At 61.1% G+C, this 42615-nt stretch carries 40 protein-coding genes; 27 read left to right on the forward strand and 13 right to left on the reverse strand.

All coding sequences use genetic code 11. The annotated features are described in order from the left end of the window. Positions 1 to 623 (forward strand): RNA-guided endonuclease TnpB family protein (locus tag C3418_RS10575; RefSeq protein WP_146054103.1); only part of this gene is annotated, 623 nt, incomplete at its 5' end. A gap of 84 nt (positions 624 to 707) precedes the next feature. Here the strand turns inward: C3418_RS10575 and C3418_RS10580 are convergent. Next, entirely contained in the window at positions 708 to 1898 is a 1191-nt protein-coding gene (locus C3418_RS10580) for an HD-GYP domain-containing protein (protein ID WP_103858461.1), read from the reverse strand. A 172-nt stretch (positions 1899 to 2070) separates the two neighbouring features. Between C3418_RS10580 and rsuA the strand changes: the two genes are divergently transcribed. Then, positions 2071 to 2763, forward strand: a complete 693-nt coding sequence (gene rsuA / locus C3418_RS10585; protein ID WP_103858462.1) for a 16S rRNA pseudouridine(516) synthase RsuA — start codon at positions 2071 to 2073, stop codon at positions 2761 to 2763. Between the two features lie 101 nt (positions 2764 to 2864). Here the strand turns inward: rsuA and C3418_RS10590 are convergent, their stop codons facing one another. Then, on the reverse strand, positions 2865 to 3767 hold the full coding sequence (locus C3418_RS10590; RefSeq protein ID WP_010675302.1) for a DMT family transporter: 903 nt from the start codon (positions 3765 to 3767) through the stop codon (positions 2865 to 2867). Between the two features lie 289 nt (positions 3768 to 4056). Between C3418_RS10590 and C3418_RS10595 the strand changes: the two genes are divergently transcribed. Beyond that, positions 4057 to 5694, forward strand: coding sequence for a peptide ABC transporter substrate-binding protein (locus tag C3418_RS10595; RefSeq protein ID WP_162629642.1), 1638 nt, complete (start codon positions 4057 to 4059; stop codon positions 5692 to 5694). A 10-nt stretch (positions 5695 to 5704) separates the two neighbouring features. Further along, positions 5705 to 6247, forward strand: coding sequence for a phosphodiesterase (gene yfcE, locus C3418_RS10600; RefSeq protein ID WP_103858464.1), 543 nt, complete (start codon positions 5705 to 5707; stop codon positions 6245 to 6247). Positions 6248 to 6290: 43 nt separating this feature from the next. Here yfcE and C3418_RS10605 read toward each other — a convergent pair whose 3' ends face one another. From C3418_RS10605 to flgA, 3 genes are all read right to left on the reverse strand, one after another. After that, positions 6291 to 6707 (reverse strand): flagella synthesis protein FlgN, encoded by a 417-nt coding sequence (locus C3418_RS10605; RefSeq protein WP_162629641.1) that lies wholly within the window; start codon positions 6705 to 6707, stop codon positions 6291 to 6293. Beyond that, entirely contained in the window at positions 6704 to 7024 is a 321-nt protein-coding gene (gene flgM, locus C3418_RS10610; protein ID WP_010675298.1) for a flagellar biosynthesis anti-sigma factor FlgM, read from the reverse strand. Before flgM ends, C3418_RS10605 begins: the two co-directional genes overlap by 4 nt. Positions 7025 to 7118: 94 nt before the next feature. Then, positions 7119 to 7724, reverse strand: coding sequence for a flagellar basal body P-ring formation chaperone FlgA (gene flgA, locus C3418_RS10615; protein WP_029314756.1), 606 nt, complete (start codon positions 7722 to 7724; stop codon positions 7119 to 7121). Positions 7725 to 7961: 237 nt separating this feature from the next. Here flgA and C3418_RS10620 point away from each other — a divergent pair, with 237 nt between their 5' ends. From C3418_RS10620 to flgL, 13 genes are all read left to right on the forward strand, one after another. Next, entirely contained in the window at positions 7962 to 8873 is a 912-nt protein-coding gene (locus tag C3418_RS10620; RefSeq protein ID WP_010675296.1) for a chemotaxis protein CheV, read from the forward strand. Positions 8874 to 8890: 17 nt separating this feature from the next. Next, positions 8891 to 9715, forward strand: a complete 825-nt coding sequence (locus tag C3418_RS10625; RefSeq protein ID WP_103858465.1) for a protein-glutamate O-methyltransferase CheR — start codon at positions 8891 to 8893, stop codon at positions 9713 to 9715. A 61-nt stretch (positions 9716 to 9776) separates the two neighbouring features. Next, on the forward strand, positions 9777 to 10178 hold the full coding sequence (gene flgB, locus C3418_RS10630; RefSeq protein ID WP_053288337.1) for a flagellar basal body rod protein FlgB: 402 nt from the start codon (positions 9777 to 9779) through the stop codon (positions 10176 to 10178). Continuing rightward, complete coding sequence (flgC, locus tag C3418_RS10635; protein ID WP_005329775.1) at positions 10175 to 10594, forward strand: flagellar basal body rod protein FlgC; 420 nt, start codon at positions 10175 to 10177, stop codon at positions 10592 to 10594. Before flgB ends, flgC begins: the two co-directional genes overlap by 4 nt. Positions 10595 to 10684: 90 nt before the next feature. Beyond that, on the forward strand, positions 10685 to 11422 hold the full coding sequence (locus tag C3418_RS10640; RefSeq protein WP_103858466.1) for a flagellar hook assembly protein FlgD: 738 nt from the start codon (positions 10685 to 10687) through the stop codon (positions 11420 to 11422). Positions 11423 to 11432: 10 nt separating this feature from the next. Then, positions 11433 to 12779, forward strand: a complete 1347-nt coding sequence (gene flgE, locus C3418_RS10645) for a flagellar hook protein FlgE (RefSeq protein WP_042017542.1) — start codon at positions 11433 to 11435, stop codon at positions 12777 to 12779. A 146-nt stretch (positions 12780 to 12925) separates the two neighbouring features. After that, entirely contained in the window at positions 12926 to 13672 is a 747-nt protein-coding gene (gene flgF / locus C3418_RS10650; protein WP_010675291.1) for a flagellar basal-body rod protein FlgF, read from the forward strand. A gap of 14 nt (positions 13673 to 13686) precedes the next feature. Next, a complete protein-coding gene (gene flgG, locus C3418_RS10655) occupies positions 13687 to 14475 on the forward strand; it encodes a flagellar basal-body rod protein FlgG (protein ID WP_010675290.1) in 789 nt (262 codons plus the stop codon). A gap of 16 nt (positions 14476 to 14491) precedes the next feature. Beyond that, positions 14492 to 15163, forward strand: a complete 672-nt coding sequence (gene flgH / locus C3418_RS10660) for a flagellar basal body L-ring protein FlgH (protein ID WP_010675289.1) — start codon at positions 14492 to 14494, stop codon at positions 15161 to 15163. A gap of 60 nt (positions 15164 to 15223) precedes the next feature. Continuing rightward, a complete protein-coding gene (locus C3418_RS10665; RefSeq protein WP_010675288.1) occupies positions 15224 to 16321 on the forward strand; it encodes a flagellar basal body P-ring protein FlgI in 1098 nt (365 codons plus the stop codon). Positions 16322 to 16367: 46 nt separating this feature from the next. Continuing rightward, a complete protein-coding gene (gene flgJ, locus C3418_RS10670; RefSeq protein ID WP_103858467.1) occupies positions 16368 to 17468 on the forward strand; it encodes a flagellar assembly peptidoglycan hydrolase FlgJ in 1101 nt (366 codons plus the stop codon). Between the two features lie 3 nt (positions 17469 to 17471). Further along, positions 17472 to 19469: a flagellar basal body rod C-terminal domain-containing protein gene (locus C3418_RS10675; RefSeq protein WP_103858468.1), complete on the forward strand. Its 1998-nt coding sequence runs from the start codon at positions 17472 to 17474 to the stop codon at positions 19467 to 19469. A gap of 3 nt (positions 19470 to 19472) precedes the next feature. Next, positions 19473 to 20681, forward strand: a complete 1209-nt coding sequence (gene flgL, locus C3418_RS10680) for a flagellar hook-associated protein FlgL (RefSeq protein ID WP_103858469.1) — start codon at positions 19473 to 19475, stop codon at positions 20679 to 20681. A gap of 540 nt (positions 20682 to 21221) precedes the next feature. Here flgL and tnpA read toward each other — a convergent pair. Continuing rightward, entirely contained in the window at positions 21222 to 21629 is a 408-nt protein-coding gene (tnpA, locus tag C3418_RS10685) for an IS200/IS605 family transposase (protein WP_103858470.1), read from the reverse strand. A 46-nt stretch (positions 21630 to 21675) separates the two neighbouring features. On the opposite strand from tnpA, the gene C3418_RS10690 reads away from it, so the two are divergent. Both C3418_RS10690 and mgtE read left to right on the forward strand, forming a co-directional pair. Continuing rightward, on the forward strand, positions 21676 to 22767 hold the full coding sequence (locus tag C3418_RS10690) for an RNA-guided endonuclease TnpB family protein (protein ID WP_103858471.1): 1092 nt from the start codon (positions 21676 to 21678) through the stop codon (positions 22765 to 22767). Between the two features lie 32 nt (positions 22768 to 22799). Then, the gene (mgtE, locus tag C3418_RS10695) at positions 22800 to 24143 is read left to right on the forward strand and encodes a magnesium transporter (RefSeq protein WP_103858472.1); all 1344 of its coding nucleotides are present in this window, start codon (positions 22800 to 22802) and stop codon (positions 24141 to 24143) included. A gap of 58 nt (positions 24144 to 24201) precedes the next feature. On the opposite strand, the gene ppx is transcribed toward mgtE, so the two are convergent. The 3 genes from ppx to C3418_RS10710 form a co-directional block, all read right to left on the reverse strand. Next, positions 24202 to 25692: an exopolyphosphatase gene (gene ppx / locus C3418_RS10700; RefSeq protein ID WP_103858473.1), complete on the reverse strand. Its 1491-nt coding sequence runs from the start codon at positions 25690 to 25692 to the stop codon at positions 24202 to 24204. Then, entirely contained in the window at positions 25682 to 27751 is a 2070-nt protein-coding gene (gene ppk1 / locus C3418_RS10705; RefSeq protein WP_103858474.1) for a polyphosphate kinase 1, read from the reverse strand. The genes ppx and ppk1 overlap by 11 nt, the downstream gene beginning before the upstream one ends. Before the next feature lie 76 nt (positions 27752 to 27827). Continuing rightward, a complete protein-coding gene (locus C3418_RS10710) occupies positions 27828 to 28340 on the reverse strand; it encodes a glycine cleavage system protein R (RefSeq protein ID WP_010675281.1) in 513 nt (170 codons plus the stop codon). Positions 28341 to 28598: 258 nt separating this feature from the next. Between C3418_RS10710 and C3418_RS10715 the strand changes: the two genes are divergently transcribed. The 5 genes from C3418_RS10715 to C3418_RS10735 all read left to right on the forward strand — a co-directional run bounded on the left by C3418_RS10715 (position 28599) and on the right by C3418_RS10735 (position 34509). Then, positions 28599 to 29438, forward strand: a complete 840-nt coding sequence (locus C3418_RS10715) for a DUF2726 domain-containing protein (RefSeq protein WP_103858475.1) — start codon at positions 28599 to 28601, stop codon at positions 29436 to 29438. A gap of 238 nt (positions 29439 to 29676) precedes the next feature. Further along, positions 29677 to 31095 carry a sigma-54 dependent transcriptional regulator gene (locus tag C3418_RS10720; RefSeq protein ID WP_053288347.1) on the forward strand — a complete coding sequence of 473 codons (1419 nt, stop codon included), beginning with the start codon at positions 29677 to 29679 and terminating at the stop codon, positions 31093 to 31095. 105 nt (positions 31096 to 31200) lie between these two features. Then, a complete protein-coding gene (locus tag C3418_RS10725; protein ID WP_010675278.1) occupies positions 31201 to 32235 on the forward strand; it encodes a PAS domain-containing sensor histidine kinase in 1035 nt (344 codons plus the stop codon). 70 nt (positions 32236 to 32305) lie between these two features. Beyond that, the gene (locus C3418_RS10730; protein WP_103261361.1) at positions 32306 to 33640 is read left to right on the forward strand and encodes a sigma-54 dependent transcriptional regulator; all 1335 of its coding nucleotides are present in this window, start codon (positions 32306 to 32308) and stop codon (positions 33638 to 33640) included. A gap of 107 nt (positions 33641 to 33747) precedes the next feature. After that, on the forward strand, positions 33748 to 34509 hold the full coding sequence (locus C3418_RS10735; RefSeq protein ID WP_010675276.1) for a Nif3-like dinuclear metal center hexameric protein: 762 nt from the start codon (positions 33748 to 33750) through the stop codon (positions 34507 to 34509). 114 nt (positions 34510 to 34623) lie between these two features. Here C3418_RS10735 and purN read toward each other — a convergent pair whose 3' ends face one another. Both purN and purM read right to left on the reverse strand, forming a co-directional pair. Beyond that, entirely contained in the window at positions 34624 to 35262 is a 639-nt protein-coding gene (gene purN / locus C3418_RS10740) for a phosphoribosylglycinamide formyltransferase (RefSeq protein WP_048208753.1), read from the reverse strand. A gap of 29 nt (positions 35263 to 35291) precedes the next feature. Beyond that, positions 35292 to 36329, reverse strand: a complete 1038-nt coding sequence (purM, locus tag C3418_RS10745) for a phosphoribosylformylglycinamidine cyclo-ligase (RefSeq protein WP_052815406.1) — start codon at positions 36327 to 36329, stop codon at positions 35292 to 35294. 175 nt (positions 36330 to 36504) lie between these two features. On the opposite strand from purM, the gene upp reads away from it, so the two are divergent. The 3 genes from upp to hda all read left to right on the forward strand — a co-directional run bounded on the left by upp (position 36505) and on the right by hda (position 39105). After that, a complete protein-coding gene (gene upp, locus C3418_RS10750; RefSeq protein WP_005302745.1) occupies positions 36505 to 37131 on the forward strand; it encodes a uracil phosphoribosyltransferase in 627 nt (208 codons plus the stop codon). A 141-nt stretch (positions 37132 to 37272) separates the two neighbouring features. Beyond that, on the forward strand, positions 37273 to 38301 hold the full coding sequence (locus tag C3418_RS10755; protein WP_103261360.1) for a DUF2066 domain-containing protein: 1029 nt from the start codon (positions 37273 to 37275) through the stop codon (positions 38299 to 38301). A gap of 102 nt (positions 38302 to 38403) precedes the next feature. Then, positions 38404 to 39105 (forward strand): DnaA inactivator Hda, encoded by a 702-nt coding sequence (hda, locus tag C3418_RS10760; RefSeq protein ID WP_010675272.1) that lies wholly within the window; start codon positions 38404 to 38406, stop codon positions 39103 to 39105. 206 nt (positions 39106 to 39311) lie between these two features. Here hda and aceA read toward each other — a convergent pair whose 3' ends face one another. Both aceA and aceB read right to left on the reverse strand, forming a co-directional pair. Further along, on the reverse strand, positions 39312 to 40625 hold the full coding sequence (gene aceA, locus C3418_RS10765) for an isocitrate lyase (protein WP_041213155.1): 1314 nt from the start codon (positions 40623 to 40625) through the stop codon (positions 39312 to 39314). A 69-nt stretch (positions 40626 to 40694) separates the two neighbouring features. Then, positions 40695 to 42302, reverse strand: coding sequence for a malate synthase A (gene aceB, locus C3418_RS10770; RefSeq protein ID WP_103858476.1), 1608 nt, complete (start codon positions 42300 to 42302; stop codon positions 40695 to 40697). Positions 42303 to 42615: the final 313 nt, after the last annotated feature.

Here is a 42615-nt window from a genome sequence, read left to right on the forward strand (position 1 = left end):
TGTTTGAGCCCGTCAACAGCTTCAAAACCAATCAGACCAAGCTGGCAAGGCTCCAACGCCAGTTGAGCAAAAAGGTAAAGTTCAGCAGCAACTGGAAGAAACAAAAAGCCAAGATCCAGCGGCTGCATTCACATATCGCCAATACCCGCCGCGATTACCTTCACAAGGTCACAACGACTATCAGCAAAAACCACGCGATGATCGTCATTGAGGATTTGAAGGTTGCCAGCATGTCAAAATCAGCAGCGGGCACGACCAGCCAGCCGGGGCGCAACGTCCGGGCAAAATCAGGGCTGAATCGTTCGATATTAGATCAGGGCTGGTTTGAGCTGCGCCGCCAGCTCGAATATAAGCAGGCATGGCGAGGCGGTCAGGTGTTGGCGATAAACCCGGCCTACACGAGCCAGCAGTGCGCCTGTTGTGGGCATACTGCGAAGGATAACCGCCAGACGCAAAGCCAGTTTAAATGCGCTGCGTGTGGTTATGAGGCGAACGCCGATGTGAACGGCGCTCGCAATATTTTAGCGGCGGGACACGCCGTTTTAGCCTGTGGAGGCGTGGTGCAATCAGGCCGCCCGATGAAGCAGGAACCCGGTACTGCGCGAGCAGCTATCACCCAGTAATGGGAATCCCCCTCCTGTGACGCGAAGCGCTAAGGTGGGGGGAGGATGTCAATGCCGCGAGCAGCCGTCAACAAGCCGGACAGGTTAGACGAAGTTGGCCAGGTTGATGCCAAACTCCTTGGGGTCCACCGTGCTCTCTATGGTCTCTTGAACCCCTTTCTTAGCGAGATCCAGCCACTGCACATCGAGATAGTGTCGACGACCGGCGTGATAGATCACCTTGACCACGGGCTTGAGCGGTTGTTGTTCATTGCGTTGCATTACGACAGCCAAACGTTGGTTGGAGAGCTGCACCAGGGTGCCCACCGGATAGACCCCCATGCACTTGATGAATTTGGTCACCAGGTCGGCATCAAAATGCAGATCAACCCCCTTGAGCAAAATGCGAAACGCCTGGGTAGGCTGCATGCCTTGTTTGTAGACCCTGTCTGCCGTCACCGCATCGTAGACATCGACGATGCCACTCATGCGGGTGTAGAGGGAGAGCTGATCCCCCTTGAGGCGCCGCGGGTAGCCGGTGCCATCGATCCGTTCGTGATGATTGGAAGCGACTTCCAGCATGATGGGGGTGATGCCGGCGGTGGCGGCCAGGATGTCGTGGCTGTGGATGACGTGCTCGCGCATCACCTCCAGCTCCTCATCGGTGAGCTTGCCCGGTTTGTTGAGCACCTCGTCCGGGGTCATGATCTTGCCCACGTCGTGGAGCAGGCCACCCAGGGTCAGCTCCTTGAGCACGCTGCGATCCAGCCCCAGATAGCGGCCGAAGTTCGCCAGGAGGATGGCGACATTCATGGAGTGCTCCATCAGGTAGGCATCCTTGGCACGGATCCGCGCCAAACAGAGCATGGCATCGCCGTGGGTGAACATGGTATCGACCATCTCTTCGGCCACGGCGGCAAGGGGCGTGATGTCGATGGGCTCACCGGCCTTGAGATGGCGAATGAACTTGCCCTGGAGTTCGCGCGCTTCCTGATAGAGCCGACGGATCTTGAGCTCGCGCCCTTCACCACTGCCGATCTGACGAGAGGAGCCCGCCCCGTTTGTCACCACATCCGCCGGGCTTGCCGTGCCCCCTCCCGGCAGCTTGCTGCGGGCAAGATCCACCCGCACCGTCAGCACGCCGCGCCGGATCAGCGCCTCCACCTGTTGAGGGTTGGTCACCATGCCCGTCTGGGCAATTTCCATGGCGCCGGTCTGGCTGGCAATGGCAATGACATACATGCCAGGTTTCAACTGGCTGACGGGGATGACGGGGTGAGACTTAGTCGGCTTCATGGGTACATCCTGGGCTTATTATTATGTGTGATGTCGGTCTGCTGACGGCAGTCTATCACTGGCACATCATGGCGTCAGGCGCCATCTTGAGTCCCTGTCGCTTAGTACTGGTGTTGTCGGGTCTGACCGATATAATATCGCCCCCAATCATGATGGATTCCGAGGTTTTTGCATGCGGCTCGACAAATTTCTTTGCGATTGCTCCGATTTGACCCGTTCCCAGGCGGGCAAGCTGATCCGTCAGGGGGAAGTGCTGGTAGACGGCGTGCTGGTCAAGCAGCCCGCCTTTCACATCAATGAGCAACACCAGATCGAGTTTGACGGTGTGACCTTGACCCTGAACCAGCAGAATCGCTACTTCATGCTGCACAAGCCGGAAGGATACGTCTGCTCCAACGAGGATCCGGATCACGCCACCGTGTTCCACCTGCTCGACGAGCCGGCCATGGGCAAACTGCATGTGGTGGGGCGCCTCGATCTCGATACCACCGGGCTGGTGCTGATCACCGATGATGGCCAGTGGTCCCATCGCATCACGTCGCCCCGTCACGAGTGTGCCAAGACCTACCATGTTTGGCTGGCGGACCCCGTGAGTGAAGAGGCCATCTCGCTCTTTGCTGACGGTATCTATCTGCGCAACGAGAACGACAAGACCCGCCCTGCGGAGCTGGAAATCCTGGACGATCGGGAAGCACGCCTGACCATCCACGAGGGCAAGTATCACCAGGTGAAGCGGATGTTCGCCGCCATCGGCAACAAGGTGGTCGGACTGCATCGGGAACGCATCGGCGATCTGGCTCTGGACGATGAGCTGGCACCGGGGGAATACCGGGAGCTGACCGAAGAGGAAGTGGCTCTGTTCTAGGGGCGCGATCGCCTCTCTCCCTGTCCGGCGCGGGGGAGCATCGGCGGCTCAGAGCCGCCGATGGGCGTGTTGGTCCTTCCTTCTTGCAGGAGAGACGGGGCTCAGTTCCCCATTCCCAGCACCAGGGCCGTGCCCAGGGTGGCCAGCAGGGCTCCGGCCCAGGCGGGGAGCGAGGGACGCATCCCCGAGTGCCACCACAGCAAGGGCAGCAGAATGACCGGTGTGGTGGAAGACAAGATGGCCACCATGCCCACATCTCCCTGACGCAGGGCCACCAGGATCAGGGTCATTCCCAGCGTCATCGCCAGAAATCCGTTGATGCCTATCATGCCGAGCACCTGCCGGTTGATGGGGTTGTGCGGCATGGCGAGCGGCAGGCGCAGCGCCCGCAAGACGCAGTGTGCCAAGAGGGCGCTGCCCATGCGCACGCCGGAAGCGCTCACCGCGTCCACGGTGCCGCTCATCATCACCGGCTTGGCGATGATGGCTCCGAGGCTCTGGCACAGGGCTGCGGTGAGGCCAAGGGCTATGCCGACCACGAGGCGGCCGCGCACCTGCTCCCATTCGTTCTGCTGGTTGTCGCCACGACGACCAAACAGGATGGCGAGCATGACCCCGGCCAGGACCAGCAAGGCGCCTGGCAGGCGCCAACCATCGAGCCGCTCGCCAAAGAGCCAGAGCCCGAGCAGGGCGGAGAAGAGGGCGTGGCAGGAGAAGAGCAGACCGCTGCGCCTGGGGCCGAGTCGGTTCATGCAGGCAAAGAGGGCAGTATCGCCGACGAAGATGCCGATGAGACCGGAGAGGGCCAGCAGGGGAAGGGCGCTCTCGGTGAGGGTCTGCCAGCCTCCCGTCACCAGACTTGCGCTGGCCAGCATCAGGCTGACCAGGAACATCCGCCAGCGGCTGTAGGCAAAGGCCCCCAGATGGCGAGCCGGTTTGACGGAGATGAGGGCGGCGATCGCCCATAAACTGGCGGCAGCCAGCGCCAACCATTCGTAACCCATAAAGACCCCTGAAACGGTAGACGACAACCGGACCTACAGGCGACATATCACCCCGGGCCGATTGCCAAGGGGGCAGGGGAGTGCGCCTTCTGGCGATTGCGCCCACCCGTGGCGGCCGTGTCGTCATAAACCTTGAAAAAAATAGCCCGGAAGACTCCCTCTATCGGGCAGGCCCGATACAATACGGGTCGTCTTCGGGGATAACAAGCGCGGCATGATGCATTCGGTTCCAGGCGCGCCGCCGGCCTTCCCCCCATTGCAGTCAAAAGAATTGAACGAGGTTGATGTCATGTTTTACCGTTTCGCCGCCAGGCCAGTCCGCCGCTGGCTCTCTCCCTTGCTGTTCGGGTTGATGGCGGTGCCGCCGCTTCAGGCCACTACCGTGGTGCAGCAGCCCGTGCTGTCGGACAGGCAGACCCTGGTCAAGGGCAATGGCGCCGAACCCGAGTCCCTCGATCCGGCCCTGATCCGCTCCGGTTTCCCGGGGGAGGTGGTGCTGGTGGACCTGTTCGAGGGGCTGGTGAGCGAGGATGGTCAGGGCAAGATAGTGCCCGCCCAGGCCCAGCGCTGGGAGACCAGCGAGGATGGGCTGGTGTGGCGCTTCTTCCTGCGTCCCCAGCTCAAATGGTCCAACGGCGAGCCGCTCACCGCCCGGGATTTCGTCTACGCCTGGCGGCGGCTGCTGAACCCGGCGCAGGCTTCCCCCTCCGCCGGCCTGCTGCTGGCGACCGGCATCAACAATGCCCAGTCCATCTATGCCGGGGCGCTCGACCTCGATGCCCTGGGGGTGGAGGCAGAAAGCGACCAGATCCTGAAAGTGACCCTGGAGCGCCCCGTTCCCTATTTCCTGCAACTGGTCAGCCAGCGCCCCTTCGTGCCGGTCAACGAGCGGGTTATCGCCCAGTTTGGCAAGCAGTGGACCCAGCCAGGCAAGATGGTGAGCAATGGCCCCTACAAGCTGGCGAGCTGGGTGGTGAACGAGCGCATCGAAGCCGAACGCAACCCCCAGTACTGGGATGATGCCCATACCCGGATCCAGCGGGTGACCTACCTGCCGCTCGCTTCCCAGCATGGGGAGCGGCTGCGTTACGAAGCGGGGGAGATCCAGCTCACCAACAAGGTGGCGTTGGAGTACTACCAGAAGACCATGCAGGAGGCACCGGAGCGGATCTGGGGTCTGCCGCTGCTTGGCACCTATCTTTACACCTTCAATCTCAATCGCCCCGAGTTGCAGGATGTGCGGGTGCGCCAGGCGCTCTCCATGGCCATCGATCGCCACCTGCTGACCGAGAAGGTGAGCGGCCAGGGGGAGCGCTCTGCCTGGTCACTGCTGCCCGCCATGCCGGGTTATGACGAGCTGGATATCCCCCTCTCCCGGGAAGACCAGCCGACCCGGTTGGCCCGGGCCGCCGCACTGTTGGCCCAGGCGGGCTACAACAGCGCCCATCCCCTCAGGCTGACACTGACCTACAACACGTCGGAGAACCACAAGAAGCTGGCCCTGGCGGTGGCGGCCATGTGGAAACCGCTGGGGGTAGAAGTCTCCCTCAACAACATGGAGTGGAATGCCTATCAGGTGGCCAAGGACAGTGGAGATTTCATGCTGGCTCGTTCATTTTTGTTTGGTGATTATGTCGAGCCGTCGTCCATGCTTGGCAGTTTCCGCTGCCAGGATCCCCAGAACGAGAGCGGCTACTGCAACCCCGCCTTCGATGGTCTGCTGCAACAGGCCGCCGAGACCCTGGATGCCAACGCCCGGTCCGGGATCTATCATCAGGCCGAGCAACTGCTGATGGAGGAGGTGCCCGTCATCCCCGTCTATCACTACAACCAGATGCGACTGGTGGACCCGGCACTGCGCGGCTTGCCGAGCCGCAACCTCAAGGGCGCCATCGCCACCAAGGATCTCTATTTCAGCCAGCCATGAGGAGTGTGGAATGAAGATTGCCATTGTCTCGGATCTGCACGGCAGTCTGACTGCCCTCGAGCAGGTGCTGGCGCAACTCGCTCCCTGGCAGCCTGATCACTATCTGCTGCTCGGGGATCTGCTCAATCACGGGCCGCGCAATCCGGTGCCGGCGGGGTATGATCCTGCCGCCGTGGCGGCAAGGCTCAACGAGCTGGCGCCCCGCATCATGGCGGTGCGTGGCAATTGCGATTCGGAGGTGGACCAGATGCTGCTCCACTTCCCCATCACGGCGCCCTACAACCAGCTGCTGGTGGATGGGCGGCGCTGGTTTGTCAGCCACGGTCATCTCTATGAGCCCGGCAACGTGCCCCTGCCAGCAGGGAGCCTGTTCATCAGCGGTCATACCCATGTGCCTGTGTTGCGCCAGGAGGGAGAGATTTTCCTGATGAACCCGGGGTCTATCTGTTTTCCAAGGGGCGAGTGGGTGGCCAGTTATGGGCGCTATGACGACGGCTGCATGAGCATCCATGCCTGCAAGGATGGAGAAACCCTGATGCAGCTGGTGCTCTGATGAGGGGCTGGCAAGGAGAGGAAATCAGAAGGGGGAGAGGAGATCAGGCCTTGATCCCGAAAGAGCGGGTGCCTGAGCGGGTATTACCTTTGGCGTCATAGGTCAGGGAGCTGCTGTCTCTGAGCTTGCTGAGGAAGCTGGCGAGACGGCGATTGGAAACAATGCTGAGTTCGAGCAGACGTCCGTTGAGGTTGTTCTGCTCCTGACAGGCTTCCAGCTTGGCTTGAAGGGCCTGCAATTGGGTCGGGAAGGCGCGCAGCTGTTGCTGCAGGTCGGGTAGCTTCGCCAGAGTCTTGTCCAGCGTCTCGATGGCCACCAGCAGTTGCTGCTTGCGATCGGCGAGTGCCGGCAAGGCAAGGGCCCGGTGAGCCTTGAGGAGGTCGAACTCCTCTGCCAGCAAGCCTTGCATCTGGGAGAGGTTGTCGTCCTGAGCGCGCAGCAGCGAAGGGAGGTCCATCATCCCAACCGTTTATCCAGATCGGCTTCGAAGCTGAACATCTTTCTGGCCACGGCTTCGCTGTTGACCTTGTACTCCCCACTGGCCACGGCCTTCTTCAGGCTCTCGACGCGGCTCTCGTTACCGGTGGAGGCGGTGTTGAGGGTCTTCTGCATCTGTTGCAATTGCTGCGCCTCACTGGTCAAGGAGACAGAGTCGCTCTTGACGGTCGTCGCACGGCTGCTCTCGCTGGAGGTCGCCGACTTGGTGGCTACACCTTGGCTGCTGCCGCTGTTTTGCAGGCGGTTGTTAGCCAAGTTGTTGATATTGTTGATAGCCATAAGGTTTACCTTCGTCTGCTTTGCTGTTCGCTTACCTGTGTATCGGTGACGGCGGTCAGAACTTTAGAAAAAAATTGCGCAGTGCATTCATGTGTCAGAATGTCACGACCACGGAGCCCACTGCACTGACCTGGCCTTGCACCGTTCTGCCCGAGCGCGTGTTGACAAGCCGGATCATGTCTCCGAAGCTGCCATCTTGCAAGGCGCGGGCCATGGTTTTGATCTGCATGCTGCTGTTTTCGGCGCTCAGGGTGACCTGGTCCCCCTTGCAGACCACGCATACCTGGGTGAGCCTGATTGGCTGACCCGGTTTGAGCTCACGCTTGCTGCGTACCCCGATGAGGGCGGTCGGGTCGGTAAGGTAGTCGCCACGGATCAGGGTCTGATCCTGGTATGCCAGGGTCAGCATGGGTTCACTCAGAATGTCTCCCTTGGCAACCGGGACGGCGACGGTGACATAGGGTTTCTGGATGCTGACCCGGACCGGTAGATAGAGATCCCAGGATTTGTCTCCCTCGCACTTGAGGTAGACGGTGGTGTTGCGACGGATCTCCATCCGGGCGGGGAGGGAAATGGTGAGGGCATCTTCGCAGCGCGTGAGGGGGAGGCGCTCGTCAATGGTACCGGCCTTGACGTCGGCCTGTGCATCGAGGGGAATATCGAGCTGGTCGAGCACGAACGCCTGTGCCTGTTCTTGCAGATAGTCGGTGACCTCGGACGCCATGGCGTGAGACAGACTGCAAAACGGCAGTAAGATAAGGAAAAGTCTACTAATCATTTTTGCTTACCGGTCGATAAGTTATTCACGTATACCACCGTAGTTAACTATGCTTGCTCCAGAATTATTCGGTTGTTGAAACAACGATGATCTGATGCAAGCCAATGTGCATGCATAATGACATGCACGATCAGTGCCAAGCATTTTTAGGGAGTGTTTATGGCGAGTATTCTGGACTCGGTTAACCAGCGAACCCAGCTAGTGGGACAAAACAGGCTGGAGCTGCTGTTGTTTCGTCTCAATGGACGTCAAAGATTTGGCATCAACGTATTCAAGGTACGCGAGGTGCTGCAGTGTCCCCCTCTGACCGTCATGCCCAAGCTCAACTCCTGCATTCGCGGCGTGGCACATATCCGTGGCCAGACCATCTCGGTGATCGATCTCAGCATGGCGATGGGCAAGCGCCCCATCCAGGACCTCTCCAAGTGCTTCATCATCATCTCCGAGTACAACCGCTCCATTCAGGGGTTCCTGGTCCACTCGGTCGAGCGCATCATCAACATGAACTGGGAGTCCATCCTGCCGCCACCCAAAGGGGCCGGTCGCATCAACTACATGACGGCGGTGACCGAGGTAGATGGTGAGCTGGTGGAGATCCTGGACGTGGAGCGCATTCTCAACGAGATCTCGCCGGTCTCCACCGAGGTGTCCACCGAACTGGTGGAAGCAAGCGTGGAGCGCAATCCTCACGGGCGTCCCGTGCTGGTTGCGGACGACTCTTCGGTTGCGCGCAAGCAGGTTCAACGGGCACTGGAGGCTATCGGGGTACAGTGCGTGCTGGCCAAGGATGGACGGGAAGCGCTCAACATGTTGCTGGAGATGTCCAAGAACGGTCCCATCAAGGATCAGATAGCCCTGGTCATTTCGGACATCGAGATGCCGGAGATGGACGGTTATACCTTCACCGCCGAGATCCGCAACAATCCCAACCTCAAGGATTTGCATGTTATCCTGCACACTTCCCTCAGTGGGGTGTTCAATCAGGCCATGGTGCAGAAAGTCGGAGCGAACAATTTCATTGCCAAATTCCAGCCGGATGAATTGGCCAAGGCCGTACAAGGCGCTCTCTAATCAAGAAGAACAACTGCATGAAGACACTTTCGGACGACTTATACAGGCAATTCAGCAATTTTCTGGCGCAACAGAGCGGCATAGTACTGGGTGACAACAAACAGTATCTGGTTAAAAGCCGCCTGTCGCCCTTGATGACTCAGTTTGGTATCGAGAGTCTGTCTGATCTGGTCACCCGGGCGATGAGCGTGCGCGAGCGGGAACTCAAGATGGCAGTGATCGATGCCATGACCACCAACGAGACTTTGTGGTTTCGCGATACCTATCCGTTCCAGTTATTGAGTGACAAGATTTTCCCGGAGCTTGGTAAGAGCGGTCGCACCATCAAGATATGGTCTGCCGCCTCTTCGTCCGGACAGGAGCCCTACTCCATCGCCATGACGGCGCTGGAGCAGCAAGTTAAACGGCCGGGTAGCATGCCGGGCGGGGTGCAAATAGTAGGGACCGATATATCCAGCACCATGCTGAACCTGTGTAAGGAAGGGATCTACGATAGCCTTGCACTGGCTCGCGGGCTTTCCCCCGAGCGCAAGCGACTCTTTTTCGAACCCTATGGCGACAACAAGATGCGGGTGGTGGAACGTGTCAGAAAATTGACCAGCTTCCGCCCTCTCAACCTGCTGGAGAGCTACAGCCTGCTCGGCAAGTTTGACATCATCTTCTGTCGCAACGTGCTCATCTACTTTGCGCCCGAAGTGAAATCCAAGATCCTCAACCAGTTCGCCAGCAGCCTCAATCCTGGCGGCTACCTGATGCTGGGGGCCTCCGAGTCTCTGGCTGGCCTCACCGATAAGTTCGAGATGATCCGCTGCAACCCCGGCATCGTCTACAAGGTCAAATAACCCCGCTCAATACCCTCTTGGCACACCTCTTGCTAAATATCCATGAAGCAGGAGGTGTGCTATGGCAATTTCATTCGACAAGGCATTTGGTGTTCATCAGTACACGCTGAGCGTGCGCGCCAAGCGTGCCGAGGTGTTGTCCAGCAACATCGCCAATGCGGATACGCCGGGTTTCAAGGCCCGTGACATCAACTTCTCACAAGCGTTGCAGGATGCCCAGGGCCAGCAAGGGTTCGGGCTCAGCACTACCAGCGAGAAGCACTTCGCCTTGCAGATGGATTCCCCGGGCACGACCCAGTACCGCAATCCCCTGCAACCGGATACCGGTGACGGCAACACGGTGGACGTACAGCAGGAGCGCAGCGAGTTCCTGCGCAACAGCCTTGAATACCAGGCCTCTCTTGAATTCATGAACAGCAAGATAAGCGGCCTGCTCAAGGCACTGAAAGGAGAGCAAGGATGAGTTTGTTCAAGGTCTTTGACATTGCAGGCTCAGCCATGAGCGCGCAGTCCGTTCGCCTCAACACGGTGGCGAGCAACATGGCCAACGCTGACAGCGTCAGCTCCAGCGTGGAAAAAACTTACCACGCCAGGCGGCCAGTCTTTGCCGCCCAGTTGGATCAGGCCATGTCCGACAAGCAGGCCTCGGTCGGGGTGGATGTGAAGGGCATCGTCGAGAGTGATGCGCCCCTGCTCAAGGAGTACAACCCGAATCACCCCATGGCGGACAAGGATGGCTTCATCTTCAAGCCCAACGTCAACATGGTGGAAGAGATGGCGGACATGATAGCGGCGTCGCGCAGCTACCAGACCAACGTCCAGGTGGCCGATGCGGCCAAGAAAATGTTGCAGCAGACCCTGGGTCTGGGCAAGTCCTGACAGAGGTGAACCCGGATGAGAGTGACCCGTGATCGCCTGCCAGGCGGCAACAATCGGCCCAGTGGGCACGCCCTAGAGGGGGGAGCATAAGTGGCAGATACCTATGACAGCCTGCTGGGCGTCAACCGGACGACGTCGGCCCAGACCAGTACGGTCAACACCAGTACCCAGAAAAAGGAGCTGGATCAGGAGTCCTTCCTGAAACTGCTGACCATGCAGCTCTCCTATCAGGATCCGTTCAAACCGGTGGACAACGCCCAGATGCTTTCCCAGATGACCTCGATGTCAACGTCTCAGGGGATCAGCAGCCTCTCCACCCAGATGGAGAGCCTCAACAGCCTGATGACTTCCAGCCAGGCGCTGCAGGCCTCCGCGCTGGTGGGACAGAACGTGCTGATCCCGTCCAACACGGGTTACGTGGAGAAGGGAGGCACCCTCACGGGGGTCATCGCCACCGGCGATGGCGGCAGCAACATCAAGGTGACGGTGAAGGACGAGAGCGGCCAGGTCATCAGGGAGTTCGCCATCGAAGGGAGCCACAAGGGGAACGTGGCCTTCGAATGGGATGGCAAGGACAAGTCCGGCAACCAGGCCAAGAGCGGCAAATTTTCGATAGAGGCGCATGCCACCGTCGACGGCAAGTCGGAGAGCGTCCCCGCCCTGACTTACGCCAAGGTGGAGAGCGTCACCCTGGGAACGAGCACCAACCCCAGCACCCTCAAACTCAAGGGACTGGGCGGCATCTACCTGACCGATGTATTGGAAATTGGCGCGACGACCGGCAAGACCACCACCCAGTCGGCTTCGTCCTCTAACGCAGTGATCTAAGGAGAAAGACATGTCATTCAACAATGCCCTCAGCGGCATCAATGCGGCTCAAAAAGACCTGAACGTCACCGCGAACAACATTGCCAACGTCAATACCACCGGCTTCAAGGAGTCCCGCGCCGAGTTCGCCGACGTCTACGCCAACTCCATCTTCGTCAACGCCAAGACCCAGGTCGGCAACGGGGTGGCGACTGGCGCTGTGGCTCAGCAGTTCCACCAGGGCGCGCTGCAATTCACCAACAACGCGCTGGATCTCGCCATCCAGGGCAACGGCTTCTTCGTGACCTCGGACGGTCTGACCAACCTGGATCGCACCTACACCCGTGCGGGCGCCTTCAAGCTCAATGAAAGCAGCTACATGGTCAGCAACTCCGGCGGTTATCTGCAGGGATACGAGATCAACTCTGATGGCACCCCCAAGGCGGTGAGCATCAATGCCACCAAGCCCATCCAGATCCCGGACAAGGCCGGTGAACCGGTGCAGACCACGACGGTCGAAGCTGGTTTCAACCTGCCTTCCAGCACGAAAACGCTGATGGATGTCAATGCCTCCAAATTCGATCCCACTGACTCGACCACCTACTCCTCCTCCACCTCCGTGGTGGTCTATGACTCCCTGGGCGAGCCACACACCATCACCCAGTACTTCACCAAGGAAGCGGATCCGGCCGATCCTACCCAAGCGGCGGTGCCGACTGCCTGGCGCATGTACCTCTATGAAGGGGACAAGCCCATCGACATCGTAGGCGGTACGGCCACCACCATGGCGACCGGTTTGAGCCAGGCTCCCCTGAGCGCCCGGGTGACCTTCGATGCCTCCGGCAAGATGGTCACACCCACCACCCCGGCGGTCATCAAGACGGAACCCCTGGGGGCGGCGGGGGCCGGTATCATCACCAATGGCGCCGATGGCACCCAGGAGATTGAGTTCAAGCTCGGTACCGTGACCCAGTACGCCTCCCCCTTTGAAGTGAGCAAGCTGACCCAGGACGGCTCCACCGTCGGTCGCCTGACCAAGGTGGAGATCGGGGCGGATGGCATAGTCTCCGCCACTTACAGCAACGCCACCACCGTCAAGGTGGCCATGGTGGCCATGGCGAAGTTTGCCAATGCCCAGGGGCTCACCCAGGTCGGCGACACCTCCTGGCGCCAGTCCCTGCTCTCTGGCGATGCCTTGCCCGGCACCCCGAACTCCGGCACGTTCGGCTCCATCAAGTCGTCGGCGCTGGAGCAGTCCAACGTGGACCTCACCACCGAGCTGGTCGATCTCATCACTGCCCAGCGCAACTTCCAGGCGAACTCCCGTTCCCTGGAAGTGAACAGCTCCCTGCAGCAGAACATACTGCAGATCCGCTAAGACGGCGGGTAGTTGGCAGGGGCGCTTCGGCGCCCCTTGTCATTTCTGTCCCGCCTCATTTCCTCCTTTCATTCCGTCTTCGTCATCTCTCTTGGCATTCAACTTGCAGTTGAGCTGTGAGAGTCATCTGTTTGACGGAGGATCCCATGGATCACCTGCTTTACATCGCCATGTCCGGGGCCAAGGAAAACATGAACAGCCTGGCTGTTCGTGGCAACAACCTTGCCAACGCCAACACCATTGGCTTCAAGTCTGACTTCGAGCAGGCGCGCAGCATGCAGGCGTTTGGCGAAGGGCTGCCCACGCGGGTGTTCGCCATGACCGAGCGGCCGGGCCAGAACCTGCAGCACGGCATGCTGATGACCACGGGTCGGGATCTTGACGTTGCCGTCGATGGACCGGGCTGGATTGCAGTGCAGGATCCCAACGGTGCGGAAGCCTATACCCGCATGGGCAACCTGCAGCTCAATGCCACCGGCAATCTGCAGACTTCCACCGGTCTGAATGTGGTGGATGATGCCGGTCAGCCCATCGTGCTGCCCCTGCCCATGGAGAAGATCGAGATCAATCGCGACGGTACCATCAGCGGCCGTCCCGAGGGGGCCGCCGCCAACCTGCCGGAAGATTTCCAGCGTATCAAGCTGGTCAACCCGGCAGCAGATGCGGTGGAGAAAGGCCAGGACGGCCTGTTTCGCCGCAAGGATGGCCAGAATGAGGCCGCGTCTGCGGATGTGGGCCTGATCGCCGGCTCCCTTGAGGGGAGCAACGTCAACGTGGTCGACGAGATGACCAACCTTATTCGCTTGCAACGTCAGTTTGAAACTCAGGTCAAGATCATGAAGACCGCCGAGGAGAACGACGAGGCACAAACCCAGCTGCTGCGTATCAGCTAATCAAGGAGCACCCCATGAATCCTGCACTCTGGATCAGCAAGACCGGCCTCGATGCCCAGCAGACCAACATCTCGGTCACCTCGAACAACCTGGCGAACGCCAGCACCGTGGGCTACAAGAAGGCGCGGGCCATCTTCGAGGATCTGCTGTATCAGAACATCAACCAGCCTGGCGGTCGCTCCTCGGCGGACACCGAGCTCCCTTCCGGCCTGATGCTGGGGGCGGGGGCCAAGGTGGTCGCCACCCAGAAAAACCACAGTCAGGGCAACGTCCAGACCACGGACAACTCCCTTGACCTGATGATCAGCGGCCGCGGCTACTTCGAAATCCAGCTGCCCGATGGCAGCGCCGCCTATACCCGCAACGGCCAGTTCACCCTGAACGACGAGGGGACCATCGTCACCCCGGGCAACGGTTACCCGTTGCAACCGGAGATCCAGATCCCCGAGAACGCTCAGAGCGTCACCGTGGGGGAGGATGGCCAGGTCTCCGTCCAGCTCAAGGGGGATGGCCAGTCCCAGGTGGTGGGCCAGATCAACACCACGGACTTCGTCAACCCCACCGGCCTGCAGCCCATGGGAGAGAACCTCTTCCTCGAGACCCAGTCCAGCGGCGCCCCCATTCAGGGGACTGCCGGTGCGGACGGGCTGGGGGTGATCAAGCAGGGGATGCTGGAGACCTCCAACGTCAACGTGACCGAGGAGCTGGTGAATCTCATCCAGGCTCAGCGGGTCTACGAGATGAACTCCAAGGTCATCTCCGCCGTCGACTCCATGATGTCCTTCCTGACCCAGCGGACCTGATGAAAGGAGTGCCATGATGAAAGCCATATGGATGCTGGGACTGCTGACGCTGGCGGGTTGCACCAGTACCCCCAATACCGCCAAACCGGATGACCCGGATTTCGCCCCCGTCTACGGGGAGTCGGAGCCGGTGTCGGTGCGCCCGACCGGCGCTATCTTCCAGCCCGAGCAGGTCAACGGCATCTACTCGGACATCAAGGCGCACCGGGTGGGTGACATCATCACCATCCAGTTGGCGGAGTCGACCTCGGCGTCGAAAAAGGCCAACACCCAGAGCGGCAAGGACAACAAGCTGGCGCTCGACCCCGTCACCCTGGGTGGCGTGCCGGTCACGGCGGGGCCCTACGATCTGTCGGCCTCCATCGGCCAGAACAGTGCCTTCAAGGGGCAGGCCAAGGCGGATCAGAGCAACAGCCTGCAGGGCAACATCTCGGTCAGCGTGGTCAAGGTACTGCCAAACGGCAACCTGCTGGTACGCGGCGAGAAGTGGATCATGCTCAACAATGGAAACGAATACATCCGTATCACCGGTCTGGTGCGCCCGGAGGACGTGAGCTCGGAAAACAGCGTCTCCTCCCAGCGGGTGGCCAATGCGCGTATCTATTACGGCGGTACCGGGGATCTGGCGAACACCCAAGAACAGGGCTGGCTCACCAGCTTCTTCAACGGCCCCTGGTGGCCCATTTAAGACTCAAGAGTCCGGGGCGTTCACGGGTCCCGGATCAGGAAGGTTTTGTTAGGAGATGTCATGAACCGATTCCGTCTGCTTGCCCTGCTGTGCTGCCTGCTGCCATTCGGGTTGGCGCACGCATCCCGCATCAAGGACCTCGCCTCGGTGGAAGGAGTGCGCAGCAACCAGCTTATCGGTTACGGTCTGGTGGTGGGCCTGCCCGGCACGGGGGAGAAGAACAACGCCTTCACCGAGCAGACCTTCAGGACCATGCTCAACAACTTCGGCATCAAGGTGCCTGACAACATCAAGCCCAAGATCAAGGACGTGGCGCCGGTGGCCATCCACGCGGATCTGCCCCCCTTCTCCAAGCCGGGTCAGACCATAGACGTCACCGTCTCCGCCATCGGCGAGGCGAAGAGCCTGCGTGGCGGCACCCTGCTCCAGACCTTCCTGAAAGGGCTGGATGGCCGCGTCTATGCGGTGGCCCAGGGCAGCCTGGTGGTCGGTGGCCTCGGGGCCGAAGGGGCGGACGGCTCCAAGGTGGTGGTGAACACGCCCACAGTGGGGCGCATCGCCAATGGGGCGACCGTGGAGCGGGAGGTTCCCAACTCCTTTAGCCAGGGCGACACCATCACCTTCAACCTGAACCGGCCGGACTTCACCACCGCCCGCCGTCTGGCGGACGTGGTCAACGATCTGGTGGGTCCGAACACCGCCCAGGCGATGGACGCCACCTCCATCAAGGTATTCGCACCGCGGGATCCGGCCCAGCGGGTCTCCTACCTCTCCACCATCGAGAACCTGGAAGTGGACCCGGCGAGCGAGTCCGCCAAGATCATCGTGAATTCGCGCACCGGGACCATCGTCATCGGCAGCGAGGTCAAGCTGCGCCCGGCGGCCATCAGCCACGGTGGGCTGACGGTCACCATCGCCGAGAACCAGCAGGTCTCCCAACCCAATCCGCTCGCTGGCGGGCAGACGGCGGTCACCAACAACTCCACCATCAACGTGCAGCAGGATCCCGGTCGGATGTTCAAGCTCGATACCGGTGCGACTCTGGACGACCTGGTGCGGGCGGTGAACCAGGTGGGGGTCGCCCCCGGGGATCTGATGGCGATCCTGGAGGCGCTGCAGCAGGCGGGCGCGATCCAGGGCCAACTGGTCATTCTGTAATTTCGTGAGCGGCAAGCGGTTGCCACGGGCGGCAAAGAGGTAGGTTATGGCAGAGTTCGACACCCAGAGCGGTATCAATATTGGCATGGTGCAGGATGTCCAGAACCTGGACAAACTGCGCCAGATGAGCCTGAGCAAGGAGGGGAAGCAAGGGGCCCTGATGGCGGCCGCCCGCCAGTTCGAATCCATCTTCACCCAGACCCTGTTCAAGGGGATGCGCCAGGCCAACTCGGTGCTCACCGAGGGCAACCCGATGAACAGCAGCTACACCCAGTTCTATGAAGGGATGCTGGACGAGCAGCGGGTTGCCGACATGTCGAGCAAGGGGGGGCTGGGCATTGCCGAGATGGTGGCCAGGCAGCTCTCACCCGAGCAGACCTTCACCCATCAGGATGGCCGGGTACTCAAGCTGCCCCAGCGTACCGAGCGGGTCTACAAGCCCTATCAACCCCCCAGTGCCTCCAACGATGTGATTGCTGCCTCCAAAGTTGGCAAAGATTTTGCTGATAACGAAATGAAGGGTGAGCTGAATGGGGCCGAGCGTACGCTGGCCATGCCAAGACGCCCCCACCGCACCGTGCCGCCCATGGGCAGCAGCCAGAGGCCTTCGGCCCTGGATGGCAGCGCCAAGGTGTTTGACAGCCCGGAAGAGTTCGTCGACAGGCTGATGCCGCTGGCCAAGAAGGCGGCGGACAAGCTGGGGTTGAGCCCGGCGGTGCTGGTGGCCCAGGCCGCCCTTGAGAGTGGCTGGGGCAAGCGGGTGATCAAGGATGCAGACGGAAACGTGACGCACAACCTGTTCGGCATCAAGGCCGATCCGCGTTGGGAAGGCCCCAAGGCGGTGGTGAGCACCCTGGAATACGAGCAAGGGGTGGCCTCGCGCCAGAAGGCGGCGTTTCGTTCCTACGAGTCGTTCGAAGAGAGCTTCAACGACTACGTGGATTTCCTGACCTCTGGGAGTCGCTACAAGGGGGCGCTGGCCAAGGTGGACAGCCCGGACCGTTACTTCGAGGCGTTGCAGCAGGCCGGTTATGCCACCGATCCCCAGTACGCCAGGAAACTTAAACAAGTGTTGCGCAGTGATGCCATCGCCGGTTACTCGACGCCCGGCAACATTGCAGACAGGAACACAGAGATGGAGCTGTAAGCTATGGCAAGCGATCTGCTTGGAATTGGGACCTCGGGTGTGTTGGCCCAGCAGCGACTGCTGCAGACCACCAGCAACAACATAGTGAACGTCAATAGCCAGGGCTATGTACGTGAACGCACCCTGATCTACACCAATTCCGTCGGATTGGGGACGGGCGATATGGTGAGCGATCGCATCATCAACGCCTATGCCCAGGCCGAGGTGCGCCGTGATACGTCCGCTTATAACGCCGCCAACACCCGCTACGATCAACTGTTCCGGCTCGACAGCCTGCTCGGTGATGCCAGCAACAGCGTGGGGACCACCATCACCTCCTACTTCAAGGCTTTCCACACCGCCAACGAGTCACCGTCCGAGATCGGGGGGCGCAAGACGACCCTGAGTGAACTGAGCGGCATGGTGGACAGATTCCATACCCTCTCCGCCCAGCTCGACAAGCAGTCCGATACCATCAACGCCACCATTGGGGACGAGACGGACAGGGTGAACAGCCTGCTGAACAGCATCAACGATCTGAACCAGGCAATCGTCCGCACCCAGGGCTCCCCTGAAGAGAACCTGATGCTGTTCGATCAGCGGGATGAGGCCATTCGCCAGCTCTCCGAGAAGATGGAGATCCGCACCGTGACCCAGCCCAATGGCAGCATGCTGGTCAACATGAGCACAGGGCACTCCCTGGTGCTCGATGGCGGCGTGGCCCAGTTCAAGGTGGTGCCGGGGGACCCGGATTCCCGTGAGCCTTCCCTGCAGCTGACCCTGGGCAAGAACCAGGCCAGCATCAACGACCAGGATATTGGCGGTGCCATCGGTGGCCTCTTCACCGCGCGCCGGGATCTGGAGCCCGCCAAGCGGGAGCTGGGGCAGCTGGCCGTCGCCCTGGGGGATGCCATGAACCAGCAGAACCGGCTGGGGATGGATCTCGACAACGAGCTTGGGGGGGATCTCTTCACCCTCAAGGGAAGCCAGGGGCTGCCCTACGCCAGCAACCAGGGTAACGGGGCGGCCAGCGTCAACTTCGTCCCCGGCAAGGGGAGCGAGGTCACCACCTTCGATTACGAGGTGCGGTTCAACAGCGCCACCGGTTACGAGGTATTCGCCATCGACGGCAGCGGGCAGCGTACCTCGCTCGCCATGGGGACCACGCCGCCAGCCACCTTCGAGGTGGCGGGGCACGGCATCGAAATCGATCTCTCCGGCACTCCGGTCGCGGGTGACAAGATCTTGTTGCAACCCACCCGGAATGCGGCTGCCAACCTGGAGCAGGCGATCACCCGTCCCGAGGATATCGCGCTGGCATCCCCCCTGAAGGCGGACAAGGGATCCCAGAACCTGGGCTCGGGCGAGATAACGCTGGGCGGTGTCTACAACACCGGCACGGGCTCGGGTTTTGGCACCAACACTCTGGACCCGAGTGCCCCCCAGGTCATCAAGATCGACGGCAGCGGCAACTACGAGGTCTATGACAAGAACAACAACCTGCTCGGTGTGGCCCCCGCCTCCAGCAAGGGGAAGAACCTGATGGCCGCCCTCGAGAGCCCCTTAGGGGGGCCCAAGGTCTACGCAGATCCGACCCAGAGTCCGGGCTATGAGTTCAGCATCACCGGCAAGGTGGAGGCCAGCGACAGCTTCACGCTCAGCTACAACAAGGACGGCTTTGCGGACAACGCCAACGGCCTGGCGCTGGCGGAGCTGCAGAACAAGGAGCTGGTGCGCAAGAACAATAACGCCGCCACCAGCAACGACAAGATGACCTTCAACGATGCCTACTCGGGTCTGGTGAGCGGCATTGGCAACAAGACCAGTCAGGCCAAGACCCTGCTGCAGGCCAACGAGGCGAAGCTGACCCAGAGTACCGCCATCTTCGAGAGTGTCTCCGGCGTCAACCTGGAGGAGGAGGCGGCCAACCTCATCCGCTTCCAGCAGTCCTATGCGGCCTCGGCCCAGATAGTGAATACCGCCAAGACCATCTTCGACACCCTGCTCTCCTCCGTGAGGTAAGTCATGCGCATCACCACCAACATGATCTATGACCGCAACCTTGCCTCCATGAGCAAGGTGAGCGAGCGCCAGAACACCGCCTACAACCAGTTGATGACGGGGGATAAATTCTCCCGTTCCGGGGAGGACCCGGCCGGCATGAGCCAGAAGATGGCGCTGACCAAGGAGATCGATCTCTTCAAGCAGTACGGCGTCAACGGCAGCCTGCTGGAGAACAGCCTGGGCCACGAGGAGACGGTGCTGACCTCCCTCAACAACGCCATGCTGAGTGCCCAGACCCTGATCCAGAAGGCGAACAACTCCGCCATGGGCTCCGAGGAGCGCAACGCCATCGCGAGCGAACTCGAGGGGCTGCAAAAGCAGATGTTCGACCTGATGAACAGCAAGAACTCCCAGGGGGAGTACATCTTCGGCGGCAATCAGAGCAAGACCCAGCCCTTCGTCAAGGATGCCAGCGGCAACTATGTGTTCCAGGGGGACACGGGGCAGCGCAACATCCAGGTCTCTCCCACGGTGCAGATCCCGGCCAACGACTCCGGTTTCGATCTGTTCGAGATGGTGGCGACCCGGCGCACAGCCAGCGCCGCCAGTGGCAACATCCAGGTGTCGGTGGCGGATCAGGGGAACTTCGAGAGCTTCTATCGCAACAACTATGATGCTTCCCTGCCGAGCAACCAGTATGCGGTCAGCACCCTGGCCGGGCCGCCGGACACCTACGAGATCCGTGACAGCGGTGGCACCCTGCTGCAAAGCGGCGATTATGTGGCGGGCAACAAGATCCCCTTCAACGGCCTGGCGCTCACCCTCGACCTCCCTGCGGGGTCGGCGACCCAGAACTTCGTGCTGGATACCCCGAAAAACGACAACATCCTCAATGGCATGTCCGATTTCATCTCCGCCATGCGCGATCCGACCCTGTCCGAGAGCGATTTCCAGCTGGCGGTCTCCGATGCCACCACCCACATGAGCAACGCCAGAACCAAGATAGACCGGGGACTGGGGGAGCTGGGGGGAAGGATGAACAGCCTGGAGCAGGTGATGAGCTCCAACGACGGAATCAGCACCCTGAACCAGCAGGCGCGGGCCAAGGTGTCCGAGGCGGACATGTACGAGGTGATCGCGGCCCTCTCCAAGGAGGATGCAGCCATGAGCGCCTCCCAGCTCGCCTTCAGCAAGATAAGCAAGCTGACCCTCTTCGACTATATCCGCTGACGTTCATCCGTTGACCGCAGGCTCCCCCGTGCCACGCACGGGGGAGCCTCGTTTCATGAAAGGCCCGCCGTCCGGCCAATTTGTAACAACCCGTTGCCAGGGGCCCGTTTGCCTTGACTCGACCTGCGCCTGGGCAGATGATGCCGCCCGCACGGTAGCGCCGTGCAATCAATGTTCGCAGCATCTCGTTAGGCGAGGCTCCTGCATAAACACTAGATTGGCCCCTTGAAGATCCAGACACAGGCCACTGATCTCACCAGATCTTTGCGAGAAGCCCCTTCCTTTTAGGGAGGGGAGGTAGAGCAAAGCGGGCGAAAGCCCGCTCAGTGTGCAATGCTGTTCAGATAAGCACTTTTTTGACTGATTATTCATAAATTGGATTTGAGTTGAGGGGGCAAGGCTGTGTCCAGTCGATCTTCCTCCAGCCTTTATCCAGCGGGGCTTGCAATAGAAAGAGGGAGGCATCATGCCTCCCTCGATTTTTTGTCCTGATACTACGTGGACTGGAACTCAAATTCTCTTAAGTGAACAGCATTGCGCTCAGTGTGGCCTGTTTTGCTGCTCAATATATTGCCTTAGAACCTCTATCGGTGCCCCTCCAACACTTCCTGCAAAGTACGATGGCGACCACAACACATCGCTTTTCCATGCCACCTTGTGCAACTCAGGGAAGTGTAATTTTAGCTTGCGACTTGAGACCCCTTTTAAGCTGTTAACCAGCTTGCTTATCGCCACCTTGGGCGGGAAATTGACCAGCAAGTGAACGTGATCTGTCTCGCCGTTGAACTCGACCAGCTCAACCTCAAACTGTTGACAAATATCCCGCATTATCTCTTCCAGCTTCGTCAGATGCTCGCCATCAAACACCCGCCCTCGGTATTTTGTGATGAAAACCAAGTGGGCGTGCATCAAGAAAACACAGTGCCGCCCCGCTCTTATCTCAGACATAGACCAACCTTGTATTTGTTACCTAATGGCAATAATATAGAGGAATATGAGCATTCAGACCAAAACTCTTTCTGTCAGGATCAAAGACCGCCACGCGCCCCTGCTTCGGCAGATGGCTTTCGAGGCAAATCAGGTCTTTAATCTGGCGAACGAGATAACCAGCAAGGCATACAGCAACGCTTGTGAAGCGGGGCCGCAGATACCTGTCTGGTTGTCGGTGTTTGATGTTCAAAAGCAAACAGCAGGCATCCAGAAGGAGCGAGGCTGGACAATCGGCAGTGCCACCGTGCAAGAGGTCATTGCCAGCCACGGAAAGGCCCGCCAGCAGTTCAAACGCGCCAAACTGCGCTGGCGTTCCAGCAGTGGAAGCAAGCGGGCGCTTGGGTGGATACCCTTCAAGTCCCGCGCCGCAAGCTGGAAAGGCGGTCAGGTCAAGTTTGCGGGGTATTTCTTCAAGGTCTGGGACAGCTACGGCCTGAGTGCATACCAGTTCAGGGCTGGCAGCTTTTCAGAAGACAGCCGTGGCCGCTGGTACTTCAATGTCTGCGTTCAGGTCGAATGCAAAACAACCACGGCGACCAGTGCGGTCGGGGTAGATCTCGGTCTCAAGGACACTGCAACTCCATCGCACGGCAAGCCGCTTGAGGCAGGCCGTTTCTATCGAGATTTAGAGGGCTCGCTGGGTAAAGCTCAACGAGCCAACAAGAAAGCGCGGGTGAAAGCAATCCACGCCAAGATTAAGAACCGCCGCAAAGACGCACTGCACAAGTTCAGTTCTGCGCTGGTACGTGACAATGCGGCGATATTCGTAGGCGATGTGAGCCCCAGCAAACTGGTAAAGACCAAGATGGCAAAATCCGTCTTGGACGCTGGCTGGGCAATGCTCAAGACACAACTGGAATACAAAGCGATAGCGCGGTCAGTGGTGTTTGAAGTCGTCAATGAAAGCTACTCCACCCAGACTTGCTCGTGCTGCGGGACAATTCCCACAAGCAGTCCGAAAGGTAGGGCAGATCTTGGAATAAGAGAATGGACTTGTGTCGAGTGCGGAGCGACACACGACCGCGATATTAATGCGGCCAAGAACATTCTCGCGGCGGGGCATCGCCGTCTAGCAGTAGGAATCCTCGTCCTTTAGGGTGGGGAGGGTGTCAAATGAGGGCATCTGTGATGAAGAAAACACACACCCTGCTCAATCGTCATCAACTGCTCGACCCGGTTGCCCTGCGCAACTGGCTGGCGCACAACCTGGATCCGGTGGCCCGTGCCGATCAGCTTCTGACCCTGCGCCCGGAAGAGCTCAACTGCATCTTCGATACCCTCTCCATGCCGGAAGGGGCGTCCTTGCTCGCCTCCCTCCCGGCGGAGTGTGCCGGCCATCTGCTGCTCAGGCCGCATGGCAGCATCGTGGGAATACTGCAGGGCACCCTGGCCCGTCGGGACCTGCTGGCCATCCTGCGCAGGCTCGACGAGCACGATCGCAAGACCCTGCTCGCCCGGCTGCCAGACCCCGCCCGTAAAGCCTTCCAGTCACTGCTGGCCTGGCCGAACGAGTCGGTGGGGGCCAACATGCGCCACGAATACCTGGCAGTGGAGGCCAATGCGACGGTGGAAAGCGCCAAGCAGCTGATCCACGGGGCCTGGGATCAGGCCAGGTTGTTCGGTCATCTCTATGTGGTTGACGGCGAGCAGCGCCTGCTTGGCAGCGTCTCCCTCAAGTCGCTGCTGATCGCCGATCCGCTGCTGCCGGTAGGGGAGCTGATGGAGGGGGAGGCGGTGCGCATCAACGCCCGGGCGGATCAGGAGCTGGCGGCCCGCCTGCTCATTGACCGCGACCTCTCGCTCCTGCCGGTGGAAGATCAGGGGCGTCTGGTGGGGGTCTTCCACGTGGACGATGCCGCCGACATCCTGGAGCTGGAGTCCACCGAGGATGCGGAGCTGCAAGGGGGCTCCTCGCCGCTGGATACCCCCTATCTGCAGGCCACCCCCTGGCAGTTGTGGCGCAAGCGGGTGGGCTGGCTGCTGATCCTGTTCGTGGCGGAAGCCTACACAGGCACCGTGCTGCGGGCCTTTGAAGAGCAGCTGGAGGCAGCCATCGCCCTGGCCTTCTTCATCCCGCTCCTCATCGGCACCGGTGGCAACAGCGGTACCCAGATCACCACCACCATAGTGCGCGCCATGGCGGTGGGGGAGGTGAGCCTGAAAAACCTCGGCACCGTGCTGAAAAAGGAGATCTCCACCGGTCTGCTCATCTCGGCCGCCATCGCGCTGGCGGCCTGGGTGCGGGCCTGGAGCCTGGGGGTGGGGCCCGAGATCGGCATGGTGGTGACCCTGACCATCGTCGCCATCGTGCTCTGGAGCGCCACCGTCGCCTCGGTGATCCCCATGGTGCTGCGTCGCTTTCGCATCGACCCGGCGGTGGTCTCCGCCCCCTTCATCGCTACCCTGGTGGACGGTACCGGCCTCATCATCTACTTCGAGATAGCCAAGCTGATCCTGCCGGATCTGCAGTAGGAAAGGACAAGAGACAAAAAAGGCAGCCATCGGCTGCCTTTTTGCACAGAGGGGCGGATCACCCGAGCTGGAACAGCAGGGGCCAACCCTGCTCGTGGCAGTAGCGGTGCTCCTTTTCCAGGTTCTGCATCAGCAACTTGTTCTCGTCGCACCAGTCCAGAGGCAGGGTGACCACCAGCTGATCCCCGGCGGCCTGCACGTTCCACTCGGGCAGCAGGTTGTCCTGACGCCTGTGGTGGGCCGCCACCGCGAGGCGTAGGATGCGGATGCAGCGCAGCACCGTCTGCTCGTCGTGGTTGGGCAGGGCGGGCAGCTCGGAGAGCTTGAGCCCCTTGCGATGAAAGCGCACCAGGGCCGCCAGCAGGGCCTGATCGTCCTGGTTGAAGCCGGGCAGGTCGGTGTTTTGCAAGATGTAGGCGGAGTGTTTGTGGATGCCGCTGTAGTTGATGGCAAGGCCGATTTCGTGCAACCGCGCCGCCCAGCCGAGGATGGCGCGATAGGGCTCTTCCGGCATCTCCCAGGGGCCGCTCAGGGCGTCGAACAGGGAGAGGACGCTGCGCTCCACCCGGGTGGCCTGGCGCTTGTCGATGCGATAATGGGTGCTGAGCGCAAGCGCGGTACGTTCGCGAATGTCGTGATGCTGCAGGCGTTCCTCGAACTCGTAGAGCAACCCTTCGCGCAGGGCGCCGTCGGAGTACTCCATCCGCTCGATGGGCAGGGAAGTGAAGAGCCCGAGCAGGATGGCCACCGCGGCGGCGAACACCCCCTGACGCTCCTCGGTGAGGCCCGCCAGCTTGAGCTGGTCGACCCGCTTGTGCTTGAGCATCTCTTCTTTCAGCCGCTCCAGTCCCGCCAGGGTGATGGCACCATCGGTCCACTCTTCTCCCAGCAACACGTCGCGCACGGTGCGGATGGAGCCCGAGCTGCCGAGGCAGCTCTGCCAGCCCAGCTTGCGGTACTGGTTGATGATGGGGGCGAGCTGATGCTGGGCTTCCAGCACGGCGGCGTTGAAGGCCTTCTCGCCGAGCTTGCCGTTGCCAAAGAAGCTCTGGGTGAAGCTCACGCAGCCCATCTTGCGGCTGGTGAGCGCCTTGTGCTCAAACCCTTCGCCGATGATGAGCTCGGTGCTGCCGCCGCCGATGTCCACCACCAGCACCTGGCCCTCGATGTGCTGTGTATGGGCGACCCCCTGATAGATGAGGCGGGCCTCTTCCTGGCCGCTGATGATCTCGATGGGGTGGTTGAGCAACTTGGCCGCCTCGCGCACGAAGTCGCGAGCGTTGCTGGCGCGGCGCAATGTGTAGGTGCCGGCGATGCGGATCTGATCCGGCTTGATGTTGGTGAGCCGCTCGGCGAACAGGGCGAGGCAGTCCAGCCCGCGCGCCATGGCCTCCGGGGACATGCGGCGCTGCTCATCCATCCCTTCGGCGAGACGCACTCGCTCCTTGATGCGATCGATGATCTGCATCCGCCCCTCGGTGAGGCGGGCAATGACCATGTGGAAGCTGTTCGAGCCCAGATCGACAGCGGCGTACAGACTATTGTCCATGGTTTGACTCTATGCGTTTGAGGTAGTCGTAAATCGCCACCTGGGAACGGACCTTGCGGCGGTTGCCCCGCTTCACGTACTCGTTCTTCTGGTCGGCATCGATCACCCGCGCCTTGCAGGTATCACTCAGTTGTAGCTCGAGAATGTCGAGGATGCGCTGCTTGAGCCGCTCGTCATAGATGGGGGTGCCCACCTCGATGCGACCGTCGATGTTGCGGCTCATCCAGTCGGCACTGGAGATATAGAGCTGGGGATTGCCCTTGTTGTGGAACACCATCACCCGCGGATGTTCGAGGAAACGGTCGATGATGCTGATGACCCGGATGTTGTCGCTCAGACCCGGCACCCCCGGGCGCAGGGCGCACATGCCCCGGATGATCATCTGGATGGGCACCCCGGCCTGGCCGGCGGCATAGAGCCGGTTGATGAGGTCTCTGTCCACCAGGTTGTTGATCTTGAGGGTGATGCCGCTGGGTTGCCCCGCCTTGGCGTTGGCCAGCTCGTTATCGATGAGGCGATAGAGCTGGCGGCGGCTGTTGATGGGGGAGACCAGCAGGTGGTTGAACTTGTAGCGCCGGTACGGGTACTCGATGTACTCGAACACGCTCTCCACCTCGGCGGTGATGTCCGGATGGCGGGTCAGCAGAGAGAAGTCGGTGTAGATCTTGGCGGTCTTCTCGTTGAAGTTGCCGGTCCCGACATGGGCGTAGCGTACCGCCTCGCCGTTCTCGTGGCGGGTGATGAGGCAGAGCTTGGAGTGGATCTTGAGGCTGGGCACCCCGAACACCACCTTGACGCCTGCGTCGGTCAGGATGTTGGCCCAGTCGATGTTGGCCGCCTCGTCGAAGCGGGCGCGCAACTCCACCACCACGGTCACCTTCTTGCCATTGTTGGCGGCGTCGATGAGGGAGTGGATGATCCGCGACTTCTTGGCCACCCGGTAGATGTTGATGCGAATGGCGCTGACCGCCGGGTCGAAGGCCGCCTGGCGCACCAGCTCGGTGAAGTGGTGGAACTTGTGGTACGGGTAGTAGAGCAGGATGTCCTGCTTGGCGATGGCGTCGAAGGCGTTGACGAAGCCGTCAAAGTCGCGGCAATCGAGGGCCGGCAGCTTGGGGTTTTCCAGATAATCCCGGCCCACATTGGGGAAGCCGATGAAATCCTTGAAGTTGTGATAGCGCCCACCGGGCATGATGGCGTCGTAGGAGCTTATCTGCAGCTTCAGCTTCAAGAAGCTTATCATGGCCGCCGGCATTTCCCGCTCGTAGACGAAGCGCACCGGCATGGCGGTGAGGCGCTGTTTCAAGCCGTCACTCATCTTGTCCACCAGGCTGAGGTCCAGCTGGTCGGAGAGGTCATATTCGGCATCCCGGGTCAGCTTGACCGCGTAGGCGGCAATCTCGTCGTAGTCGAAGAAGCCCTTGAAGATCTCGTCCAGACAGAAGCGGATAACGTTGTCCAGGATGATGATCTGCTTCTTGCGACGGGTGCCCTCCGGCGGTAGCTGGAAGAAGCGGGGCAGATCGTCGGTGGGCACTTCCACCAGGGCGTACTGGATCACCTGGCCGTTCTTCTTCATCTCGATGGCGAGATAGGTGTGCTCGTCTTTCAGGAACTTGACCGGGTTGACCTCCTTGTTGAGGAGGATGGGGATGATGTGGCGCAGCACCTTTTCCCGGAAGAAGACCCGCAGCCACTGCTGGATGGACTCGGAGAGCTGGCTTTCGTTCACCAGGAAGATGTTGTGGCGGGCCAGCGCGATCAGCAGCTCCTTGTAGGTGTTGTCGAACGCCTCGCCGAGCGCCATCACCTTCTGCTGGATGGCGCGCAGCAGCACCTTGGCCTCGTCGTCGCCGCCGTGGACTTCGTTGATGAGGATGCGGCGCTTGACGTCCGACACCCGAACCTTGAAGAACTCGTCCTGATTGGAGGAGAAAATCCCGAGGAAGCGGACCCGCTCGATGAGGGGTACCGTCTTGTCCATCGCCTCTTGCAACACCCGTTCATTGAATGAGAGCCAGCTAAGCTCTTTCTCTTCATACTGCTTGTCGGTGCTCATCTGGTGCCTCTTTGCTCTGGTTGCGTCTGCGCGGAAGTTATGGCGTCAAACCATGACAAATTTATGACAGGTGACACTATTCGCTCAGATCCTGATCGATGTCGACGACGAGGTCGTCGGAGAGGGACTCCAGGGCCGTGACGAGATCGTCCAGTTCGAGCTGCGGCGGCAGGGCCACCAGGGCGTGGGCATAGAAGAGGGGGGCGCCTGAGTGGGGCGCAGGTTCGCAACCTGTGGTGAGGTCGGCGACGTTGATGTTGAGCTGTCGCAGGATGCTGGCCACTTCGTGGACGATGCCCGGTCTGTCGTTGCCGGTGACGCTCAGCATCACCTGATGGGCCGGTTGCGGGCTCAGCTGCCCTTCGGCGAAGCTCACGGTGAGGCCAGGCAGCATCACCAGGGCCTCGCACAGGCTGCGGTAATGCTCGTCAGGCACGGCGACGTGCAAAATGCCGGCAAATTGCCCCGCCAGCTCGCTCATGGAGCTGGCCAGCCAGTTACCCTGCTGCCGGGTGATGGTATCGGCCAGGCTCTCGACGATCCCGGGTTTGTCTGCGCCGATCACGGTGACGACCAATTGCTTTTGCATCCTGCTCTCCTTGAATGGGGCTGCGTGGGGTCCGTTGACGCCTGGCGGCGACGGGGTGCGCGCCAGAACGTCCATGGGCTCTAGCATTGTGCCTGCTGTGACAGGCCATATGAAGCCCGCCTTGCGCAAATTCAGTGAAAAAACGCGAATGCCGGGACGGGCTTGATTTCTGCGCTGCCTGAGTCGCTTTCCCCGTGGTAGAGTGTGCCCCTTCCTTTGGTGTGAACTGAATTTGTCTTGTAAACGGGATGTGCGTGTATGAATAGCCTTGTCGTATCAGGAGCCGTGTTGCTGGGGTTGCTCCTGCTGGTGATCGTCTGGCGCAGGGAGAAAGAGGGCAAGGCCGAGCCCTATGATCTGCAGGAAACCTTGATGAGCCCAGCCGAGCGCACCTTCTTCGGGGTGCTGGATCAGGCGGTGGGGGACAAGGCCCGTGTCTTTGCCAAGGTACGAGCCTCCTATGTGCTGACGCCCGAGGCACACCTTGGCAAAGGCAAGCGCCAGCAGGCACTCGGCAAGATAGGGGAGAAGCACTTCGATTTTTTGCTCTGCCACCCGGCGGATCTCTCTTTCCTGTGTGCCGTGGAGCTGGATGACGAGGGGCACCGCCACCAGAAGCGCAAGGCGCGGGATCTCTTCCTGAAGGCGGCCTGCGATGGCGCCGGTCTGCCGCTGTTGCAGATCCCGGCCAGCAGCCACTACCAGGTCGACGAGTTGCGGGAGCAACTGCTGCCCCTGCTGGCGAGAACGACGGCGCCGGTGGATGACCTGCTGCCCGGCGAGCGCCGCGAACCGACCTTCAGCCCGCTGCTGCTCGATGGTGTCGATCTGGGCACGTCACACCCGGGGGCTGCCAGGGAGCCCCAGGTGCCGCCCCCCCAGGCCGAAGAGGCAATGCCCGTGTTGATGGAGGAGAATCCCTTCCTCGATCCGGATGAGGAGGAGCCCCGGGAGACGACCCCTCATTGCCCCCGCTGTGCCGCGCCCCTGGTGGCACGGGAAGCACGAAAGGGTCCCCATGCCGGTCGCCTGTTCCTCGCCTGCAGCCGGTTTCCCGAGTGCCGCTATGCCGCCCCCCAGGAGAGCGTGAAGCACTGATCCCTCCTCTGACGCCGCGCCCTGTCGGCGTCATTCTTTCCCCTTCGCTGGTTTTCATCCGATACTCAATCTGGCTGGAAGCGTGATCCCCGTCCCGCCAGGGTCCGGGAGGATGCGACAAGTTTTGACAATCCGCCAGAATTTTGGCACTTTGTCCTCTTATGACACAGTGCGAAATTGGTTTTAATAAGCACTTAAAAAACAATAACTTGGCGTCAGGTGTGAAAATATGGATAGGATGGCTATGGGTGTGCTGCTTGTTGATGCCGATGATGTGCGGCGCCAGCAACTGGGGACTGTGCTCTCCTTCATGGGGATCCCCTGGCAGGAGGTGGTGGAGAGCGATCTCGATGTGGCCATCGAGACTGCCGGGCCCTTGCAGGGAATTCTGGCCGGGGAACTGCGCGAGCGCGCCCTGAGTGAGCTGCTTGCCGCCCATCCTCGTCTGCCCTTTCTCTCCCTGATGCCAGCGAGCCATGGTTGCAGCAACTTCATCGGGGTGGCCGAGGCGCCCTTTACCTATGAGTCCCTCACCCGTCATCTGCACTTCTGCCAGGCCTTCATCTCCCTGCATCCCCGTCATCAGACCCACGACAAGGGTCAGACCCTGCTGCGCCTGCTGGTGGGCAAGGGGAGGGGCATCCAGGAGGTGCGCCGTCTTATCGGCCAGGTGGCCGAGACCGACGCCAACGTACTGATCCTCGGTGAGTCCGGAACCGGCAAGGAGGTGGTGGCTCGCGCCATCCACGAGCTGTCCGCCCGAAGCGCGGGCCCCTTCGTGCCCATCAACTGCGGCGCCATTCCGGCGGAGCTGCTCGAGAGCGAGCTGTTCGGTCACGAGAAGGGGGCCTTCACCGGTGCCATTGCCGCCCGGCGCGGCCGCTTCGAACTGGCCCAGGGGGGCACCCTCTTCCTCGACGAAATCGGCGACATGCCGCTGCCGATGCAGGTCAAGTTGCTGCGGGTGCTGCAGGAGCGCCAGTTCGACCGGGTCGGGGGCGGCAAGGCCGTCCAGGCCGATGTGCGGGTGATCGCGGCGACCCACCGGGATCTGGAAGCCATGATCCGCACCCTGGCATTTCGCGAAGATCTCTACTACCGCCTCAATGTGTTCCCCATCGAGACGCCCCCCCTGCGGGATCGGGCCGACGACATCCCGCTGCTGCTGCAGGAGCTGCTCAATCGCCATGCCGAACAGCACAAGGGGATCATCCGTCTGACCCAGCGCGCCATGGAGTCCCTGATGCAGTACGCCTGGCCCGGCAACGTGCGCGAGCTGTCCAACCTCATCGAGCGCCTGCTCATCCTCTATCCGAACCAGATCGTCGATGTGGCGGATCTGCCCGGCCGCTATCGCCTGCTGCCCTGCGAGCCACGAGATGAGCGGCTCACCGAGATGGACGAGCGGGACGCCCTGGCTGCCGTGTTCCAGTCCCCACCAGAGCTGGATCCCGGCATCGCCATGCCCCTGCCCATGCAGTTGCCTCAAGAGGGGGTCAACCTCAAGGAGATGCTGGCCGACCTCGAGGTGGAGCTGATCCGCCAGGCCCTGGAGTCCCAGGACGGGGTGGTGGCCCGCGCCGCCGACCTGCTCAGCATGCGCCGCACCACCCTGGTGGAGAAGATGAAGAAGTACGGCATGAGCAAGGACAATTGAGGTCAATGCTTTGACGCATTGAGCCAATGCATTGATAAATAACGTCTATTTTGCTGGCATGGAAATTGAATAAGCTGACTCAATCGCCAGTTTGAGGTCAGCTTTATGACAATCTTGCAGCAGGATGCCCCCCTCCAGTCACATGAAGTGAGTCAGCTTTACGCCATCTTCACGGCGCTGCCGACCGGCGTGCTGCTGCTCGATGGCGAGGGGCTGATCACCCGCGCAAACCCTGCCGCCCTGGCGCTGCTGGGAGAGCCACTGGAAGGCCTTTCCTGGCGCCAGATCATCGCCCGCTGCTTCGAACCCCGTGAGGATGACGGTCACGAGATCTCCTTGCGCGACGGCCGCCGGGTCCAGCTGTCGACCCAGCCGCTGCCGGATCAGCCGGGCCAACTGGTGTTCATTACCGACTTGACCGAGACCCGCCAGTTGCAGGACAGGGTCAACCACATGAAGCGTCTCTCCGCCCTTGGCAACATGGCGGCTTCCCTGGCGCACCAGATCCGCACCCCGCTCTCCGCCGCCATGCTCTATGCGGCCAACCTGGCCAACCGCACCCTCAAGCCTGAATCCCGCAGCCAGTTCCAGCAAAAATTGATGGCCAGGTTGCAAGACCTGGAAAAACAGATCAACGACATCCTGCTGTTTGCCCGCAATGGCGACAACCAGGTGGTGGCGCCCCTCTCGGTGCAGGGCTTGCTGGCGGAAGTGCAGGCGGGGGCCGAAGCCTTCTGCCAGCAGCAGGGCTGCGCCTTGCATCTGGAGGCCCCTGAGCCCGATCTCTGTCTGCTTGCCAACAGCAGTGCCCTGGCGGGGGCCATCAACAACCTCATCGCCAATGCCCGGCAGGCCGGCGCCGATTCGCTCCTGGTGAGCGCTGTGCGCAGCGGCAACCGGGTGGAGATGCGGGTCATCGACAACGGCAAGGGGATGGCCCCCTCCCTGCTCAACCAGATCTTCGAACCCTTCTTTACCACCCGTTCCCAGGGCACGGGCCTCGGTCTTGCGGTGGTGCAGTCGGTGGTACGAGCCCATCAAGGGGAGGTGAGCGTGGCTTCGGTCCCTGGCGAGGGCACCTGTTTTACCCTGTCCTTCCCCCTGCATCAGCAACAGGTTCAGTTGGGGGGCGTGGCATGAGGCGCGCAAAAGCCGGAGCGCCGGTGAAGATGATTCTCGACAAGGCCATGTTGGTTGTAGGAGGTGTGGCATGACCCAGGCTCGCATTCTGGTGGTGGAAGATGACAACGGCCTGCGCGAGGCGCTGGTGGATACCCTGCTGCTCGGTGGCTATGAGTGCCGCGAGGTGGACAGCGGCGAGCGGGCCCTGCTTGCTCTGTCCCGTCAGCGCTTTGACATGGTGATCTCCGACATCCAGATGGGGGGCATGGATGGTCTGACCCTGCTCGCCAATATCCGCCAGCAATATCCCCAGGTGCCTGTGCTCCTGATGACTGCCTACGCCAACATTGACGGGGCGGTGCGCGCCATGCGCGAGGGGGCCATCGACTATCTGGCCAAGCCCTTCTCCCCCGAGGTGCTGCTCAACCAGGTCAGCCGTTATGTGCCGGCCCAGAAGGTGGAGAAGCGTGCCGTGGTGTACGGGGACCCCAGGACTGCGGAGCTGTTCCAGCTGGCGACCCGGGTGGCGAGAAGCGAAGCCACCGTCATGGTGACCGGCCCGAGCGGGACGGGCAAGGAGGTGTTGGCTCGCTATATTCACGACCACTCCAGCCGGGCAGAACAGGCCTTCGTCGCCATCAACTGCGCCGCCATTCCGGAGAACATGCTGGAAGCGACCCTGTTTGGCTACGAGAAGGGCGCTTTCACCGGTGCGGTGCAGGGGTGCCCTGGCAAGTTCGAGCAGGCTCAGGGAGGAACCCTGCTGCTCGACGAGATCACCGAGATGGATCTGGGGCTGCAGGCCAAGCTGCTGCGGGTCTTGCAGGAGAAAGAGGTGGAGCGGCTCGGCAGCCGCAAGATGATCCCCCTCGATGTGCGGGTCATTGCCACCAGCAACCGGGATCTGAAAAAAGCGGTGCAGGACGGGTTGTTCCGCGAGGATCTCTACTACCGCCTCAACGTCTTCCCCCTGCGCTGGACGGCGCTCTGGGAGCGCCCGGGGGACATTCTTCCCCTGGCGGAGCATCTGCTGGCGCTGCATGCCAGCCAGATGGGGCTGCCGACGCCGCAGCTCGCAGAGGACGCCCGAGAGCGTCTGATGGTTCACCCCTGGCCCGGCAACGTGCGCGAGCTCGACAACGTGGTTCAGCGCGCCCTGATCCTCTGTCCAGACGGCCTCATCGACTGTGAGCACCTGATTCTGGAGGAGACGGACGAGACCCTGGTGCGGCCGCTCGAGCGGCTGTCAGGGGAGGGGCTTGGCGGCGAACTCAAGCTGCAGGAGCACCAGATCATTCTGGACACCCTGCAGGAGTGCAACGGCAGTCGCAAAGCGGTGGCCGACAAGCTCGGCATCAGCCCGCGCACCCTGCGCTACAAGCTGGCCCAGATGCGTGACGCCGGCATCGAGCTGCCCGCCTAGGCCTGACAGGCGCATGGCCTTGCCGGTCCGGCTCGATTATCATGGGCTCTGACGATCGGAATCCGGCTCCCCGCACAGTGCGTGGGGAGCCCAGCTAGGAGACCCCCATGATCTCTCATCGTAAACTGGAAAGCCTGCTCAACCACCTGCTCGAACCCCATGCCATCAAGGATTACTGCCCCAACGGCCTGCAGGTGGAGGGGCGCGAGCGCATTCGCAAGGTGGTGACCGGCGTCACCGCCAGCCAGGCCCTCATCGATGCCGCCGTGGCCGCTGATGCTGACGCCATCCTGGTCCATCACGGCTACTTCTGGAGCGGCGAGCCGGCCCAGATCACCGGCATGAAGCAGCGTCGTCTCAAGACCCTCTTGACCCACGACATCAACCTGTTTGCCTACCACCTGCCGCTGGACGTGCACCCCGAGGTGGGGAACAACGCCCAGCTTGCCAGGCTGCTTGGTATCAAGGTGCGTCGCGGGCTCGAACCCTGGAACAGCAAGAGCGTCGCCATGGTGGGCAAGCTGGAGGAGCCCATGAGCGGCAGCGATTTTGCCAAGCTGATTGCCGAGCGTCTCGGTCGCGAGCCGCTTCATTGTGGTGACAGTGGCCCCGAGCTCATCCGCTCCGTGGCCTGGTGCACCGGCGGTGGCCAGAGCTACATCAGCCAGGCGGCGGAGCAGGGCATCGATGCCTTCATCTCCGGCGAAGCCTCCGAGCAGACCATCCACACCGCCCGCGAGATGGGCATGCACTTCTACGCCGCAGGCCACCACGCCACCGAACGTTACGGCGTCAAGGCGCTGGGAGAGTGGCTCGCCACCGTACACGGGTTGGAGGTGACCTTTATCGATATCGACAATCCGGTGTAGGGCCGATTGGCCGCGCAGCGGCGTCATCGGACGTGATGACAGGCATTGCGCTGGTCGATGGAAATGACAAGGGAGGCCTGAGCCTCCCTTGTTGTGTCTTACTGCTGCTAGCGGTTACTCGCTGGCATAGCCTGCCAGGCCAAGCTGCTTGCCATCGAGGAAGGCAGACCCTTCTCGCATCTGCAAGCGCCCTTCACAGAACCACTGCACCACCAGGGGGTAGATGCTGTGCTCCTGCACCTGGACCCGGGCGGCGACCTCGTCGGCACTGTCCCCTTCGAAGATGGGGACCCGTGCCTGGAGGATCACCGGGCCGCCGTCGAGCTCTTCGGTGACGAAGTGGACGCTGGCGCCGTGCTCGTCATCACCGGCCTCGATGGCGCGCTGGTGGGTGTGCAGACCCTGGTATTTCGGCAGCAATGAGGGGTGGATGTTGATCATCCTCCCCGCGAAGTGGCGCACGAGGTCGGCGCTCAGGATCCGCATAAAGCCGGCCAGCACCACCAGATCCGGCTGATAATCCGCCATCAGAGCCAGCAGGGCGACATCATACTCCTCCCGGCTGGCGAACTGCTGCTGAGCCAGGATGGCGGTTGCCACCCCAGCTTCCCTGGCACGCACCAGGCCATAGGCATCAGCCTTGTTGCTGATGACGCCGACCACCTGACCGGCAATCTTGCCGCCGGCACAGCCGTCGAGGATGGCCTGCAGATTGCTGCCGCTGCCTGAGATGAGGACGAGGATGCGTTTCATGGAGGTCATCTGGCCGTTGATACGATCATTCATTGAATGATGACCTGCTCCTCACCATCGGCCGCCTTGGCGATGTGGCCGATGTGCCAGGCGTTTTCGCCTTCGGCCTTGAGCAGGGCCAGGGCCTTGTCCAGCTGATCCGCCGGCAGGGCGATGATCATGCCGACGCCGCAGTTGAAGGTGCGATACATCTCGTGGCGGGTGACGTTGCCTGCCTGTTGCAGCCAGCTGAACACCGCCGGCCACTGCCAGCTCTGCTCGTCGATGACCGCCTTGGTGTTGGCGGGCAGCACGCGCGGGATGTTCTCCCAGAAGCCGCCGCCGGTGATGTGGGACAGGGCGTGGATCTCGCACTCCTTGATGAGCTTGAGCACGGGCTTCACATAGATGCGGGTCGGCTCCAGCAGGGCGTTGGCCAGGGTGGTGTCACCCAGCGGCTGCTGCACGTCGGCCTTGGAGACTTCCAGGATCTTGCGAATGAGGGAGAAGCCGTTGGAGTGGGGACCGCTGGCGGCCAGGGCGATCAGGGCATCCCCTTCGCCAACCTTGCTGCCGTCGATGATCTCGCTCTTTTCCACCACGCCGACGCAGAAACCGGCGATGTCGTAATCTTCCCCTTCATACATGCCAGGCATTTCGGCAGTTTCACCGCCGACCAGGGCACAGCCGGACTGTTCGCAGCCGGCGCCGATGCCGGTGACCACGGCAGCGGCAGTGTCCACGTCCAGTTTGCCGGTGGCATAGTAGTCGAGGAAGAAGAGGGGCTCGGCGCCCTGCACGATGAGGTCATTGACGCACATGGCGACCAAGTCGATCCCCACGGTGTCGTGCTTCTTCAGGTCGATGGCCAGACGCAGCTTGGTGCCCACCCCGTCGGTACCGGAGACCAGTACCGGTTCCTTGTAGCCAGCAGGGATTTGACACAGGGCCCCAAAGCCGCCAAGACCACCAAGGACTTCAGGACGACGAGTGCGTTTTGACACGCCCTTGATACGTTCAACCAGTGCATTGCCGGCATCGATATCTACGCCAGCATCCTTGTAGCTCAGTGAGGTTTTGTCAGTCACGCGTATTCCCCGTCATATAAAGAAGTGGAGGGTAAAATTCGGGGCGTATTCTACCAGCGGGCACGAAAAACCAGAAAGAAAATCGTTTGCGCGTTTTTGAATCGAAAAGCTCTACAAGCCGTGGCTTTTGTTGTATGATTCCGCGATTTTTTGGCGCCGGTTAGAGGAGATAATAATGAAAGTCGTTGAAGTCAAACACCCCCTGGTCAAGCACAAGATCGGCCTGATGCGCGAAGGCGACATCAGCACCAAGCGTTTCCGTGAACTGGCCAAGGAAGTGGGCAGTTTGTTGACTTACGAAGCGACCTCTGACTTCGAAACCGAAAAAGTGACCATCGATGGCTGGAACGGCCCTGTGGAAGTCGACCAGATCAAGGGCAAGAAGGTCACCGTCGTGCCAATCCTGCGCGCCGGTCTTGGCATGATGGACGGCGTGCTGGAGCACATGCCGAGCGCCCGCGTCAGCGTGGTCGGTATCTATCGCGATGAAGAGACCCTGCAGCCTGTCCCCTACTTCGAGAAGATCGTCAGCAACATCGAAGAGCGTCTGGCCCTGGTCATCGACCCCATGCTGGCCACCGGCGGCTCCATGATCGCCACCATCGATCTGCTCAAGAAGAAAGGTTGCCAGTCCATCAAGGTGCTGGTGCTGGTTGCCGCGCCGGAAGGCATCAAGGCGCTGGAAGCCGCTCACCCGGACGTGGAGCTGTTCTGTGCCTCCATCGACCAGGGGCTGAACGAGAAGGGCTATATCGTCCCGGGCTTGGGTGATGCCGGCGACAAGATCTTCGGCACCAAGTAAGCATCACCCCATCGCCGCGCCCAAGGCGCGCAAACGGAGCCGGCACCCTGCCGGCTCCGCTGTTTCTCCCCCCCTTTGCTTGCTGCCATGCGCGCCTTGCCGCTACCATAAGCACCATCCCCCATTTCGAGAATCTTCTTTATGCTGAAACGCTTAGCGACTCTCCTCTGCTGCTGTCTGCCTCTCGTGGTGTCGGCCGCCCAGGTAACCGACCTCTATCAGGGCAAGGCTCCCACCAGTGGCGACATGACGGCCGCCCAGTCCCAGGCGCTGGGGTATGTGCTCGTCAAGGTGACGGGCAAGCGCGATATCCTCACCCAGCCGGATGTGGTGAAGGCCCTGGCGGCGCCGGCGGATTACGTGCAGCAATACAGCTATCAGGACATCGGCTCGGTCAAGTTTCTCAAGGCGGATTTCAATGTGGCCAAGGTGAACGCCCTGGTCGGCCAGAGCAAGTTTGCCCTGCTTGGCCCGGTGCGGCCGCAGGTCGCCATCTGGCTGGTGGTCGACGAAGGCGAGCGGCGCATTCTGCCGGATCAGTCCGGCGATGGCTGGTCCGAGGCGCTGCGTGCCCAGACCCAGGCCATGGGGCTGCCGGTCAGTCTCCCGCTGATGGACTTGGATGACAACATGGCGGTCAATGCCACCGATGTCTGGGGCCGCTTTGCCGATCCCGTGCTCAAGGCGAGCCAGCGTTACGGCGCCGAAATGGTGGTGCTCGGCAAACTGAGCCCGGAGGGGGAGGCCTGGAGCATCGACTGGGGTCTTTATGGTACCAAGCCGGGGGCGCAGGCAGGAGAGCTGACCGAGCTGACCAAGGGTTCGGGTTCAGGTACCCAGGCCGAGGTGGCAAAGGGCTTTGCCGATGCCCTGGCCGGTTGGCTGGTGCAGCAGTACGGTACCCGTCTCTCCGGTGTCGCCTCCAGCCAGACCCTGGTGGTGGAGGGGCTGTCCGATATCGATGGCATGATCCAGATCCAGAAGCTGCTGCAGGGGATGGCCAGTGTCACCAAGGTGGCTATTGGCAAGCTGGAAGGGGACAAGGTGACCTTCAACCTCTCGCTGCAGGGGGACAAGGCCGAGCTGGTGAGGGGGTTGCAACTGGAGAGCCGCCTGCATCAGGTGGAAGACAACGAGAGCGGCCTGCGCTATCAATGGTCGCAGCCCTGATCCCGGGGAAGGATCCTGACCGCCCGGCATGGTCCGGGCGGTTCTCTATCTGCCCCGCTGGTGATACACTTGCCCGCAAATATCACAGTCAAAGCCCAACGAGTGAAGCAACCGGCCCAACTGTCTTTAGCCGTACAACTACCGGATGATGAAACCTTCGTCAGTTTTTATCCCGGCAACAACGCCCATCTGATCACCGCCCTCAAGAATGCGGCCATCGGTCAGGGCTCGCCCTTCCTCTATTTCTGGGGAGCCAAGGGGTCGGGCCGCTCCCATCTGCTCCATGCCACCTGTGCCGAGGTCAACGCCCGCGACGCCGCAGCCGCTTATCTCTCCCTCGATCAGTTCGAACAGCTTGACCCCAGCATGCTCGATGCTTTGGAGAGCCTGCCCTTGGTCTGTCTTGACAGCCTGGAGGCTATCGCCGGCAACGCCCTGTGGGAGCGGGCCCTGTTCGACTTCTACAATCGCTGGAAGGAGAAGGGGGAGGGGACGCTCATCGTTACCGGCTGCAGCGCGCCACGCAAGCTGGGGCTGCAACTGCCGGATCTCGCGTCCCGTCTCGACTGGGGAGTGAGCTTCCACCTCGACGAGCTGGACGACGAGGGCAAACTCAGCGCCCTGCAACTGCGCGCCGAGCTGCGGGGTTTCAAGCTGCCCATCGACGTGGGCCGTTTCCTGCTCAACCGCCTCTCCCGCGACATGCGCACCCTGCTTGCCACCCTCAATCGTCTCGACAACGCCTCCTTCCGTGCCAAGCGCAAGCTTACCATCCCTTTCGTCAAAGAGATCCTCGAGCTCTGAAAACCTATCCCATTAGGCTAACTTATTCGCCATTTTGAACCTGGGCAGTGCTCGAAATCCTCACGTACTACAGTACGTTCCGGTTTCTGCGCGCTGTCCGTGTTCAAACTGCCTTCAACGATTACGCCTACTGGGATAGGTTCTAAGCCCCATAACGACAAACCCCGGGACTTGGCCGGGGTTTGTTTGCGAGCATTACACAGCTATCAGTGGAACTGATCTTCTTCGGTCGAGCCGGTCAGTGCGGTCACCGAGGACTGGCCGCCCTGAATGACGGTGGTCACCTTGTCAAAGTAACCGGTACCCACTTCCTGCTGGTGTGCCACGAAGGTGTAGCCCCGCTCGGCGGCGGCGAATTCCGGCTGCTGCACCATCTCGACATAGTGCTTCATTCCCTCGCCACGGGCGTACTGGTAGGCCAGCTCGTACATGTGGAACCACATGTTGTGGATACCCGCCAGGGTGATGAACTGGTACTTGTAGCCCATGTCGGAGAGCTCCTGCTGGAAGCGGGCGATGGTGGCATCGTCCAGGTTCTTCTTCCAGTTGAAGCTCGGGGAGCAGTTGTAGGCCAGGATCTTGTCCGGGTACTGGGCCTTGATGGCCTCGGCAAATTTGCGCGCCTCGTCCAGATCGGGCTTGGCGGTCTCGCACCACACCATGTCGGCGTAAGGGGCGTAGGCCAGGCCGCGGGAGATGGCCTGCTCGATGCCAGCCTGCACCTTGTAGAAGCCCTCGCTGGTGCGCTCACCGGTCAGGAAGCCGGCATCGTAGGGATCGGCATCCGTGGTCAGCAGATCCGCTGCGTTGGCGTCGGTGCGGGCGATCACCAGGGTGGTGGTGCCGCAGACATCTGCCGCGAGGCGAGCCGCGACAAGCTTTTGCACCGCCTCCTGGGTCGGGACCAGTACCTTGCCGCCCATGTGGCCGCACTTTTTCACGGACGCGAGCTGATCTTCGAAGTGCACGCCGGCGGCGCCCGCTTCAATCATCCCCTTCATCAGTTCGAAGGCGTTCAGCACGCCGCCGAAACCGGCTTCCGCATCCGCTACTATGGGCAGGAAGTAGTCGATGAAGCCCTTGTCCTCTGGTCCAACCTTGTTGGCCCACTGGATCTGGTCGGCCCGGGCGAAGGAGTTGTTGATGCGCTCCACCACGGAGGGGACGGAGTTGGCCGGGTAGAGGGACTGATCCGGGTACATGGTGGAGGAGAGGTTGTTGTCCGCCGCCACCTGCCAGCCGGAGAGATAGATGGCTTCGATGCCGGCCTTGGCCTGTTGCACCGCTTGGCCGCCGGTCAGGGCGCCGAGGCAGTTTACATAGCCTTTCTTGGCGCCGCCGTGGATCAGCTCCCACAGTTTGTCGGCGCCGCGTTGGGCCAGAGTGTGTGCCGGCTGCAGGCTGCCACGCAGGTTCACCACGTCCTCGGCGCTGTAGCCGCGCTTGATCCCTTTCCAGCGGGGGTTTTCTGCCCAGTCTTTCTCGATAGCCTGGATCTGTTGCTCACGGGTCAGTGCCATATCAGTTCCCTCTTTCATTGATTTCACGTTTCCATTGACTTGTTATGGGGGCCGTTACCGGCCCGGGTCTCACAGCCGCTCGTAGCCGGGCAGCGTCAGAAAATCGATGAGTGTGTCGGCGCAGGTGATCTCGTCCATCAGGGCGCTCGCCTCGGCGAAACGGCCAGATTGCCAGCGGGCCTCGCCCACTTCGCCTCTGACCACCTCCTGCTCCTCGGCCAGCATCTGGCGGAACAGCGCCTTGGTCACTGCCTGACCGTTGGAGAGGGTCTTGCCGTGGCGGATCCACTGCCAGATGGAGGTGCGGGAGATCTCGGCGGTGGCGGCATCTTCCATCAGTCCGTAGATGGGCACGCAGCCATTGCCGTTGATCCAGGCTTCCAGGTATTGCAGGGCGACGCGGATATTGGTGCGCATGCCCGCCTCGGTACGCTCCCCCTCGCAGGGGGCCAGCAGCTCGGCGGCGGTGATGGGGGCATCCTGCTCGCGCAGCACATGGATCTGGTTCTTGGCGCCAGCGGGGATGCTCGCGTTGAACACCGCCATGGCGGTGTCGGCGAGGCCGGGGTGGGCGACCCAGGTGCCGTCGTGGCCGTTGTTCGCTTCACGCTCCTTGTCCGCCTTCACCTTGGCGAAGACTTCGGCGTTCACTGCCGGATCCTTGGCCGGGATAAAGGCGGCCATGCCGCCCATGGCCAGGGCGCCGCGCTTGTGGCAGGTCTTGATAAGGAGTCGCGAGTAGGCAGAGAGGAACGGCTTGTCCATGGTCACCACCTGACGATCCGGCAGGACGCGATCGGAGTGGTTCTTCAAGGTCTTGATATAGCTGAAGATGTAATCCCAGCGGCCGCAGTTGAGGGCGACGATGTGATCCTTCATCTGATAGAGCAGCTCGTCCATCTCGAATACCGCCGGCAGGGTTTCGATGAGCACGGTGGCCTTGATGGTACCGCGGGGCAGACCAAACCTGTCTTCGGTCCAGGCGAATACCTCGCTCCACCAGCGCCCTTCCAGATGGCTCTGCAGCTTGGGTACGTAGAAGTAGGGACCGGAGCCCTTGGCCAGCAACGCCTTGTGGTTGTGCAGGAAATAGAGGGCGAAGTCGAACAGGCCGCCGGGAATGGGGGCACCATCAAAGGTGACGTGCTTCTCCGGCAGATGCAGACCGCGCACCCGGCAGATGAGCACGGCCGGGTTGGGATTCAGGGTATAGGCCTTCCCCTCCGGGCTCTGGTAGGCAATGGTGCCGTTGACCGCATCGCGCAGGTTGATCTGGCCCTCGATCACCTTGTTCCAGGCCGGGGCCAGGGAGTCCTCGAAGTCGGCCATGAAGACCTTGACGTTGGCGTTGAGGGCATTGATCACCATTTTGCGCTCGACCGGGCCGGTGATCTCCACACGGCGGTCCTGCAGATCGGCGGGAATGCCGCGCACCGTCCAGTCACCATCGCGAATATGGGCGGTCTCTGGCAGGAAGTCCGGCAACTCGCCGCCATCGATACGGGCCTGGCGTGCGACTCGCTGCTTCAGCAGCTCGTTGCGTTGGGGAGCGAAACGTTCCACCAGTTCGGACACCAGGGCCACCGCATCCGGCGTCAGGATCTGCGCGTAATCGGGAAGCATCTCGCCTTGAATGCGCAGGCGGGTGCTGCTGATGGTCTGGGCCGGTGCCGACATAGTGGGTACTCCTCCAAAAGTTACATTTTGAATTTATTAACTACGACTAACGTCTATATCCCTTTCTTTCAAACTCCCCGTAACAGCGGGGCAACACGATTCATAAGGTGCAAAAGAATGGCGGATTCGTCAACTTGATTTTTAAAACGGGTGTTTTTTGATGATAGTTAAGATGCTGTTTTAAATGGATTTATGTGATTAGTGTAAAAGCTCTTTGCAGATGGTTATGCTCTTGGGTCGCCGGGGCGGCAGGGGGGAGGATTTCGGTAGAGTGGATGGGTTAAAAATGTAACTAATTACGTAATAAAATTAC

Source organism: Aeromonas sp. ASNIH8, from assembly GCF_002919855.1.
Lineage (GTDB): Bacteria > Pseudomonadota > Gammaproteobacteria > Enterobacterales > Aeromonadaceae > Aeromonas > Aeromonas caviae.

Bases quoted from the DNA above. Each gene is read 5' to 3' on its own strand.
- C3418_RS10675 (WP_103858468.1), top strand. From the start codon at position 17,472: ATGGCAAGCGATCTGCTTGGAATTGGGACCTCGGGTGTGTTGGCCCAG.
- C3418_RS10590 (WP_010675302.1), bottom strand. From the start codon at position 3,767: ATGGGTTACGAATGGTTGGCGCTGGCTGCCGCCAGTTTATGGGCGATC.
- flgJ (WP_103858467.1), top strand. From the start codon at position 16,368: ATGGCAGAGTTCGACACCCAGAGCGGTATCAATATTGGCATGGTGCAG.
- C3418_RS10725 (WP_010675278.1), top strand. From the start codon at position 31,201: ATGACAATCTTGCAGCAGGATGCCCCCCTCCAGTCACATGAAGTGAGT.
- C3418_RS10710 (WP_010675281.1), bottom strand. From the start codon at position 28,340: ATGCAAAAGCAATTGGTCGTCACCGTGATCGGCGCAGACAAACCCGGG.
- flgG (WP_010675290.1), top strand. From the start codon at position 13,687: ATGAATCCTGCACTCTGGATCAGCAAGACCGGCCTCGATGCCCAGCAG.
- aceA (WP_041213155.1), bottom strand. From the start codon at position 40,625: ATGGCACTGACCCGTGAGCAACAGATCCAGGCTATCGAGAAAGACTGG.
- flgM (WP_010675298.1), bottom strand. From the start codon at position 7,024: ATGGCTATCAACAATATCAACAACTTGGCTAACAACCGCCTGCAAAAC.
- C3418_RS10620 (WP_010675296.1), top strand. From the start codon at position 7,962: ATGGCGAGTATTCTGGACTCGGTTAACCAGCGAACCCAGCTAGTGGGA.
- C3418_RS10605 (WP_162629641.1), bottom strand. From the start codon at position 6,707: ATGATGGACCTCCCTTCGCTGCTGCGCGCTCAGGACGACAACCTCTCC.
- ppx (WP_103858473.1), bottom strand. From the start codon at position 25,692: ATGGACAATAGTCTGTACGCCGCTGTCGATCTGGGCTCGAACAGCTTC.
- C3418_RS10690 (WP_103858471.1), top strand. From the start codon at position 21,676: ATGAGCATTCAGACCAAAACTCTTTCTGTCAGGATCAAAGACCGCCAC.
- upp (WP_005302745.1), top strand. From the start codon at position 36,505: ATGAAAGTCGTTGAAGTCAAACACCCCCTGGTCAAGCACAAGATCGGC.
- C3418_RS10730 (WP_103261361.1), top strand. From the start codon at position 32,306: ATGACCCAGGCTCGCATTCTGGTGGTGGAAGATGACAACGGCCTGCGC.
- C3418_RS10755 (WP_103261360.1), top strand. From the start codon at position 37,273: ATGCTGAAACGCTTAGCGACTCTCCTCTGCTGCTGTCTGCCTCTCGTG.
- yfcE (WP_103858464.1), top strand. From the start codon at position 5,705: ATGAAGATTGCCATTGTCTCGGATCTGCACGGCAGTCTGACTGCCCTC.
- flgB (WP_053288337.1), top strand. From the start codon at position 9,777: ATGGCAATTTCATTCGACAAGGCATTTGGTGTTCATCAGTACACGCTG.
- flgL (WP_103858469.1), top strand. From the start codon at position 19,473: ATGCGCATCACCACCAACATGATCTATGACCGCAACCTTGCCTCCATG.
- flgE (WP_042017542.1), top strand. From the start codon at position 11,433: ATGTCATTCAACAATGCCCTCAGCGGCATCAATGCGGCTCAAAAAGAC.
- aceB (WP_103858476.1), bottom strand. From the start codon at position 42,302: ATGTCGGCACCGGCCCAGACCATCAGCAGCACCCGCCTGCGCATTCAA.
- tnpA (WP_103858470.1), bottom strand. From the start codon at position 21,629: ATGTCTGAGATAAGAGCGGGGCGGCACTGTGTTTTCTTGATGCACGCC.
- C3418_RS10735 (WP_010675276.1), top strand. From the start codon at position 33,748: ATGATCTCTCATCGTAAACTGGAAAGCCTGCTCAACCACCTGCTCGAA.
- C3418_RS10625 (WP_103858465.1), top strand. From the start codon at position 8,891: ATGAAGACACTTTCGGACGACTTATACAGGCAATTCAGCAATTTTCTG.
- C3418_RS10580 (WP_103858461.1), bottom strand. From the start codon at position 1,898: ATGAAGCCGACTAAGTCTCACCCCGTCATCCCCGTCAGCCAGTTGAAA.
- ppk1 (WP_103858474.1), bottom strand. From the start codon at position 27,751: ATGAGCACCGACAAGCAGTATGAAGAGAAAGAGCTTAGCTGGCTCTCA.
- C3418_RS10715 (WP_103858475.1), top strand. From the start codon at position 28,599: ATGAATAGCCTTGTCGTATCAGGAGCCGTGTTGCTGGGGTTGCTCCTG.
- C3418_RS10720 (WP_053288347.1), top strand. From the start codon at position 29,677: ATGGCTATGGGTGTGCTGCTTGTTGATGCCGATGATGTGCGGCGCCAG.
- C3418_RS10595 (WP_162629642.1), top strand. From the start codon at position 4,057: ATGTTTTACCGTTTCGCCGCCAGGCCAGTCCGCCGCTGGCTCTCTCCC.
- flgF (WP_010675291.1), top strand. From the start codon at position 12,926: ATGGATCACCTGCTTTACATCGCCATGTCCGGGGCCAAGGAAAACATG.
- C3418_RS10665 (WP_010675288.1), top strand. From the start codon at position 15,224: ATGAACCGATTCCGTCTGCTTGCCCTGCTGTGCTGCCTGCTGCCATTC.
- mgtE (WP_103858472.1), top strand. From the start codon at position 22,800: ATGAAGAAAACACACACCCTGCTCAATCGTCATCAACTGCTCGACCCG.
- purN (WP_048208753.1), bottom strand. From the start codon at position 35,262: ATGAAACGCATCCTCGTCCTCATCTCAGGCAGCGGCAGCAATCTGCAG.
- rsuA (WP_103858462.1), top strand. From the start codon at position 2,071: ATGCGGCTCGACAAATTTCTTTGCGATTGCTCCGATTTGACCCGTTCC.
- flgC (WP_005329775.1), top strand. From the start codon at position 10,175: ATGAGTTTGTTCAAGGTCTTTGACATTGCAGGCTCAGCCATGAGCGCG.
- flgH (WP_010675289.1), top strand. From the start codon at position 14,492: ATGAAAGCCATATGGATGCTGGGACTGCTGACGCTGGCGGGTTGCACC.